This is a genomic window from Streptomyces sp. WMMB 714 (genome assembly GCF_900090125.1).
Classification (GTDB): domain Bacteria; phylum Actinomycetota; class Actinomycetes; order Streptomycetales; family Streptomycetaceae; genus Streptomyces; species Streptomyces daqingensis.
Window position 1 is genome coordinate 228,276 of the sequence record NZ_FMHJ01000007.1, and the last position, 57,202, is coordinate 285,477.

Below are 57,202 nucleotides of genomic sequence, written 5' to 3' on the forward strand. Positions count from 1 at the left end.
CAGGCGCCGGCCCTGCCCCGGCCCCCCCCGTGCGAGGAGAATCAGTGCCCGAGCTGCCCGAGGTAGAAGTCGTCCGCCACGGGCTGGAGCGATGGGCCGCGGGGCGCACCATCGCGGAGGTGGAGGTGCTCCACCCCCGCGCGGTCCGCCGGCACCCCGCCGGCGGCGCCGACTTCGCCGCACGGCTCCGGGGCCACCGCTTCGGTCCCGCAAAGCGCAGAGGCAAGTACCTGTGGCTCCCGCTCGACGAGGGCTTCTGCGTCCTGGCCCACCTCGGCATGAGCGGTCAGCTCCTCATACAGCCCGGCTCCGCTCCCGACGAGAAGCATCTGCGCATCCGGGTCACCTTCGAGGACGCGGACGAGGGCGAGCTCCGCTTCGTCGACCAGCGCACGTTCGGCGGGCTCTCCCTGCACCCGGAGATCCCCGCCCGGCACCCCGGCGGGCAGCCGCCCACGACGGGCACGGCCGAGACCCTCCCGGACGTGATCGCCCACATCGCCCGCGACCCCCTTGACCCCGCCTTCGACGAGGCGGCCTTCTGCGCGGCGCTGCGCCGGCGCCGTTCGACGATCAAGCGCGCGCTGCTCGACCAGTCGCTGATCAGCGGTGTCGGCAACATCTACGCGGACGAGGCGCTGTGGCGCGCCAAGCTGCACTACGAGCGTCCGACCGCTTCCCTCACCCGGCCCCGTACCGTCGAACTGCTCGGCCACGTCCGCGACGTGATGAACGCGGCGCTCGCCGCCGGCGGCACCAGCTTCGACAGCCTCTACGTGAACGTCAACGGCGAGTCCGGCTACTTCGAGCGCTCACTGGACGCCTACGGACGCGAGGACGAGCCCTGCCGCCGGTGCGGAACGCTCATGCGCAGGCGGCCCTGGATGAACAGGTCCAGCTACTTCTGCCCGCGCTGCCAGCCCGCTCCCCGCCCGAGGCGGACCGTCGGGTCGGCGGCCGGCGCGAGCAGCGGCCCGCGGGCCTGACACGATCTCAGCAGCAGGCGCCGCGCGCCCCCTCCGCGCTTGAGGCTCGTACCGCCATATTCGGGTGCCTTCCCGTGGCGGGCCCGGCATCATGACCCGATGACTTCAGCCGAGCCGCCCGCCGCGGCCCTCTCCTGGGCAGCGGAGGCAGCGGGTTCAGCCGTCCCGGCGCGCACCGTGCGACGCCTCATGGGCGGCACCCACGCGGTGACCCATCTGCTCGAAACCGCTGAACCGGCCCTGGAGACGGTGCTGCAGCGGTTCCCGCCGGGAGACGCAGGGACGGCGGTTCGGTGAACCCGCCCTCCTGCTCTCACGGCTCCCGGGCAGCGCCGACATCACGTCCGTCTCTCCGGACGGCATGGCGGTGCAGCTGGGCCGGGTGCTCGCACAGATCCATGCCGTGCCGCTGGAGCGGTTCGGCGGTCTGCGGGACGGCGTGGCCGCCGCGGCGGCGTCCGCCGGCGGCAGCGGCGGACCGGCGGCCTCCGTTCTGGCCGCTCACGGCCACCGCCTCGCGGACCAGCCCCCGGTCCTGACGCACTACGACTTCTGGGCGGGCAACGTGCTGTGGCAGGAGGGCCGGGTGACGGGCGTCATCGACTGGTCGGGGGCGTCGCTCGCGCCGCGGGGCTTCGACGTGAGCTGGTGCCGGTTCGACATGGTGCTGCTGCACGGTCCGGCCGCCGCCGACGTCTTCCTGAAGGCGTACGAGGAAGCCGCCGAAGAGACGGTGCCCGACACGGAGTTGTGGGATCTGTCGACGATGGCGAGGAGCTGGCGGACCGTGGAGACCTGGCATCCGAACTACCGCGACCTCGGCCGCACCGACCTGACCGGAGCCGCGCTGAGGAGGTCGCACACGGAGTGGACCCGGCGGTGCCTGGCGACGTGGGGACGGGAGGAGAGGCCCCGCATCTGACGAGCCCCGGACCGTCCCGGGCGGCGTCCGCCGGCACGCAAGCGGCCGGACGGGCGGCGGGCCGGAGTAGCGACACAGAACAGAGCCCCGGTCCGGCTGAGTGCCGTCCCGGGGCTCTGACCTGCGTTTTTCTCAGTAACCGAAGTTCTGCGTCCACCAAGGGCCGTCGTCGCCCGAGAGGTAGGCGCCGACACCCAGCGTGCGGTACTCGCAGTTGAGGATGTTGGCCTTGTGGGCGGGACTGTCCATCCAGTCCTCCATGACCTCCTCGGCGCTGGACTGACCGCGGGCGATGTTCTCTCCGCCCAGGTCGAGGATCCCTGCCTCCTCCGCACGGTCCCACGGGCCGGAGCCGTCGGGGGCGATGTGGCTGAAGAAGCCCAGGATCGCCATGTCCTTGGCGAAGTCGCCGGCCATCTCGATGAGACTGCGGTCGGCCTTCACGGGCTTGCAGCCCGCGTCCTCCCGCTCCTCGTTGACCAGCGACAGCACCTCGGCCTCCGCGACCTCGGTGCGGCTCTTCGGAGCGCCGCCCCCTGACGAGCCGGAACCCGAGCCGGAGCCCGATCCGGAACCCTCGTCGCTGCCGGAACCGCTCTCGCTTCCGCCGCCGGGGTTGCCGCCGCCCGGCTCGGACGGCTGCGAGTTGTCGCCGCCGGGGTTGCCGCCGCCCGGTTCGGACGGCTGCGAACCGCCCGGGTCCTGGGGCTGCTCGGCCCCGGGAGACTCCGGAGGCACAGCGCCGCCTTCGCCGTTTCCGGCGCCGTCACCGCCCGGGGCCTCGGATCCGCCCGAGGGCGAGGGCACGGAAGGAAGCTCGGACGTGTCGGGGGGGCCACCGGCCTCTACATCGCTGTACTGGGTCCCCGAGCCTCCGCCGGGCTGCGGGATCACGGTGGACGCGACGGCCACTGCTCCCATGGCCATCGCCGCGGACGCTCCCAGGAGTCCCGCCCGAGCCGACAGCCCGCCACCTCGCGAGGGAGGGGGGATCGGCCTGCGGTGCGAGCCGCGCTGCCGGGCACCGGCGTCATATGTGACGGCGGGGGGCTCGGGAGCGTGGGATACACGTCTGTGACGGCCCATCTCTGAAGTCCTCACAATGTTTTCGGCTTCCCAGCCTCATCCGTTCGGGTGAAGCTCGTTGAGCCGGACTTTAACGCATGACAGACGGGACGCATGTGCCGGTCGAGGAAATGTCCGGATAGCCTCCGCCCATGACTGCGGGTATTGCGAAGGCGGATGACAATAACGCGGCACCGGGCGCGGCCGTGCGGATGACCGCGTGGGTGCGCGGGCGCGTACAAGGGGTCGGCTTCCGGTGGTTCACGCGTGCGGAGGCTCTGCGTATCGGCGGCGTGGAGGGGTTCGTGATCAATCTCCGGGACGGCAGGGTCCAAGTCGTCGCCGAGGGAGGGCGAATCGAGTGCGAGCGGCTGCTGGAATGGCTGCGCGCCGGAGACACGCCCGGGAACGTAAGCGGCGTCACAGAGATATGGGATCAGCCGCGCGGCGGCTACGACGGCTTCGCGATTCGATGATCCAAAGCGGTTGCCATTCGTGGCTCACCATGCAAGGCTGCCGCAACGAGTGGTTGTTAGTGATCTTCACGCCCCCCGCGGGCCGCCGCCTCCGGCGCAGGAACGCCGTCGAGACAGGGCCGCCCAGGGTCGCGGGGCGTGATCGTGTTGACCGTCAAACCTTTTGGTGAGAAGCTGGAAGTCCCCCGCAACCGGACTGTTCGATCCGGAAAATAACTTCAGAAGTGGTACTCGCGGGCGCGAAATTTCCCTCACGACCAACAACCACTCGTGTTGGTCACTCAGTGTGGAGGACCATCGATCATGGCAAAGGCGCTTCTCGGTTACGTCGGCGGCTCAGACCCCCGAGTCCTCTCCGAGATGCGACGGCTGCAGCAGCGCGTACAGGACCTGGAATCCGAGCTCGTACGGATGCAGGCCGAGAACGACGCTCTCTCCGCCGCCGCACGGCATCAGGACTCGATGCTCGAAAGCATCGACATCGACGTACACCAGGCGGAACCCGCGCTGACCTGACCCACGGTCAAGATCGGCGTTGGCAGCCGCTCAGATCATTTGCGAGGGACGCTTCGGCGTCCCTTCGTTCTTTTGTGGGGTGGCCTCGGTCTTTCCCCATCACTGCTGGTTCTGCTGGCTGTTGGGCGCTGCGCTTACCGACTGATGTGCCCCTCACCTACCTCGGCGAAACCGAATGGCCCAACGTGACTTCGGCGCGCTGCGTCACCGGACCCGGGGCCGCGTGACGGGGCAAGTGGACTAGAGTCCGACGGCGTGCACCTGAAGAGCCTGACACTGCGGGGATTCAAGTCCTTCGCCTCCGCCACGACGCTGCGATTCGAGCCCGGCATCACCTGCGTCGTCGGCCCCAACGGCTCGGGCAAGTCCAACGTGGTCGACGCCCTGTCGTGGGTGATGGGGGAGCAGGGCGCCAAGTCGCTGCGCGGCGGCAAGATGGAGGACGTCATCTTCGCCGGCACGACGGGCCGCCCCCCGCTCGGCCGTGCCGAGGTCTCGCTCACCATCAACAACAACGACGGTGCCCTCCCCATCGAGTACTCCGAGGTCACCATCACGCGGATCATGTTCCGCAACGGTGGCAGCGAGTACCAGATCAACGGCGATACCTGCCGACTCCTGGACATCCAGGAGCTGTTGTCCGACTCCGGCATCGGCCGCGAGATGCACGTCATCGTCGGCCAGGGCCAGCTCGACGGCGTACTCCACGCGGACCCGATGGGGCGCCGGGCGTTCATCGAGGAGGCCGCGGGCGTCCTCAAGCACCGCAAGCGCAAGGAGAAGGCGCTGCGGAAGCTGGACGCGATGCAGGCCAACCTCGCCCGCGTGCAGGACCTGACCGACGAGCTTCGGCGCCAGCTCAAGCCCCTCGGCCGGCAGGCGGCCGTCGCACGCAAGGCCCAGGTGATCCAGGCCGATCTGCGGGACGCGCGGCTGCGGTTGCTCGCCGACGACCTCGTGACGCTGAGGGAAGCGCTGAAGTCGGAGGTCGCGGACGAGGCGGCGCTCAAGGAGCGCAAGGACGCCGTCGAAGCCCGCCTGAAGGAGGCCCTGCGCCGCGAGGCCGACCTGGAGCAGCAGGTGAGGACGCTGGCGCCGCGTCTGGAGAGGGCCCAGCAGACCTGGTACGAACTCTCCCAGCTCGCCGAACGCGTGCGCGGCACGATCGGCCTCGCCGACCAGCGCGTCCAGCACGCCAAGGCATCGCCCGTCGAGGAGCGCCGAGGGCGCGACCCCGAGGACATGGAGCGCGAGGCGAACCGCATCCGCGAGCAGGAGGCGGAGCTGGAGGCGGCGCTGGAGGCAGCCGAGCGGGCGCTGGACGACACCGTGGCGCACCGCGCCGAGCTGGAGCGGCAGCTGCACGACGAGGAGCGCCGCCTGAAGGACGTGGCGCGGGCCATCGCCGACCGCCGCGAGGGCCTGGCCCGGTTGCACGGACAGGTCAACGCCGCACGCAGCAGGGCGTCGTCGGCGCAGTCGGAGATCGACAGGCTGACCGCGGCGCGGGACGAGGCGCAGGAGCGTGCGGCGGCGGCCCGGGAGGAGTACGAAGCGCTCCAGGCGGAGGTCGACGGCCTCGACCACGACGACGAAGAGCTCGCCGAGCAGCATGAGACCGCCAAACGTGAGCTGGCCGACGCTGAGGCCGTTCTTTCCGCGGCTCGTGAGGCCGTCACCACGGTGGAGCGTGAGCGGGCGGCGACCCAGGCCCGCCACGAGGCGCTCGCGCTGGGACTTCGCCGGAAGGACGGCACGGGAGCGCTGCTGGCCGCGACCGACCGGCTGACCGGCCTCCTCGGGCCCGCCGCCGAACTCCTCACCGTGACGCCCGGGTTCGAGGTGCCGCTGGCGGCGGCCCTCGGCGCGGCCGCGGACGCCGTGGCCGTGGCGGACACGGCGTCGGCCGCTGAGGCGCTGCGGCTGCTGCGCAAGGACGACGCGGGCCGTGCCGCCCTGCTCCTGGGCTCCGGCGGGGCCGGGGCGGCGCCCGTCGGGGCGCAGAGCGAGGAAGGACCGCGCGCGGCCGCGCAGTTCGTGCGGGGGCCTGAGGAACTGATGCCGGCGGTGCGCACCCTGCTGCGGGACGTGCAGCTCGTTGACACCCTGGAGGACGCGGAGGAGCTCGTCAGGTCGCGTCCGGGCGCGGTGGCGGTGACGGCCGAAGGGGACCTGCTCGGCGCGCACTTCGCCCAGGGCGGTTCCGCCGGTGCGCCGAGCCTGCTGGAGGCGCAGGCGGCCGTGGACGAGGCCGCGGCGAAGCTGGAGGAGCTGGCCGCCCGGCACGAGGAGCTGAGCGAGGAGCAGGAGCTGGCGAAGGCGCGCCGGCGTGGGTGCGCCGCACGCGTCGAGGAGCTGGGGGCCCGACGCAGCGCTGCGGACAGGGAGAAGTCGAAGGTTGCGGGGCGGCTCGGGACGCTGAGCGGGCAGGCACGCGGCGCGGCCGGGGAGGCGGAGCGGACCGCGGCGGCGGTCGCGAAGGCCGAGGCGGCGCTCGTACGGGCGAACGAGGAGGCCGAGGAGCTCGCCGAGCGGCTGGCCGTCGCCGAGGAGGCGCAGGACGAGGCGGACATCGAGCCGGACACCTCCTTGCGGGACCGCCTCTCGGCCGACGGCGCCAACGCCAGGCAGACGGAGATGGAGGCCCGGCTCCAGGTACGCACCCACGAGGAGCGGGTCAAGTCGCTCGCCGGACGGGCGGATTCACTCGATCGTGGGGCACGCGCGGAGCGTGAGGCGCGGGCGCGTGCAGAGCAGCGGCGCGCCCGGATGCGTCATGAGGCCGAGGTGGCAGGAGCTGTGGCCTCGGGAACGCGCCAGCTGCTGGCGCACGTCGAGGCGTCCCTCAGCCGCGCCGAGGAGGAACGCGAAGCGGCCGGTCAGGCCAAGGGGGAGCGCGAGCGGGCGCTGGTCGCGGAGCGCAACGACGGGCGCGAACTCAAGGACGAGCTCGACAAGCTGACGGACTCGATGCACCGGGGTGAGGTGCTGGGTGCCGAGAAGCGCATGCGCATCGAGCAGCTCGAGACGAAGGCGCTGGAGGAGCTGGGGGTCGAGCCCGCGGGGCTGGTCGGCGACTACGGCCCGGACCAGCTCGTACCGCCGTCCCTGCCCGCCGAGGGCGAGGAGCTGCCGGAGGACCCGGAGCACCCGCGGAACAAGCCCGTGCCCTTCGTCCGCGCGGAGCAGGAGAAGCGGCTGAAGGCCGCGGAGCGCGCCTACCAGAAGCTGGGGAAGATCAACCCGCTGGCCCTGGAGGAGTTCGCGGCTCTGGAGGAGCGCCACCAGTTCCTCAGCGAGCAGCTGGAGGACCTGAAGAAGACGCGGGCAGACCTGCTTCAGGTGGTGAAGGAGGTCGACGAGCGGGTCGAGCAGGTCTTCACGGAGGCCTTCCACGACACTGCCCGCGAGTTCGAGGGCGTCTTCTCGCGGCTCTTCCCGGGCGGAGAGGGGCGTCTGGTCCTGACCGACCCGGACGACATGCTCGCCACCGGCGTCGACGTCGAGGCGCGTCCGCCGGGGAAGAAGGTCAAGCGGCTCTCGCTGCTGTCCGGCGGCGAACGGTCGCTGACGGCGGTCGCGATGCTGGTGTCGATCTTCAAGGCGCGGCCGAGCCCGTTCTACGTCATGGACGAGGTCGAAGCCGCCCTCGACGACACGAACCTGCAGCGTCTGATCCGGATCATGGAGGAGCTGAAGGACAGCTCGCAGCTGATCGTGATCACGCACCAGAAGCGGACGATGGAGGTCGCCGACGCGCTGTACGGCGTCTCCATGCAGGGTGACGGCGTCTCCAAGGTCATCAGCCAGCGCCTCAGTTGAGGGTCAGCGGCACTATCTCTTCACATCTTGAACAACCTTGCGGAAGGCAGCCTGCGTTCGTGGGGAAGAACCCAATTCTCCTGTAGCTATTGACTTCGAAAGATGAAGTCATAGTCTCTTCAGCGCCACTTTTACCTTCAAGTCGTGGTGCGTCTGTGCCATCTGGTCGCGTGCCCGCTCGGAGGCGACGCAATCCCGAACCCGGCTGAGGCGCGCCGGGCACGCAGGAGAGATCTTGACCAGCACACCTCAAGCGGCGCCGTCGCAGGCAGGCGGGAAGACCGCCCCGCTCGGACGCGTCGTCTTCATCGCGGCATCGGCTGCCATGGGCGGGTTCCTCTTCGGCTACGACAGCTCGGTGATCAACGGAGCGGTCGAGGCCGTACGAGGCCGGTTCGACATCGGTTCGGCCCTGCTGGCGCAGGTCATCGCCGCGGCGCTGATCGGCAGCGCCATCGGCGCGGGGATCGCGGGTCGCCTCGCCGACCGCATCGGACGTATCCGCGTCATGCAGATCGCGGCGGTGATCTTCACAGTGAGCGCCGTCGGATCGGCGCTCCCCTTCGCACTGTGGGACCTGGCCATGTGGCGGGTGCTCGGCGGCGTGGCCATCGGCATGGCGTCGGTGATCGGCCCGGCCTACATCGCGGAGGTCTCCCCTCCGGCCTACCGCGGGCGGCTCGCCTCCTTCCAGCAGGGCGCCATCGTGCTCGGCATCGCCGTCTCGCAGCTGGTCAACTACGCGGTCCTCACCCTCGCCGACGGCGACCAGCGCGGGCGGCTCGCCGGCCTGGAGGCGTGGCAGTGGATGCTGGGGATCATGGTGATCCCGTCCGTCGCCTACTTCCTGCTGTCCTTCGTCATCCCCGAATCGCCCCGCTTCCTGATCTCCGTCGGCAAGCACACCAAGGCGCGCGAGGTGCTTGGCAGCGTCGAGGGCGAGCACGAGCGCATCGACCAGCGCGTCGAGGAGATCGAGCACGGGATGCGCAGCGAGCACAAGTCGACGTTCAAGGACCTGCTGGGCGGGCGCTTCGGCTTCCTGCCGATCGTCTGGGTCGGCATCGGGCTCTCCGTCTTCCAGCAACTCGTGGGCATCAACGTGGTGTTCTACTACTCGTCGACGCTGTGGCAGTCCGTGGGGATCAACCCCGAGAGCTCGTTCTTCTACTCCTTCACGACCTCGATCGTGAACATCGTCGGCACCGTCATCGCGATGACGCTGGTCGACAAGATCGGCCGCAAGCCGCTCGGACTGATCGGCTCGGTCGGCATGACGATCTCGCTCGCCCTGGTGGCCTGGGCGTTCTCCGCCCGTACGGGGTCGGGTGACAACGTCTCGCTGCCGGACACCCAGGGTGCCGTCGCCCTCGTCGGCGCGCACACCTTCACGCTCTTCTTCGCGCTCTCCTGGGGCGTGGTCGTCTGGGTGCTGCTCGGCGAGATCTTCCCGAACAAGATCCGGGCTGCGGGCCTCGGCGTCGCCGCGGCCGCCCAGTGGGTCGCCAACTGGGTCATCACCGCCAGCTTCCCGAGCCTCTCGGAGTGGAACCTCTCGGGCACCTACGTCGTCTACACCGGCTTCGCCCTGCTCTCGATCCCGTTCCTGCTCAAGTGGGTTCCGGAACCGAAGGGCAAGGCGTTGGAGGAGATGGGTTAATCCGAACCCCGCCACCCACTCCTCTGTACGGTCACCGCCCCGGTCTCCACCTCGGAACCCGGGGCGGTGGCCGTCCACTGTGCCGGCGGGTGCGGTACGGGGCCCGCCGTGGCGGCGTTGCCGTGCACGGTTGACGTTGCCGGATACTGGACGGGCTATGGAAATCGTCATCCTCGTTGTAGTCATCGCCCTGGTCGTGCTCGGCGCGATCAGCGGGCTCGTGGTGAGCGGCCGGAAGAAGAAGGCCGCACCAGCAGAGAAGTCCGCCGCTGCCCAGGCCACCAAGGCACCGCCCGCCGAACCGCATGTGGGGGAGGAGGCCGAGGGCGCCCCGGAAGCGCCGCGCAGAACGATCGAAGAGGTGGACCTCCCCGCCGCGGAGGCGCCCGCCCCGCCCGCTCCCGCCCCCGAGATCGAGACGCCGGAGCCGGCCGCGGGCAGGCTCGTACGCCTTCGCTCCCGTCTCTCCCGCTCCCAGAACACGCTGGGCAAGGGCCTTCTCACGCTCCTCTCGCGCGAGCATCTCGACGACGCGACGTGGGAGGAGATCGAGGACACCCTGCTGACCGCCGACGTCGGCGTGGCGCCCACCCAGGAGCTGGTCGAGCGGCTTCGGGAACGCGTCAGGGTGCTCGGCACCCGCACTCCCGAAGAGCTGCGCACCCTGCTGCGTGAGGAGCTGCTCACCCTGGTCGGCCCGGACCTGGACCGCACGGTCCACACCGAGACCCGCGGCGCGGTCGAGCGGCCGGGCGTGGTGCTGGTGGTCGGCGTGAACGGCACCGGCAAGACCACCACGACCGGCAAGCTCGCCCGGGTGCTCGTCGCCGACGGCAAGTCCGTGGTGCTCGGGGCCGCCGACACCTTCCGCGCCGCCGCGGCCGATCAGCTGCAGACCTGGGGCCGCCGGGTGGGAGCGCGAACCGTGCGGGGGCCCGAGGCCGGGGACCCGGCCTCGGTGGCGTTCGACGCGGTGAAGGAGGGCACCGACGAGGGCGCGGACGTCGTCCTCATCGACACGGCGGGACGTCTGCACACCAAGACCGGCCTGATGGACGAGCTGGGCAAGGTCAAGCGCGTCGTGGAGAAGCAGGGCCCGGTCGACGAGGTGCTGCTCGTGCTGGACGCCACCACTGGCCAGAACGGCCTCGTCCAGGCCCGGGTGTTCGCCGAGGTCGTGGACATCACCGGGATCGTGCTGACCAAGCTGGACGGCACGGCCAAGGGCGGCATCGTCGTGGCGGTGCAGCGTGAACTGGGCGTACCGGTGAAGCTCGTCGGGCTCGGGGAGGGCGCGGACGACCTGGCGCCGTTCGAGCCGGAGGCGTTCGTCGACGCCCTCATCGGCGGGGCGTGAGCCTCCTGAGGTGCCCCGCCCGCGCGGGGTGGACCGGTCGTCCGCGAGGCGTATGCGGATAGCGGTCGCGCGCGAAGCCGAGCGCCCCGCCCCACGGTGCAGATGGGGCGGGGCGCGCTTGTGGCCGCCTCCCGGGGCGGCTCGGCGGCCGGGCGCCGGGGCTCAGGCGGCCGACCGGTGGCAGACGTAGGCGAGCGTGCCCAGCAGCAGCCGGGCCTGTGGCGGTGAGCCCGCGCCTTCCAGCGTGGGAGGACGCAGCCAGCGCACCGGCCCGCGCCCTCCCAGGTCGGAGGGCGGTGCGGTGATGTACTCGCCCTCGCCGGCGCCACGCAGGTCGAGTTCGGCGTCGTCCCAGCCCATCCGGTAGAGGAGCTCGGGCAGTTCGGCGGCCGCCCCCGGAGCGACGAAGAACCAGGCGCGCCCGTGCGGAGCCAGGGCGACGGGACCGAGGGGCAGCCCCATGCGCTCCAGGCGCACCAGCGCGCGGTGCCCGGCGGACTCGGAGACGTCGAGGACGTCGAAGTGCCGTCCCGTAGGGAGGAGAAGGGCCGCGCCGGGCACCTGTGCCCACGCCTCGCCCGCCTCGTCGAGCGTCGCGCCGGCGGGCACCTCCAGGGAGGCGTCCAGAGGATGCGCTCCGGGCGCGGGGCAGACGGAGGCACCGCACGAGCACTCCGTACGGCCGCCCGCCGTACGCGCGGCGCGGGCGCCGGGGACCACCGTCCAGCCCCACAGACCGGTGTACTCCGCGACGGCGGTCGCTGCCGAGGCGCGGCTGCGGCGCCGTCCGCCGGGGCGCAGCTGATGGAGTTCGCGGATGCCGCTGAGACCGCCGATGGCGCCGATCGTGAAGCCCATGCTCCCTCCAACGGGTCCTGCCTGCCGATGGTTACGAGGGCACTGCGCACTGTGACGGCCCCCGTGTACGCCGAGCCGCCCCGGCAGGGCACGACCCTGGGTCAAGTGAAGCGCGTGCAGCGGCCAGGGGGTTCATTCGAAGGGGTGGCGAATGGTGGCGTTTCTGAGAACGGGCTCGCCAGTACGGTGATCGGGGGGTTACTTTCGGTACACACACGAGCGGAGCAACTTCGCCTCGTGGGTATGCCGGAGGCATGGGGTCGGTGGGGTGAGGGGCCGGATGGGGGCGTTACGGGTGAGCGAGGGCGAGAAGCTCCCCAACGGGCAACTGGGCTCGTGGTTTCAGCGCAGCGGCTGGTCCAAGGGTGAACTCGCGCGCCAAGTGAACCGGAGAGCCCGTCAGTTGGGCGCTCATCACATCAGCACCGACACCTCGCGCGTGCGCCGCTGGCTGGACGGCGAGCAGCCGCGCGAACCCATCCCGCGGATCCTGTCCGAACTCTTCTCCGAGCGCTTCGGCTGCGTCGTCGGCGTGGAGGACCTGGGCCTGCGGCCGGTGCGGAAGTCGCCGGCGGCGTCGGGGGTGGATCTGCCCTGGGCGGGTCCGCAGACGGTGTCGATGATCAACGAGTTCTCGCGCGGCGACCTGATGCTGGGGCGGCGCGGATTCCTCGGCAACTCCCTGGCGGTCTCGGCCGGGCCCGCGCTGGTGGAGCCCATGCAGCGCTGGCTGGTGCCGAGCCCGGTGCCGCCGGGGGGCGCGGGCGGCGCCACGCAGGCAGCTGAGGGCGAGGGCCCGGAGGCGTATGCGGGGGCCTGGCAGGGCGGTGCCGGTGAGGCAGTTCCCGGTGCCGCGGAGGGGCCGGGCCACGGCGACAGCGCGACGGACACCATCGGGGCCCTCGGCGGACCCGGAGGCACGTCCCGCAAGCGTGCCGCCAAGCTGTCGCTCCCCGAGGTCGAGCTGCTCGAGCAGACGACGGTGATGTTCCGGCAGTGGGACGCGCAGTGCGGAGGCGGGTTGCGCCGCAAGGCCGTCGTCGGTCAGCTGCACGAGGTGACGGACCTGCTGCAGGAGCAGCACACCGACGCGGTGGGCAGGCGCCTCTTCCGCGTCACGGCCGAACTGGCCGAGCTGGCGGGGTGGATGAGCTTCGACGTCGGCCTCCAGCCCACTGCGCAGAAGTACTTCGTCCTGGCGCTGCACGCCGCCAAGGAGGCGGGAGACCGTCCCCTGGGCTCGTACGTGCTGAGCAAGATGGGCCGGCAGATGATCCATCTGGGCCGCCCGGAGGACGCGCTGGAGCTCGTCCACCTCGCGCAGTACGGCAGCAGGGAGGGTGCGACGGCGCGTACGCAGGCAATGCTCTCGGCCATGGAGGCCCGCGCCTACGCCAACATGGGGCAGCCCGGCAAGTGCCGGCGGGCGGTGCGGATGGCGGAGGAGTCCTTCGAGGACGTCGGAGCGGGGGACCGCGACCCCGACTGGATCCGGTTCTTCTCGGAGGCCGAGCTGAACGCCGAGATCGCGCACTCCTACCGCGACCTCGCCTACTCCTCCGGCCGCAGCCCGACGTACGCGTCGATGGCCCGCCCCGCGATGGAGCGGGCGGTGGAGCTGTTCGAGCTGGAGTCCGCGCAGACGCACGGCGGCGGACACCGGCGCTCCTACGCGCTGAACCTCCTCGGCATGGCGAGCGTGCACCTGCTGCAGAAGGAGCCGCAGGACGGTGCCGTCCGTACCGGGGAGGCGTTCGACGTGGCGAAGCGGCTCCGCTCCGAGCGGGTCAACAACCGGCTGCGCAGGACGGCGGCCTGGGCGGCGAGGGACTTCGGGGAGGTCGCGGAAGTCGTCCAGCTGGGCGAGCGGCTCGCGGCGGAGCTGCCCGAGGACGAGGACGTCGCCGTGGCGGGCTGACCGCTTGGCCCGCTGACCTGCCGTCCGCAGCAGGCCCCTGACCACCGGCCGCGCTCCGCATCCCGGTATCCGACTGGGCTCCCCCGACGCCACGTCGTACGGATGCGGGCGCGGCCGGTACTCGCCGTCCGCGGGACGATCGCACAGGCCGCGCGTGGCCTGAGTGCCGGGCGGGCCGCACCGGCGGACGTGAGAGCAGTCGGACGGTCGGCATCTCATGGCCGTTCATGCGGGCGTAACACTGCCGCGAGCATCGTCACCACAGCGAAACACCCGGCGGCATCAGCGGAAACGGGCCCCGTGGAGCCTTGCGAGCATCCCCGGCCCATCCCGTCCACCCGCACGGGTCGTTACCTGAGGAGACGTTCACGTTGAACGGCGCGGATACCGCTTTCGTCATGCTCAGCGCGTTCCTGGTCATGTTGATGACACCAGGACTCGCCTTCTTCTACGGCGGCATGGTCAGGGTCAAAAGTGCCCTCAACATGCTGATGATGTCCTTCATCTCCCTGGGCATCCTGAGCGTCCTGTGGGTGCTCTACGGCTACTCGCTGGCGTTCGGCCCCGACACGGCCGGCGTCATCGGGAACCTCGACTTCATCGGCCTGAAGGGCATCTCCGTCGAGACGCTGACCGAGAAGGGCGGCATCCCCGTCTTCGCCTTCGCGCTCTTCCAGATGATGTTCGCCATCCTGACGCCCGCGCTGATGAGCGGTGCGCTGGCGGACCGTGTGAAGTTCGGGGCGTGGGCCGTCTTCATCGCGGTGTGGGCGACGGTCGTCTACTTCCCCGTGGCCCACTGGGTCTGGGCCGAGGGTGGCTGGCTGTTCGAGCTCGGGGTCATCGACTTCGCCGGCGGAACGGCTGTCCACATCAACGCCGGTGTCGGTGCGCTGGCCGCCGTCCTCGTCGTGGGCAAGCGGATCGGCTTCAAGAAGGAGCCCATGCGGCCGCACAGCCTTCCGCTGGTGGTGCTGGGCGCGGCGCTGCTGTGGTTCGGCTGGTTCGGGTTCAACGCGGGATCGGCCCTCGCCGCCGACGGCACCGCGGCGACCATGGCCATGAACACCCAGCTCGCCACCGGCGCCGCGGTCCTCGGATGGCTGCTGTACGAGCGCATCCGGCACGGGGCCTTCACGACGCTGGGCGCGGCGTCCGGGGCCATCGCGGGCCTCGTCGCGATCACGCCCGCGGGGGCGAACGTCAACGCGCCCGGGGCGCTCGCCATCGGAGTGGTCGCCGGTGCGGTGTGCTCCTGGGCGGTCAGCCTCAAGTTCACGCTCGGCTTCGACGACTCGCTCGACGTCGTCGGCGTCCATCTCGTCGGCGGACTGATCGGCACGCTGATGGTGGGATTCCTGGCCGTCGACGGCGCAGGCGGTCTCGGCCAGTTCGGCAAGCAGGCCGTCGGGGCCTTCTCGGTGATGGCGTACTCCTTCGCGATGGCCTGGGTCATCGCCAAGCTGATCGACGTGACGATCGGCTTCCGTGCCGGTGAGGACGACGAGACGAGCGGGCTCGACAGGGCGTACCACGCGGAGACCGCCTACGACTTCAGCGCGGTCGGCGGTTCCTCGTCCTCCGCCCGTCCCGCCCCGGCCGTGCAGGGCGCCGGCGGGCAGCACGAAGCAGTCGCAGCGCCCGGTCAGCTCTCCGACAAGAAGGTGGACGCATGAAGCTCATCACCGCGGTCGTCAAGCCGCACCAGCTGGAGGACGTGAAGGAGGCCCTGCGCGCCTTCGGCGTGCAGGGGCTGACGGTCACCGAGGCCAGCGGCTACGGACGCCAGCGCGGCCACACAGAGGTCTACCGGGGCGCGGAGTACACCGTCGACCTGGTGCCCAAGGTGCGCATCGAGGTCCTTGCCGAGGACGAGGACGCGGAGGAACTGCTCGAAGTCGTCGTCAAGTCGGCCCGCACCGGAAAGATCGGCGACGGCAAGGTCTGGACGGTGCCTGTGGAGACGGCAGTACGGGTGCGTACGGGCGAGCGAGGGCCGGAGGCCCTCTAGGACGTCCCGGGCGTCCCGCGCAGACCGCGGGTGCGCCAGGGACGCACCCGCGGTCTTCGCGCAGCGCTCAGCAGCAAGCCGCCGGCACGGACAGGAACCGGGGACCGAACATGGTCGAACAAACCGAAACCACACGGGCGGCCGCCGCTCCGGAAGCCGGACCCGCCGTGCGGCCGGGCGGGTACGCGGCGGCGCGGCTGCGCCTCCTCGACGGCGCCCGGAACGCCGTGGCGGGCGGCGGGGACCTCTGGCCGCTGGGCGGAGCGTCCTCCGGACCGGCACGGCGCGAGGAGCTCGCACGCATCACCGACCAGTGGCTGTGCGGACTGCTGGGGCCCGCGGACCCGGGCGTCGCGCTCGTGGCGGTCGGCGGGTACGGCCGGGGAGAGCTGTCACCGCGCAGCGACCTCGACCTGCTGCTCCTGCACGACGGGAGCAGAGCGAAGGGCGAGATCGCACGGCTCGCCGACCAGATCTGGTATCCGGTCTGGGACCTCGGGATCGCGCTCGACCACTCGGTGCGGACGCCTTCCGAGGTACGCGCGGTCGCGCAGCAGGACCTCAAGGCGCAACTGGGGTTGCTGGACGCGCGGCACGTCGCCGGCGACGAGGCGCTGACGGCGCAGCTGAGGGGGGAGGCGTTCGCCAGGTGGCGTGCGGAAGCGCACAAGCGCCTGCCCGAGGCCGGAGAGCTGGCCGATGAACGGACGCGCTCGCACGGCGAGTTGCGATTCCTCCTCGAACCGGACCTGAAGGAGGCGCGGGGAGGCCTGCGCGACGCCACCCTGCTGCGCGCGGTGGCGGCCTCCTGGCTGGCGGACCCGCCGCGCGGCGGACTGGAGGAGGCCCGGCGGGTGCTGCTCGACGTCCGCGACGCGCTGCACCTGGCCACGGGCCGCGCCACCGACAGGCTCGCCCAGCAGGACCAGAGCCAGGTCGCCGCAGCTGTCGGGCTGCTCGACTCCGACGTACTGCTGCGGCAGGTCTACGAAGCCGCGCGCACCGTCGCCTACGCGAACGACGTGACGTGGCGCGAGGTGAACCGCGTCCTGCGGGGACGCGCGGGCAGATCGTCCCGGCTGCGGGGGATGCTGGGCGGCGGAAGCCGTCGCGCTGCCGACCAGGGGCGTACACCGCTCGCGGAGGGCGTCGTCGAGCACGACGGCGAGGCAGTGCTCGCACGCACTGCCCGGCCTGAGCGCGATCCGGTGCTCCTTCTGCGTGCGGCCGCCGCGGCGGCGCAGGCGCAGCTCCCGCTCGCTCCGCCGGCCGTACGGCGGCTGGCCGAGGCGTCCCGTGGCGCGTCTCCGCGGGGCAGCCGTCCGGCGTCGGGACTGTCCCCGGGGACGGGTGGACAGACGTCGACCGGCGCCACGAGCGGGGCAAGTGCGACGAGCGGAACGGGTGCCACCGGGGCACAGGAGGCGGCGACTGCGTACGACCCGCTGCCCGTGCCGTGGCCCGCGGAGGCTCGCCAGCAGTTCGTCAGCCTGCTCGGGGCGGGGGAGGCGACCGTGCCCGTCTGGGAGGCGCTCGAGGCGGAGGGCCTCATCACGCGGCTGCTACCGGACTGGGAGCGTGTCCGCAGCCGCCCGCAGCGCAACCCGGTACACCGGTTCACCGTCGACCGTCATCTCGTCGAGACAGCCGTCCGCGCCTCCGCGCTGACGCGCCGCGTGCAGCGGCCCGATCTGCTGCTGGTGAGCGCTCTGCTGCACGACATCGGCAAGGGCTGGCCGGGGGACCACTCGATCGTGGGTGAGACGATCGCTCGCGACACGGCCTGCCGCATGGGCTTCGCCGCCCCCGACGTCGAGGTCGTGGCGATGCTCGTACGCCACCACCTGCTGCTGGTCGAGACGGCGACCCGGCGCGATCTGGACGACCCGGCGACCATCCGCTCCGTCGCCGACGCTGTCGGATCGGCCGGCACGCTCGAACTGCTGCACGCGCTCACAGAGGCCGACGCACTCGCCACCGGTCCAGCCGCCTGGTCGTCGTGGCGCAGCGCGCTCGTCACCGATTTGGTGAAACGGGTTGCCGGAGTACTGGCCGGGGAGACTGCCGAACAGCACACCGACCCCTACGTGCCCACAGCCGAGGCCGAGCAGCTCGCCTCAGAGGCGTGGCGCTCCGGCGGCCCCGTACTCACGCTGCGCAGCCGGCCGGAGGGACCTGCGGAGGACCGCTCGGCGGCACCTCCGGCGGGTGATCGTGAAGCACTGCCGGAGGAGCAGGAACCCGTCGGCGTCGAACTGCTCGTCGCTGTCCCCGCGCCGCCCGCTCCGGACGGTCCGCCCGCTCCGGCTACCGCACCGGACACGTCCCGCCCGTACGCGATGGGTGTTCTGCCGGCGGTGGCCGGGGTCCTCGCGCTGCACCGTCTCACTGTCCGCTCCGCCGACCTGCGAGTGCTACGGCTGCCGGACGCTGCGCCGGGTCCGGGAGGCGAGGCGTCCGTCATGCTGCTGTCGTGGCGGGTCGCCACCGAATTCGGATCGCTGCCGCTCGCGACGAGGCTCCGCTCCGACCTTGCCCGCGCCCTCGACGGCTCGCTCGACATCGCCGCGCGCCTCGCCGAGCGTGAAGCCGCCTACCGCAGGCCCCGGCGGGTCAGCCACGCGCCGCCTCCCCGGGTGAGTGTCGCTCCCGCGGGCTCGGAAGTGGCCACTGTCCTGGAGATTCGCGCACAGGACGCGCAGGGACTGCTCTACCGCATCGGCCGGGCCCTGGAGGGCGCGGGCGTGATCGTGCGCAGCGCGCACGTCAGCACGCTCGGCTCCAACGCCGTGGACGCGTTCTATGTCACGGGCCCCGACAGCGCGCCTCTGCCGGCGGCAGAGGCAGCCGGGCTCGCCCGTGACCTCGAGCGTGACCTGGGAAGCGGAGCGGCCGCCCCCGCGGGCCCGGTGCGGGGTCGCTGACCGGACCTGACCGGAGTGCGTGCGGACGGATACCCTGGGAGGCCGACTCCGACTGAACCCAGTACCCAGACGCGAAGGATCCGCGACCGCCGTGTTCGACACTCTCTCCGATCGCCTCGCAGCGACCTTCAAGAACCTACGGGGCAAGGGCCGCTTGTCCGAGGCGGACATCGACGCCACGGCGCGCGAGATCCGCATCGCCCTGCTGGAGGCGGATGTCGCCCTCCCCGTCGTCCGTGCCTTCATCAAGCAGGTCAAGGAGCGCGCCGTCGGGGCGGAGGTCTCACAGGCCCTGAACCCCGCCCAGCAGGTCATCAAGATCGTCAACGAGGAGCTCATCGGCATCCTCGGCGGCGAGACCCGCCGCCTGCGGTACGCCAAGAACCCGCCGACCGTCATCATGCTCGCCGGTCTGCAGGGCTCGGGTAAGACGACGCTCGCGGGCAAGCTCGGCCGCTGGCTCAAGCAGCAGGGCCACGCCCCGCTGCTGGTCGCCTGTGACCTCCAGCGCCCGAACGCCGTCAACCAGCTCTCCGTCGTCGCGGAGCGGGCAGAGGTGGCCGTCTACGCGCCGGAGCCCGGGAACGGCGTGGGCGACCCGGTCAAGGTCGCCCAGGACTCCGTGGGATACGCCCGCGACAAGCACCACGACGTGGTCGTCGTCGACACCGCCGGACGCCTCGGCATCGACGAGGAACTCATGCGGCAGGCCGCCGACATCCGGGACGCCGTCAGCCCCGACGAGATCCTCTTCGTCGTCGACGCCATGATCGGTCAGGACGCCGTCACGACCGCGGAGGCCTTCCGGGACGGCGTCGGCTTCGACGGCGTGGTGCTCTCGAAGCTCGACGGCGACGCGCGAGGCGGCGCCGCCCTGTCCGTGGCGCAGGTCACGGGCAAGCAGATCATGTTCGCCTCCAACGGCGAGAAGCTGGACGACTTCGACGCGTTCCACCCGGACCGCATGGCGTCCCGCATCCTCGGCATGGGCGACATGCTCACGCTGATCGAGAAGGCGGAGCAGACCTTCAGCCAGCAAGAGGCCGAGAAGATGGCCGCGAAGCTGCAGAAGGGGCCCAAGGAGTTCACGCTCGACGACTTCCTGGCGCAGATGGAGCAGGTCCGCAAGATGGGCTCGATCTCCAAGCTGCTCGGGATGATGCCCGGCATGGGCCAGATGAAGGACCAGATCAACGACCTCGACGAGCGCGAGGTCGACCGCACGGCCGCGATCATCAAGTCGATGACCCCGAACGAGCGTGCCGAGCCCACGATCATCAACGGCTCGCGCCGTGCCCGCATCGCCCGGGGCTCCGGTGTGGACGTCAGCGCGGTGAAGAACCTCGTCGAGCGCTTCTTCGAGGCGCGCAAGATGATGTCCCGCATGGCGCAGGGCGGCGGCATGCCGGGAATGCCCGGGATGCCGGGCATGGGCGGCGGTGCCGGGCGGAAGAAGAAGCAGCCGAAGAAGGCGAAGGGCAAGCGCCAGTCGGGCAACCCGATGAAGCGCAAGCAGGAGGAGCAGGCGGCCGCACAGCGCAAGGCCGCAGGTCAGGGCGGTGCTTTCGGCGGCGCGGCCGACGGTGCCGGACAGGGCGGCGGCGACTTCGAGCTGCCGCAGGAGTTCAAGGACATGCTGCCCCCGAAGTGAACCATCGGGCGCGGGGGCGGATGATGTCGTGCATGCGCGTATACATCCGGCCCCCGCAGCCCGGCGACGAGACCGTCTACCGTGAGGCGGTCCTCCGCTCCGCCGACCACCTCAGCCCCTGGAACCCGGTCGAGCCGGACGGGCTGCCCGATCTGCTGCGCCGTCAGGGCCCCGCCCTGCGCAGTTTCATGATCTTCGACAAAGAGGACGACGGGCTGGTCGGGCGCGTCAACGTCGCCAACATCGTCCGCGCCCGCTTCTGCAACGGCGCGCTCGGCTACGACAGTTACGTGCCGTACGCCGGGACCGGGCGCATGACCGAGGGGATGCGGCTGATCGTCGACCGGTGCTTCGCCAGTGCGCCGGAGGGGCTCGGTCTGCACCGGCTGGAGATCAACGTCCAGCCCGACAACGACCGTTCCATCGCGATGGCGCGCCGTCTCGGCTTCCGGCACGAGGGGTTCTCGCCGCGCATGCTCTTCCTCGACGACGCCTGGCGGGACCACGAGCGGTTCGCCATGACGGCCGAGGAATGGCAGACGCCCGAACTGGACCTCGTCGAGCGGGGCGTCGCGAGCGACGAACGGGCGGGCGTCCGTCAGGAGGAGCGCCAGGGGCAGGGCAGGCCCTGACCTGACTGCCTCCGGGCGGTCGGTGACCCCGTCCGCCCCTCCCCGGCCGGCGCTCAGCACCTCCGGTTCTTGCTCTCGGTGGACGAACGCGGAAGTCCCGCCAGGTGATAGATGTACTGTGCACGTCACCCGGAGTGGTGTCGCGGGAACAGACGAGCTTCCCGGTGACCCCACGTCACCCGCGCTACGACTGACCGGAGAGCCCTGTGCGCACTCGATCCGCCTTCGTTGCAATGAGTCTCGCGGCCGCGGCGCTGACCGCCGCGGTCCCCGTCCCCGCCGTCGCGGCCTCCGGCGCACCGCACGCCCCGGAGGCCGCCGCCGCTCCCCACGCACCTGCCGCGAAATGCCCGCAGCTCGACAAGAAGCTGGAGTGGTACGGGCAGAACCGGTCAGCGCTCCAGCGGCTGATCGACGAGCGCGGCACGTGCGGCCGTTCCGAACGTGCCGGCGGCTCCAGCCACCGCCCCGTCGCGGCGTTCGACTGGGACAACACAGTCGTGAAGAACGACACGACAGACGTCACGCTCGTGTGGGCCCTCCAGCACGACAAGATCCTCCGCCCGAGGAGCTGGAGCGACACCAGCAAGTGGCTCACTCCCGCCGCCGACCGCGCGCTCACCGAAGCGTGCGGGACGTCGGTCCCCGTCGGCAGCCCGCTGCCCACGTCCACGGACGCCGACTGCACCGACGAGATCTTCGAGATCCGCACCGAAGCGCAGACGATGGACGGCGACCCGGCCTTCGGCGGCCGCTGGAACCACCGCCGCACGGTGCCCGAATACGCCTGGGTGGCCCAGCTGTTCGCCGGTCACACGCCGCGGGAGGTCTCCGCGTACGCGGAAGCGGGGCGGAAGAAGAGCCTCGCCGCGCCGGTGGGCAGCGAGATGAAGGTCGGGACGCACACGATGCCCGCGTACGTGCGCTACTACCCGCAGCAGAAGGACCTGATCCGCACGCTCCAGCGGGCCGGATTCGAGGTGTACGTCGTCTCCGCGGGCGTCGAGTACGCCGCCGAGGCGTGGGCCAAGGGCGTCGGCGTCGACGCCGAGCACACGATCGCCATCCGCAGTGTCCTGCGGGACGGCCGCATCACCTACCGCAACGAGGGCTGCGGCGGCGAGCCCGCGAGCAGGGGGGAGACCATCCCCTACATCGACGGCAAGCGCTGCTGGATCAACCAGGACATCTACGGGATCGACGGCCCGGCGGCGTGGGAGCGTCAGGACAGCGCACGGCGCATCGCCCTGGGCGGAGGCGACGCCGACACCGACGTCACCTTCGTGCGTGACGCCACGGGGGCGCACCTCGTCCTCAACCGGAACAAGGACGAGATCATGTGCCGCGCCTACGACAACGCGGACGGCCGCTGGCTCGTGAACCCCATGTTCATCGAACCGCTGCCGCGGAAGGCGTCGCCGTACCCCTGCGCCACCTCGGGATACATCAACGAGGACGGATCGCTCTCCGCGATGCGCCGTCCGGACGGCAGCATCGTGCCCGATCAGCGGGACCGCGTCTTCGGCTGATGCGCACCGCCGCGTGACGGAGCGGTGCGTTGGCCGCGCGTCACCGCTGCAGTGCGACCGCCGGTAGGCCGCTGTTCGTCCCGTCACGCACGCAGCGGCATACCGGCGGCGAGCTCGCCGGGATCGAGACCCAGGAAGCGGGCGGCTGTGGCCCCGACGTCGGCCAGGCCGCCCGCCTCCGCGAGGACCTCTGTCCGTGCTGCGCCCGGCCGGTGGATGAGCACCGGGACGTACTCGCGGGTGTGGTAGGCGTGTCCGATTGTCGGGTCGTTCCCGTGGTCGGCCGTGACGATCAGACGGTCGCCGGGACGGCACAACTCCTCGACCAGTGCGCCGAGTCCGGCATCCACCTGCTCCAGCACGCTGCCGTAGCGCCGGGCGTCCTGCTGATGGCCCGCCAGGTCGGTCTCCTGGACGTTGGCCACCACCAGCAGCCCGCCCACGCCCGGCAGCCGGCTGCCGGGGCCGTCCGGCACGTCGTCCCGCAGCACCGCGAGCGTGTGCGCCAGCACCTCGTCCGTACGCACCGCGGGCAGGCGTACCGCCGAGTCGCACGACAGGATGTCGGCCGCCTTTCCGACCAGCGCCACCGCGGCGCCCGCCCGGGCAGCCACCTCCGGGAGCTGACGTGCGTGGTCCGTCGGGGCGCCCAGGTGCTGCACCTGCAGGCCGCCGTTGCGGTAGAAGCCGGTCGCCGGGGTGTCCAGCCCCACGGTGCCGCCGTCGCCGGGCCGTACGTACGCCGGAAGCGGCCGGTCCGCGTGACCGCCCACCGCGATGACCCTGGCCACCGGGGCCACGGCACGGACCGTGCGGGCGAGGGCGAGGATCTCCGCGAAAGGCAGGTCCTGGAGCCGTCCGGAGACGTTCCAGTTGATGCCGGGGTCGGCCTCCAGGTTGTCGTGCACGAGCACACGGCCGTCGACCACTGCCAGCGGCTGGCCGTCGAGCAGCTCGACGTGGTGGCCCGCCTTCTCGGCGGCCGCGGTCACCTCGGGCAGGAACCGGCCGAGGTTCGCGACGGTGACCTGGCTGAAGTCGGCTCCCGTCAGCGTCTGATGGCCGGCGTAGGTGTCCGCTCCGGGGTAGCCGAGACCCGCCCGTGCGACGGCGACCGGCAGCTCCGTCCCTCTGGCGAGATCGGGGTGGGGGTGCAGCAGACCGAGACCCAGCGCGCCCAGCACGGGCAGACGCAGCGCTGTACCGCGTTCGCTGCGGCAGTGGTCGAGCAGGTGGCCCAGGGTGTCCGCCGCCCGGTCGCCCGGACGGAGTTGTCCGGCGTCCGGCATGGCGCCGATGCCGAGGCCGTCGACGACGACGATCACCGTCCTGCCCGCCGCCAGTCCGCCCGTCACAGGGCACCTCCGAGCGGGCCGTACAGTCCCGTCAGTTCCGGTGCGCCTGAGGAGAGACCTGAGACGACCGCCACGTTGCTGCGTGTGACGAAGATCTGGGTGCGGAAGGCCAGCACTGCTGTGTCGCCCGCGCGTACATCTGGGGGTGCGGAACGGGGAGCGCCGTCCGCCTGGCCGTGGTTCGGCGCGGACAGCAGCCGGTAGTAGTCGATGTTCTCCGCCGGGACACCGCCGACGCGAAGCCGCGTGCCGGTCCGGTACAGCAGCGCGTCCCTGATGTCTGCCCGGGGATAGAAACCGCCTCCGTACAGTGCGGGGCGGCCGTCTGCGAGCGTGTGGGAGACCTCGGTGACGTAGACGTACGCAGGACGCTCGGGCTGTTCCCGGTCGAGCGCGTGCAGCGGCGTCGTCCCGGTGAGCGCGTGACCGGGTTCTCCGTGCGTCGCGCCGAGATCCGACAGCAAGGGGAGGCTCGTGACGCAGGTGGCGCTCGGAGCGCTGAGCCTCAGGCCGGTGTGCCCGCGCCCGGCCAACTGTGCGCGCGCTTTCCGGAGCAGGGCGAAGGTCGTCGTCGGCTGCGGAGTACCCGTCCGGGGATCGCACAGCAGACACGGGAAGCCCGTCACACCAGCGATACGGATTCCCGGCAGAGCCTCGGCCGCCTCGGCGAACGAGTCCAGACGCTCCAGCGGTACGCCGCCCTCCTGCCCGGGATAGACGGACTCGGGGTCGCCCTCGATGCGTACCAGCACGTCCTGGACGGTGTTCTGACGGACGGCCTCCGCCGAGACGGCGCGAGCGTTGTCCGTGTCGAAGACGGTCACGTACGCCGGCCTCCAGCCCAGTACCTCAGGCAGCGCACGCCGCGGGATCTGGACCAGGTGGCCCACGTTGCCGGGGCGGGCTCCGGCGGCCTTCAGCGCACGCGCCTCCGGGGCGTCGATGGCCGCGGCCTCGGGCAGGTGGCGGGCGACGGCCCGGATCAGTTCCGGGTTGCGGCCCAGATGCTTGACGACGAACCAGAGCCCGAGCCCCAGCCGCTGTGCCTCACGGGCCAGCAGCTCGGCGTTCGCCTCCACCGCGTCGCGGTCGACCACATAGGTGTCCGGGGGGATCGCGCCCTTGTCGTGCAGTGCGGCCGCTGCCTCGGCCAGTTCGGGGTTGCGGGCGAGGACGGTGTCGAGGAACAAGATCAGCCCTTCCGGACGGCGGGCAGGTCGTGCGCGGCGAAGAGGTCTTCGAGGCTCCGCCTCAGGATGTGGATCACGAGGTCCGCTCCAGCTCGCATGGGGTTGATCCGTACGGTCCAGTCGGCCAGTTCGGGTGCGTCGTCGAGCGAGGAGCTGGACATGCGGTAGAAGAGCGGCGCGATCTCGTACCGCGAGTTGGAGCCGACCGGGTACGGGGCGGCCCCGTGGCGGGCGGCGAACGTCGGCAGTTCGCGGGCGACGGGGTGTTCGAGGCGCACCAGGAGGCACCGGTCCTGCGCGTTGGCGATGCGCACTTCTGCCACTCCGGGGACCTCGCCGGCCTGCAGCCGCTGTGCGACCTCAGCGCCGGTGCGCGACTGCACGGCCCACATGACGGGCACGTGCGTCAGCGCACGCAGGGCGTCGAGGGCCTGGTGCCCCTGTACCTGGCCGCCTCCCGAGTAGTTGTCCGCGCGCACTCCGGCGATGACTTCTTGAGCGCCGACGACCGCACCGACCCCCTCCGGGCCGTGCAGTTTGAACAGGGAGAAGCAGGAGACGTCCGCGCCGAGTTGGACTCCGCAGGAAGGCACGCGGAAGACGGAGTAGTTGTCGTCGACCACTGAGCGCACACCCGCCGCCCTGAAGGCCGCGAGGACCTCGCCCGGGGAGTAGGAGTCGCCGAGGCGCTGCCGGGTGTGCTGCAGGTAGGCGTAGCGGAAGCGGCCGCCGGCGAGAGCCCGGTCCAGTTCGTCCCGGTCGTTGAAGTCCACGTCCACTGTGCGGACGCCCAGACCGCGCAACGTGACTTCAGTGGTGCGGTAGACAGGCGCCCTGTGGATGAGCAGCTCCTCCCCGGCGGGGACCGCCGCGGAGAGCGCGGCGCGGATCGCTCCCGTACCGGCCCCCTGCACGAGCGCCGCATCCTCCGTACCGAAGAAGTCGGCCAGCACCGCCTCGACGCGTGCAGTCGTACGCGGCCTGCCCAGGCCCGGCACCACTCCCGCGTCCGGCTCGAACAGCTGCTGACCCTCGAAATGGCGTGCCGTGCACTCCATGAGGCGGAACTGCTGTTGGATCGCCTCGTCCAGCAGGACAGTGGGCAGCGGGAAAGTCTGCGGCAGTCGCACGTCCATCTCACAGCTCCTCGCTGTCCGGCTGATCTGTCCGGCTGTCTCCGCCCGCCAGGAAGCGCAGCGGATTGCGCCGCGTCAGCAGATCGATGACTGCCTCGTCGGCCCCCGCCGCCCGTACCTGCGGCAGGAAGGACCGGAAGAGATGGCCGTACCCCGCCCCGCCCTCGCTGCGCAGATAGCCGAACCGTGACACGTCGCAGCTGAGCAGCACTCTGTCCGCGTGACCGGCCTCCAGCAGCGCCAGCAGCAGCCGCAGCCGCGTCCGGTCGCTCTGGTAGCTCTCCTTGCCGATCGTGTCCAGGGCGACGTACGCGCCGGCGGCTGCCAGCTCGCGGTGGACCGCCGGGTCGTCGAGCAGGTCCTGGTGCCCGATGCTGATGCGGTGCGGCGGAACGCCCGCCTTGGTGAGCAGGTCCAGCTGTGCGAGGCCGCCGCGTCCCAGCTGCGCGTGCGTGGCGACGGACAGCCCTGTCGCCACTGCCGCGCACGCAGCCGCTGACAGCGTCCGGGTCTCCGCGCTGCTCGGTTCGTCGCCGTGGCTGCCCACCTCGCCGATGACTCCGGGCCGCACTCCCGTCGAGCCGATGCCCTCCCGGACGTCCCTCACCAGCAAATCGGCCAACTCGGTCTCGCTCAGGGACGCGACGTCCCGGGGGTGGAACCGTTCGTAGTACCAGCCTGTCGCGGCGATCACATCCACACCGGACCGCTGGGAGATCTCGGCGAGCGTCTTCACGTCGCGGCCCATGCCACGGCAGGTCAGTTCAACGACGAGCGAGAGGCCGTACGTGTCGCGCAGTTCGGCCAGTTCGACGGCGACGGGTCCGCGGTGATCAGGACCGAGCACCGCTGCGGTGTCGGTCTCGCGTGACAGGTCCAGAGCGAGATGCTCGTGCGCGAGGACCGGCCCGTCCACGAGCGCCGGCGACAGTTCCCCGGCCACGGTGCGCAGCAGCGCTCCCGGGGCCGCCTGCGCGGACGGTTCGACGGCGGACGAGGCCGCTGACTGCCGGGGACGGTACGGCTCGTGCATGGTGCTGGTGCCTTCCTGAGGGCCGACGGCGCGGCCGGCCGGGACGCGTACGGCTGCCCCCGTCAGCCCTTGACCGGTGTGAACAGGTCCAGCCAGTGCAGAAGGTTGAGCAGCACACCGCCCACCAGCACAGCGGCGGGGGCGGCGGCCATCCGTACCACTACCCGTCCCATGGCCTCGTTCAGCAGATACAGACCGCCCACGATCAGGATGCCGAGGCCGCCGCCCATCGTGTTGGCGGCCAGCAGGGACCCGAACAGGATGGCCAGCCAGAGGCTTTCGCTGATCGCGTTGCGCAGATGCTCGGACGAGTCGCGTACGGACGGCAGCCTGCCGAGCATCTTCCCGATCCACGACAGCGCCAGCACCTCCACGGCGAAGATCGCGGCGCCCGCCAGCAGCGCGAGCCATGGACTCGGCAGCAGATATCCGACCGGGTAGACGAACGTGAAGCCGGCGATCGCGTACGCACCGGAGGCGAGCGCCGTGGTGGCGATCAGGGGGATGAACCCGAAGACGCGGTAGAAGTCGACCTGCGCGGCACCCGAGTAGTCCCCGTCGGCTATCAGGAAGCTCGTCGCCTCGCCACCGCCGAAGACATGCATCTGCGCGAGCAGGCAGACGCCCGCACCGAGCACCATGAAGATCGGAAGATGCCGCCGCAGCCGCGCTGCGCTCGCGCTGAACAGCGACTGCATCGGGTCGTCGACAGGAGCGTCCTGCCGCGACGTGCCGTCCTCCTGCCCGTCCGCCTCCGCCGCGGCCTTCTCCGCCCGCTCGGCGCGCCTCTGCCGCATGTCCTTGGCGACGGCGAAGCCGATCAGCGTGACCACTCCGACCGCCATCGCCGGAGCGCCCGGGAAGACGTCCGGCCAGAGCTTCATCGTCACGATCACCAGCGCCAGTTCCACCACGCCCGCCACGGCGCCGCGGAGCCTGCCGAACTGCCGGGTGATGGCCAGGACCGGGAAGAGCGTGAACAGGAAGAGGATCGGCGTCGACATCTCCTGCATGGCGGTGAGGAAGTCGACGGGCAGGTCGTGCGCCGCCTCGTTCGCACCGTTGAGCCCGAAGATGATCACAGCGCCCCACGCGCCGCCCAGCAGCGGGGCGATCCACTTCTTCGGCGAGAGGATGCCGAGCACGTCGGTCGGCAGGAAGAGCAGCCAGGGGTTGAGCACTCCGGTGGAGAGCGCCATCGGCGCGCCGAGTCCGAAGATGAACCCCGCGGACAGTCCGAAGGAGACAGCGGTCGTGGCGTTCCGCGTGCTGTTGCCCTGGATGAAGTCCAGCATGAAGGGCCGCACGCCGTCGTTGAACACGGCCAGTGCCATGTGGGATATGAGGGCCGTCAGCGCACACAGGACGACGACGGTGATCTGCTGCGCCGGCGACAGGTCGAGACTGTGCTTGCCCGCGCTCACCGCGCCGGCCAGAAGGGTGCTCACAGGGCTGCTCCTTTGGACCCGGTGTAGCGGTCAGGGGGTTCGGGCGGAGAGTGGTCAGGCGTTGCGTGCTGCGATGGCATGGGCGATCACCGGTGCCGTGTCGGAGATCTGGTCCATGCCGAAGCCGAAGACCTTCTTGCCGCTGTCGAGGAGTTCCGCGACGTCCTCCTCGGTGGGGACGCGCCGTCCGAAGGTGTGGCACGTGCCACTGCCCAGCACCCCGAGCAGCACACCCAGGGAGGCTCCGGCTCCGGTGTGGCAGGTGCCCAGGTAGTAGTCGGCCTGGCCGGCGCGCAGCTTCATCGCGGCCTCCATGTCGCTGGAGACGGTGATCTCAAGCCCGCCGATGCCCAGCTCGCCGAGCGTTTCGGCGACTTGGGCCTTGCCGACGCCACCGGTGAGGATCCTCGTCACGGCGGTTTCCTTTCTGCTGTACGCGGCTTCGCTGCCGGTGTGGTCCGGACCGGTGTCAGTCGTTCGTGTGCTCGGGCGCGGCCTGCGCCATCGGTGAACGCCGGTCGAGCACGGCCATGTGCAGTGCCAGGTATGCGACTTCGGAGGGGGGAAGGGAGGCGCTGAGTCTCTGCTCGGCGCGGTCGGCGATCCGCTGTGCCGTATCGACCGCCGTCGGCACCTCGGCGAGTTCGGCGGCGATGGCCTCCTGCCCGTCGGGCGCTTCGACCGGCTCGCCGTTCTGCGCCCTGTGCAGCGCCATCATCAGATGGCTGGTGAGCATCCCCGCGGTCTCCTCGGTGACGGTGCGGCCCTCACCGGCCAGTGCCTCCAGCTCCGCACGGACGAAGTCGGCCACTTCGGCGCGCACTTGACCGCTCTCCCGGAACAACTGGATCCGAAGGGCCAGCTTCTCCTCCATGGCATGTCCTTCCGCGGGTGCTCCCACCAGGCATGACAGTAACCAGGATTCTGGATTTTGAGGACCCCCGGTGCTCTGCTTTCTCAGTACAGCGGTACGCGTTCTCCCCGCAGCACCTCTCCCTGCACGCGCGTGACGAGCTCGAAGTCCAGCGAGGAACGCACCGTCTCCAGGGCGTCACCCTCGCCCGCCCGCCCGATCAGGGCGGCGCTGGAATTGCGCTGCGCGAGCTCGCGGTCGATCTCCTCGCGCAGAGGCATCACTTCGACGTCCGGGCCGAGGTGGTCGCTCACCTCGTCGAGGTTCCACACCGTCGCGTCCACGCGCTCGCGTGCGAAGAGCCCGCGCAGCTGCATGTAGGACGACTCCACCCACTCGACGTCCTCGCGCCCCGCGAATGCGCGGGCGGTCAGCATCCGCAGGTCCTCGGAAGAGGAGTCGACCGCGACGCGGAGCCCCTTCGTCTCCAGCGCGACGCCACGGCGCAGCAGAAGACCGTGAGATCCCACGTACGTGCCCGGTCCCAGGTCCGCGAGAAGTTCCACTGGGTGGTCGGCGGTGAGCCGGTCCGCGGCGAAGCGGGAGAGGACGACGAGGTCCGCCTTGTGCTCGAGGAGCGCCGCCAGGCGCGTGGAGGCACCCCGCATGAACGTGACGGCGAACGGTGCCCCGGCCTCCTCGAAGGCGGCCTTGAGCCCGGTGGCCAGCCCTTCGTACCGGTGCGAGTACGGCAGCGGCATGGCCGCGAGGAGCGTGCCGAGGCCCGCCAGCCGCCACAGGGCGGCACGGTCGGACCGTATGAGGAACGTGCCCAGGTGTCCGCGCGCCTTCGTCTCGACGGCACCGGCCTCCTCCAGCAGCTGCAGCCCTGCCTGCACGGTCCCGTTGCCCACCTTCAACTCGCCGGCGAAGTCGCGCAGCCTCGGAAGACGGCTCTGGGGTGCGTGATTCAGCAGCAGCGCAGCCAATTGGCGGGCGGCCATGCCGTTACGAGTCAGGAAACGCTCGTCGGCGTGGTGAGGCATGGGCGGATAGTAATCAGAATCCCGGATATTGCCAATGAGCTGGGGATACCCCGGTTGATGGGGCTCCGGGGTATGTCGGTATGGTCACCCAGGTGTACCGATCGCTACCGACCGGGTCTATCCGGAGGTAGGTCCCGGTTGTGTCGGCTGTGTGGATTCTCCACGATTCCGTCACGACTGCCCGCTCGGAGTATCTCGGGCAGGGACTGACCGGTACGTGCAAATTATTTAGGTTGCCCCGGAATCGGAACACTGAGGCGGTCCGACTCGTTGAGCACGACGTGAGCACGACACCACCTGTCCTCGCCGCCGAGCTGGCAGCTGCTTGGGCCGACATTCAAAGGCACCACTCCGAGCTGCCGGACCTCGCTGCCCCCGAATCACTGATCGGAGAGTCCTCGTCCGCATGCGGCAGCGGACTCTCCTTCGAGCGGCTGCTGCACGAGGCCGTTCACGGCATCGCCGCCGCGCGCGGCATCCGTGATACGTCCCGCGCGGGCCGCTACCACAACCGCAGATTCCTCGCGATCGCCGAGGAACTCGGCCTCGTACACCCCGAGGAGCCACATCCGAGCAGCGGTTTCTCGCTCGTCACTCCCTCTCCCGATACCAGACGGCGCTACCGCCCCACCAGCGAGCGCCTTCAGCGGGCGCTGGCGGCATACAGCGCGGCGACGGAGACCGACACAGGAAGCAGCTTCCGCGGGCCTGCCGCACGGCACGGCTCGTCCGGCGGCGGCGTGAGGGTCAAGGCCGTGTGCGACTGCGGACGGAACGTCCGCGTAGTGCCCTCGGTCCTGGCGCAGGCGCCGATCATGTGCGGAGCCTGCGGCAAGCAGTTCCGCATTCCCGAGACGGCGGGCGAGCAGGCCCCCGCGGCGGGGAGAGTCCAGGCGGTCGCCGCCGCTGTCGGCTGATGTGCGCCGGGCGCGCAGGAGTGCGCCGGCAGGGTCGGTGCGTCACGCGGCGCGGTGTCTCGTCATGAGGGAGGCCGGCGGGCCGAGCGCTCTGCCGGCCTCGCCTGATGCCCGCCTTGCCTGATGCCTGCCTTGACCCGGCCTCGGTGATCGGGGGACGCGTCCCGCCGCTCCGAGCCGCGGAGTTGTCGCGTCCGCAACGTCGCGGGCGGCGTCCTGTGACGCCGCCGGGCGGGGGCCCCGGAGCGTGGCGCGGGGCCCGTAGGGCAGGTTCGGCCACCCGGGTCAGGTATGGCATCATGGGCGGCTGTACTCGACAGTCGCACAGGACCCCTCTCTCCTCCGACTGACGCGTCCATCGGACATCCGGGTACCGCAACCCCACGTGGCCACCCGTCGTGTCCACCCACGTCAAGACCAGGAGACACCACAGCAGTGGCAGTCAAGATCAAGCTGAAGCGACTGGGCAAGATCCGTTCGCCGCACTACCGCATCATCGTGGCCGACTCCCGCACGCGCCGTGACGGCCGTGCGATCGAGGAGATCGGGCTCTACCACCCGGTGCAGAACCCTTCGCGCATCGAGGTCGACTCGGAGCGCGTCCAGTACTGGCTGGGTGTCGGCGCGCAGCCGACCGAGCCGGTCGCGGCCATCCTCAAGGTCACCGGTGACTGGCAGAAGTTCAAGGGCCTGCCCGCCCCCGAGCCGATGAAGGTCGCCGAGCCCAAGGCGGACAAGAAGGCCCTCTTCGAGGCAGCCGCCAAGGAGTCGGCGGACGAGCCCAAGGGTGAGGCGATCACCCCGAAGGCCAAGAAGTCCGACAAGAAGGCGGACGAGGCCGGTAAGGCCGAGTCCTCCGACGAGTCGACCGGGGCCTGAGCATGCTCGAGGAGGCCCTCGAGCACTTGGTTAAGGGCATCGTCGACAATCCCGACGAGGTGCAGGTCGAGTCCCGCACCCTGCGTCGTGGCCGTGTGCTGGAGGTCCGGGTCCACCCGGACGACCTCGGCAAGGTCATCGGCCGCAGCGGCCGCACGGCTCGCGCCCTGCGTACCGTCGTCAGCGCCCTCGGCGGCCGTGGCGTCCGCGTCGACCTCGTCGACGTCGACCAGGTCCGCTGAGCGGTCCCGAAGCAGTACCGGCGCGGGCCGGGGACGGCAACTGGCCGTCTCCGGCCCGCGTTCGTGCAAGGCCCGCCTCCCGCTGCGTTCACCCGCCGGCCCGCCCTCAGGGGCGTGAGGAGGAGCTGAACGTACCGGCGGCCGGGCGGCGGCGGGCAGTTGGACACTACGAACCTACGAACGTGTAAGCACGGAGAGGGCACAGTGCAGCTAGTAGTCGCACGCATCGGCCGCGCCCACGGCATCAAGGGCGAAGTCACCGTGGAAGTACGGACCGACGAGCCGGAATCGAGGCTCGGTCCGGGCGCGGTGCTCTCCACGGACCCGCCGGAGGCCGGACCGCTCACCATCGAGCGCGGACGGGTCCACAGCGGGCGGCTCCTGCTGCGCTTCGAGGGCGTGAACGATCGCACTGCGGCAGAGGCGTTGCGCAACACGCTGCTCATCGCCGAGGTCGACCCGGAGGAACGCCCCGAGGACCCCGACGAGTTCTACGATCACCAGCTGATCGATCTCGACGTGGTGACCCGGGGCGGAACGACCGTCGGCAGGGTCGAGGAAGTGGCGCACCCGCCCGGGCAGGACCTGCTGGTCGTCCGGCGCGAGGACGGCAGCGAGGCGCTGATCCCGTTCGTCACCGAGATCGTGCCCGAGATCGATCTGGACGCGCAGCGCATCCTCGTCGACCCGCCCCCGGGACTGCTCGACGAAGGTGACGCGGAGCCCGAGAGCCACGCCGCGACGCCTGAAGGGGACGTGCGGAACGGCAGCGAGCCCCCTACGTCCCCGGACGGGGAGGACGGCGCACGGTGAGGATCGACGTCGTCACCATCTTCCCGGAGTACCTGGAGCCGCTGAACGTCTCCCTCGTCGGCAAGGCCCGCGCCCGCGGGCTGCTCGACGTACGCGTGCACGATCTGCGCTGCTGGACACACGACAAGCACCACACCGTGGACGACACCCCCTACGGCGGCGGGCCGGGCATGGTCATGAAGCCCGAGCCGTGGGGCGAGGCGCTCGACGAGGTCCTCGGCTCCGCCTCGACCGACGCCGCGCCTCCCGTGCTGATCGTGCCCACCCCCAGCGGAAGGCCCTTCGACCAGGAGCTCGCGGTCGAACTCTCCGCAAGCCCGTGGCTCGTCTTCACGCCCGCACGGTACGAGGGCATCGACCGTCGCGTGATCGACGAGTACTCCGAACACGTGGATGTGCGGGAGGTCTCCGTCGGCGACTACGTACTCGCCGGAGGGGAGGCACCGGTCCTGGTGATGGTGGAGGCGATCGCCCGGCTGGTGCCGGGTGTGCTGGGCAACGTGGAGTCGCACCGTGACGACTCCTTCGCAGCCGGTGCGATGGCGGACCTTCTGGAGGGCCCGGTCTACACGAAGCCGCCGGAGTGGCGGGGCCGCGGTATCCCGGAGGTGCTGCTCAGCGGGCACCACGGCCGGATCGCCCGGTGGCGCCGCGACCAGGCACTGGCCCGTACGAGCGCCAACCGGCCGGACCTCATCGCCCGGTGCGACCCGGCCGCGCTCGACAAGCACGACCGCGCGACGCTCGAAGAGCTCGGCTGGAGCAAGGGCGAGGACGGCCGATTTTGGCCGACAGGGAAGCGCGTGGAAGAATAGGCGGCTGCTCCACACCCGGCGCGGCGACCCTGCCACAGGGGGACCGACGCCCGCACGGAGGTGGCGCTCCCCAATCACCATCACGATTATTCCGCTGATGACCTGTGGCATCAGCGAGGAAAGCAGACGGTCATGTCGCAGCTTCTCGACCAGGTCGACGCCGCCTCCCTCCGTGAGGACCTCCCGGCCTTCCGCCCCGGTGACACGGTCAACGTGCACGTGCGCGTCATCGAGGGAAACCGCTCCCGTGTCCAGCAGTTCAAGGGCGTCGTCATCCGCCGCCAGGGCGCGGGCGTGCGTGAGACGTTCACCGTCCGCAAAGTGAGCTTCGGTGTCGGCGTCGAGCGCACCTTCCCGGTGCACACCCCGATCGTGGAGAAGATCGAGGTCGTGACCCGTGGTGACGTCCGCCGCGCCAAGCTCTACTACCTGCGTGAGCTCCGCGGTAAGGCCGCCAAGATCAAGGAGAAGCGCGAGAACTGATCGCCCTGTCGGCAGTCCGTCGGGCAGCTAGGCTTGCTGTTCGATGGCCACCGATGCGCAGCAGCAGGACGACGCGGAGCGCGACCGCGTCTCGAGCCCCGTGAGACAGGGGCGGAGACGCTGGTCACGCTCCGCTCGCCTGTCTGCGGGTGCGGCGTTGCTGCTCAGCGTCCTCTTGCTGGTCAGCGCTTTCGTGGTGCAGCCTTTTCTGATCCCCTCTTCTTCGATGGCCCCCACGCTCAAGGTCGGGGACCGCATCCTGGTCAACAAGCTCGCCTACCGGATCGGCAACTCTCCGGGCCGTGGAGACGTTGTGGTCTTTGACGGCAGGGAGTCGTTCGTCCAGGAGGAGGGGGACGACGGCAGTCCGGTAACCGGCTTCGTACGCAAGGCCGGTGCTGCGGTCGGCCTGATGAGGCCGGAGGAGACGGACTACGTCAAGCGTGTGATCGGCGTCGGCGGGGACCGGGTCCGCTGCTGCGACAGGCGGGGAAGGATCGAGGTAAACGGTGTTCCGCTCGACGAGGACTATCTGCACGAGGGTGATGATCCTTCAGCAGTACCGTTCGATATCGAAGTACCGCAAGGGCGGTTGTGGGTGATGGGGGATCACCGTTCCGATTCCAGCGACTCCCGGGCCCACCTCGGCGACCCCGGCGGCGGCACCGTGCCCGTGGAGCGGGTGATCGGCAGGGCCGACGGGATCGGATGGCCGATGGAGCGGTGGGGGTCGGTGCAGAGTACTGAGGCAGGTGCCCATGGCTGACCGCACGGGTCCCCTCTACGAGGGGCGCCAAGGTCCAGGCGGGCGGAACCGTTACGACTACGGAGTGCCGAGCGACGGCGACGGCAACCCCTTCGCCCGTCCCGGCCCCGTCCCCAACGGTGCGAACGGCACGGACAATTACGGCGGAAACGGTTACGGCCGCAACGGCTACGGCGCGAACGGCGCCCCTGCACCCAACGGCTCCTACGGCGGCAACGGCTACTCCGGGGAGTACGACTACAGCGAGCCGTTCGACTACTTCGGCACCTCGGCGGGCGCCGCTCCGCCGCCGTACAGCCCCGCGGCGGCCGGCTCCGCGGTGACGACGAGGGCTCCCGGTGCCGTCGGGCCGTCCCCGGCCTACGACCAGCCGCCCGGCCCGATGCCCCCCAACCTCACGGGGGAGACGATGCCGTTGGGCGTCGTCAACGCGCGTGCGGCCACCCTGGCGGGCCGCGAGACCAGGGACGAGCGGCTGGGCATTCCCACCGGGCCCAGCGGCGGCCGGGCGGAGCGGCGCCGGGCCGCGACGCGGGCCAAGCGGCGCAGAAGGCTGTCGATCACCAAAGAGATCCCGATTCTCGTGGTCGTCGCCCTGGCCATCGCGCTGGTGCTCAAGACGTTCCTGGTGCAGGCGTTCGTCATCCCGTCCGGCTCGATGGAGAACACCATCCGCGTCGGAGACCGGGTGCTGGTCGACAAGTTGACCCCTTGGTTCGGGACCAAGCCCCAGCGCGGAGACGTCGTCGTCTTCCAGGACCCGGGCGGATGGCTGCCGCCAGGTGAGCAGCGCAAGGAGGACCCGGTCGGGGTCAAGCAGGGCAAGCAGTTCCTCACCTTCATCGGGCTCCTGCCGTCGGACAGCGAGCAGGACCTGATCAAACGCGTGGTCGGAGTCGGTGGCGACAAGGTCAAGTGCTGTGATGCGAACGGCAAGGTGACGGTCAACGGCAAGCCGATCGAGGAGCCGTACCTCTTCCCGGGCAACAAGCCCTCGGAGAGCAAGTTCGACGTCACCGTGCCCAACGGGCGTGTCTTCGTCCTGGGCGACCACCGCTCCCGGTCCGCCGACTCCCGCTACCACCTGCGCGACAAGGGCGACGGCGCTGTTCCCGAAGAGATGGTCGTGGGACGCGCAGTGGTCATCGCGTGGCCGTTCGACCACTGGGGCAAGCTGGAGGAGACGGATGCGTTCTCCTCGGTCCCGCAGGCCGCGGGTGGAGCGACACCCCAGCAGGCAGCGGGTGACAACCGTGTGACGCAATATCCGATCCCTGCGGAACTCCCGCTCGTTATGGGTGTGGTGGGTCTGTCCCGGCTGTCGGGCAGGCGGCAGTGGATTCTGAGGAGTGATTGTGGGGGACTTGGCGGTCGGCGCTCGTTCCGGTTCCGGCGAGGGGGAGAACGAGGGCGATGGTGGACCGGAGGACAAGCGTCCTGACGCGCCCGGTCCCGGCCCCGAAGACCAGACCGCGGCGGACGACGCGCCGCCGACCGCAGAGAGAGGCAGTGACATCAGCGTGAGCGCGGGTGTGGAAGACGACGTCACAAGTGAGTCCGGACGCACCGGCGGTGGAGGCAGGCAGCGGTCGTTCTGGCGAGAGCTTCCGCTCCTGATCGGAATCGCGCTGGTCCTCGCACTGCTGATCAAGACGTTCCTCGTGCAGGCCTTCTCGATCCCGTCGAACTCGATGCAGAACACGCTGCAAGTCGGAGACCGGGTACTTGTCGACAAGTTGACGCCGTGGTTCGGATCCGAGCCCGAGCGCGGCGAGATCGTCGTCTTCCACGACCCGGGCGGCTGGCTGAGCGAGTCCCCGGTGCCTCAGCCGAGCGGTGTCGGGGGAGCGGTGCAGGAAGCACTCAGCTTCGTCGGACTGATGCCGTCCGCAGCCGAGCAGGACCTGATCAAGCGTGTGATCGCTGTGGGCGGTGACACGGTCCAGTGCAGCCGGGGCGGTCAGGTCGAGGTCAACGGCAAGCCGCTGGACGAGACGTACCTCTTCCCCGGCAACACCCCCTGTGACGACAAGCCGTTCGGCCCCGTGAAGGTGCCGGAGGGGCGTCTGTGGATGATGGGCGATCACCGTCAGGACTCCCTCGACTCCCGCTTCCATCAGAAGCTCGACGCCGGAACCGTCCCCGCCGACCAGGTCGTGGGCCGTGCCGTGCTTGTCGCCTGGCCGCTGACGCGCTGGTCCACGCTTCCGGTGCCGGAGACCTTCGAGCAGAAGGGGCTCTCCGCAAAGGCGGCGGTTGAGAGCGCCCCGGCAGTGATGGGGGTGGCGGGCGCCGTGCCCTTCGTCCTCTGGCGCCGGCGCAGGCAGCTGAACGCGGGCGTCCGCACCGCAGTCGGAGCCGAGCCGCAGAGCAGGGACTGAATCAACATCCCTGTACCTGGAGCCTTGTACCACGGGTAAGGTGCGCCCAAATCGTTGTGGCGAGCTGACCGGGAGCGCGGTAATGGGCAACGCTGGACCTACCGATACGAGTCACGGCCGCCTCGGGCATGTGCTGTCGGGGCTGGTCGTGGCCGTCGGGTGTGTGCTCTTCCTTGGCGCCTTCGCCTGGGGAGCGGTGCTGTATCAGCCCTACACCGTGCCGACGAACTCCATGAATCCCACTGTCAAGGCCGGAGACCGGGTCCTGGCCGAGCGGATAGACGGTGAAGAGGTCCGACGTGGCGATGTCGTCGTCTTCCAGGACTCTGTCTGGGGCTCGGTGCCGATGGTCAAGCGCGTGGTCGGCACGGGCGGTGACAAGGTCGCCTGCTGCACGAAACAGGGACAGCTGTCCGTCAACGGCAAGACCGTCGACGAGCCGTATCTGAAGGACACCGGGCCGGACTCGCAGCCTCCGTTCAAGAAGACGACGGTTCCCGAGGGCAGGCTCTTCCTCCTTGGCGATCACCGTATGGACTCGGTCGATTCCCGTGTGCACATGGCGGACGGTGATCACGGTGCCGTGCCGCGGTCCGCGGTGAACGCGCGCGTCGACGCCGTCGCCTGGCCGATGAGCGGGCTGGGCATGCTGGCGCACCCCGGTGGCTTCTCCTCGCTGCCGGGCGGCACGTCCACACCGGGGCCGCTGGCTCCGCTGGTCACGGCGATCGTCGTGGGTGCGCTGATGATCCTCGGCGGGGCGGCGTACGGCCCGATCGCGCGGCGGGCCGGACGGGGCGCGCGCGGCTGACGCACAATGGGGGGCACGCACCGCCGAAGGGGAAGCACGCCATGAGCGCCGAGGACCTCGAGAAGTACGAGACCGAGATGGAGCTGAAGCTCTATCGGGAGTACCGGGACGTCGTCGGTCTGTTCAAGTACGTGATCGAGACCGAGCGGCGCTTCTACCTCACCAATGACTACGAGATGCAGGTGCACTCGGTTCAAGGAGAGGTTTTCTTCGAGGTGTCGATGGCGGACGCATGGGTGTGGGACATGTACCGCCCTGCCCGCTTCGTCAAGCAGGTGCGCGTTCTCACGTTCAAGGACGTGAATATCGAGGAGCTGAACAAGAGCGAACTCGACCTTCCGGAGGATTCAGGCTTCAAGAGCTGAGCTTCCGTGGTTGCCGATGCCGGGGGCGGCGGCCGTACCCCGGCACCTTGACCGTCCTGGTCTTTCTCTCGTGCCGCACCGCCCCGTGTGGGCGCGATCCCCGCCCCGTCACTCTGCGGAGTGAGGGACGTGTCCACAGGTGCGGGCTTATCCCCAGAAATCTGCCCGTTTCCCCGCTACGGCTCTTCCTCCGTCACAGTCGGTGACGGAGGTGGTGCGAAATGAGCGCACGCAAGGCACTCGGCCGGTACGGCGAGGATGTGGCTGCACGCAGGCTTCGTGCAGCGGGGATGGCGGTTCTGGAGCGCAACTGGCGCTGCGCGGAGGGGGAGCTGGACATCGTCGCGCGTGACCGGGACGCGCTGGTGGTCTGCGAGGTCAAGACGCGGCGAGCGGGGCGAGGCGGAGCAACTTTCGAGCACCCGATGGCGGCTGTCACGCCCGCGAAATCCGCCCGCCTGAGACGACTCGCGTCCCGCTGGCTGTCCGAGTGCTGGATCTCGCGGTACGGCCAGCCGCCCCGCGGCGGTGTCCGCATCGACCTGGTCGGCGTGCTCCTGCCCGACAGAGGAGCGCCGATGATCCAGCACGCACGAGGGATCGCCTGATGGGGTTCGCCCGCACGTGCTCGGTGGCGCTCGTCGGGGTGGAGGGCGTCGTCGTCGAGGTGCAGGCGGACCTCGAGCCGGGAGTGGCCACCTTCACGCTGGTGGGCCTGCCAGACAAGAGCCTGAGCGAGAGCCGCGACCGGGTACGTGCGGCGGTGGTCAACTCGGGAGCGGAGTGGCCCCAGAAGAAGCTCACCGTAGGCCTCAGCCCCGCCGCCGTTCCCAAGAGCGGCAGCGGCTTCGACCTGGCGGTCGCATGTGCCGTGCTCGGAGCCGCCGAGCGAATCGACCCTCGCACACTGACCGACCTCATGATGATCGGCGAGCTGGGGCTCGACGGGCGTGTCCGTCCGGTGCGCGGCGTACTGCCCGCAGTGCTGGCCGCGGCCGAGGCGGGATACCGGCAGGTCGTCGTGGCTGAGGAGACAGTTCCGGAGGCATCGCTGGTCCCCGACGTCTCCGTCCTGGGGGTGCGGAGTCTCGGCAGGCTGATCGCGCTCCTCAACGACGAGCCGATGCCGGAGGAAGATCCCGGCGGGCTCTCCGACGGTACGGCCTCCGGGAGGGACGGACGCGGCTCCGGGACGTATGTGCCGGGTGCCGGCTGGAGCGGCGGAATCGGAGGTCCTGCGGCTCATCCGGTGGACATGGCGGACGTCGCGGGCCAGGGCAGCGCCCGCCGGGCCCTGGAGGTGGCTGCCGCAGGCCGGCACCACATCTTCCTGAAGGGCCCGCCGGGTGCGGGGAAGACCATGCTCGCAGAGCGGCTGCCGGGCCTGCTGCCACCGCTGACGTCCCAGCAGTCCCTCGAAGTGACGGCAGTCCACTCCGTTGCCGGAGCGCTGCCTGCCGGGCAGCCGCTGCTCACGCACTCGCCCTACTGCGCGCCGCACCACTCCGCCACGATGGCCTCGCTGATCGGCGGAGGATCGGGCCTGCCGAGGCCCGGCGCGGTGTCCCTGGCCCACCACGGAGTCCTGTTCGTGGACGAGGCCGCCGAGTGCAGCGGCAGAGTGCTCGACGCGATGCGCCAGCCGTTGGAGTCGGGCCATGTGGTGATCGCGCGCACGTCGGGCGTGATGCGGATGCCCGCACGCTTCCTGCTGGTCCTCGCCGCCAATCCGTGCCCGTGCGGCAGGTACGGAATGAAGAGCGGCGGATGCGAATGCCGACCATCGGCTATCAGGCGTTACCGGGCGCGACTGTCGGGGCCGCTGATGGATCGCGTCGACCTGCGCGTCCCGGTGAACCCGCTCTCCCGCTCCGAGCTGGCCGGCCTGCACGGAACCTCCGAGTCGACGGCTGTGATCGCTCAGCGTGTTCTCGCAGCGCGGGAGAGGGCCGCCGAACGCTATGCCGAGACGCCCTGGGCAGCCAACAGCGACGTGCCCGGCCATGAACTGCGAACGCGGTGGCCGGCCGAACCCGGAGCGCTCGCCAAGGCAGAGGCGGAGATGGAGCGCGGGCTTCTCACTGCCCGCGGCCTCGACCGCGTGCTGCGAGTCGCCTGGACGGTCGCCGATCTCGCCGGGCACGACCGGCCCACAGCGGCGGACGTGGACTGCGCGCTCGAACTTCGTACCGGGGTCCGGCACGGAGCGGCACAGCACTCCCGCGCCTGACCGAGACGGAACGGACGGCGAAGTGCTGAGGAACGCGTGAGACGGGAGGGGGAGGGATGAAGGCGGAAGGCAAGGGAACAGAACGCAGGAGAACAGAAGGGAATGTCGCCGAGCGCTCGTTGCCGCAGGAGGAACGGAGCGCCGCCCGCAGGCGGGGTGACCTCTGCCGCGGCGGCTCCGACGCGGAGGGCTGCGACGGCGTGGACCGGTGCGGTCCTCGTGACGAGGAGCGGCTGGCGCGTGCCGCCCTCACACGGATCGTGGAGCCCGGAGACGAGGCGGCGGGCAGGTGGCTGCGAACCTACGGGCCGCAGGAGGTGCTTGCCGCGCTGAAGTCCGACGGGCCCCCGTTGCCAGGCGTCGGTGACGAGCGCTGGGCAGGGCTCCGCTCCCGTGTACAACGTGCCCGTCCAGAGGCTGATTTGAAGGCGGTCGAAGCCGTGGGTGGCCGGTTCCTGTGCCCCGGCGACCGAGAGTGGCCCGGGCAGCTGGACGCCCTGGGCGTCACCCGTCCCATTGGCATCTTCGTGCGGGGGGCGCCCTATCTGCGGTTCTGGGCCCTGCGTTCGGTCGCGATCGTCGGGGCCCGCGCCTGTACGGAATACGGCGTGCACGTTGCGGCAGTCCTCAGCGCCGGGCTGGCCGAACGCGGCTGGACGGTGGTGTCAGGCGCTGCCTACGGAATCGACGGAGCGGCACACCGCGGGGCGCTGGCCGCCGGAGGTGCGACGATCGGGGTGCTCGCCTGCGGTGTGGACGTGGCATACCCGCCGGGCCACGGCGAGTTGATTCGCCGCATCGGTGAACAAGGGCTGCTGATCGCCGAGTTGCCGCCCCACGACCACCCCTCGCGCAGCCGGTTCGTGATGCGGAACCGAGTGATCGCCGCACTGACCCGGGGCACGGTCGTGGTCGAGGCGGCACTGCGCAGCGGCTCCCTTTCGACGGCGCGGCACGCGCGCCGGCTGGGTCGGCTCGTCATGGGGGTGCCCGGGCCCGTCACTTCGGGGCTCTCGGCCGGCGTCAACGAGCTTCTGCGGGAGGAGGGATGTGTGATCACGGACGCCGCCGAGGTCATCGAGCTCGTCGGAAACATCGGCGAACTGGCACCCGTGAGGCGGGGTCCGTCGCTGCCCCGCGACGTACTGCCGGGAGAGACCGCGCTGGTGCTCGACGCGCTGCCGGGCCGTGGCACAGCCGACGCGGCGCACGTGGCACAGGCGGTCGGTATCACCCCTGAGGCCGCTGTGGTCCGCCTCAAGGAGCTGTGTGCCCTCGGGTTCGTCGAACATACGGGCAACCGGTGGAAGTTGAGTCGCGCCGGACTTCCCTAGCCCTGGCACTCCATCGAGTGATGAGGCGGTCCTTGACCTGCGGCTATCGAATGAAAGGGTGATCCGTATGGTCTTGTTCCGCTTCGCCCGTCTCTCAAGGCCGGGGCCTGACGCAGCCGCCGGAGTAACTCGCCGGTGCGGGCAGCGGAACGTATCTGCGCATCTCGAAGCGCGCGCTCATCGCATATTGCGACCGTGCGGTCACGCTACGCTCACACATTCCAAGGAAGAGGCACCAGGTCACGCTCCCTCTGCGTGACACCACTCAGCAGAACGGCTCAAGGCGACGAATGCCCCAGTACATCCCCGGGCCTGACCGGGCGGCCACCGCCGAAGCCGCACCGGCCACAGCCGAGAACGCCGGGCCCGGTGCCGGCCGCAGTCCGCTCGACGAGCTGTGGCGGTCGTACAAAGCCACGGGAGACGAAGCACTCCGGGAGCAGCTGATCCTGCACTACTCCCCGCTCGTCAAGTACGTGGCCGGCCGGGTCAGCGTCGGGCTTCCCCCCAACGTGGAGCAGGCGGACTTCGTCTCCTCAGGGGTCTTCGGGCTGATTGACGCCATCGAGAAGTTCGACCCTGAGCGCTCCATCAAGTTCGAGACGTACGCGATCACCCGCATCCGCGGCGCCATGATCGACGAACTCCGGGCCCTGGACTGGATCCCCCGTTCAGTGAGGCAGAAGGCCCGCGCCGTCGAGCGTGCCTATGCCTCGCTGGAGGCGGCCCTGCGCCGCAGCCCCTCGGAGTCCGAGGTGGCAGAGGAGATGGGCATTCCTCTGGAAGAACTGCACGGCGTGTTCAGCCAGTTGTCGCTGGCGAACGTCGTGGCCCTGGAGGAGCTTCTGCACGTCGGAGGTGAAAGCGGCGCGGGGCTCAGCCTGATGGACACTCTTGAGGACACCGCTGCCGACGACCCCGTGGAGGTCGCCGAGGGGCGGGAGATGCGCCGGCTGCTCGCCCGTGCCATCAACACCCTCCCGGAGCGGGAGAAGACGGTGGTCACCCTCTACTACTACGAGGGGCTCACCCTGGCCGAGATCGGCCAGGTGCTGGGCGTCACCGAAAGCAGGGTCAGCCAGATCCACACCAAGTCGGTTCTTCAGCTCCGGGCGAAGCTCGTCGACGTCGGCCGATGAACCGGGTTGGTCGGTGCATCCGGGCCCGCGTCCGTAAGGTGGAGGACGTGCCAAGGATTCGAGCGGCCTCCGTGGCCGAGCACCGGACCATGCAGCGCGGCGCCCTGCTGGACGCCGCCCGCGCCCTGTTGTCCGAAGGCGGTACCGAAGCGCTGACCTTCCCGGCCCTCGCGCAGCGGACGGGGCTCGCGCGTTCCTCCGTCTACGAGTACTTCAGATCCCGGGCCGCTGTCGTGGAGGAACTCTGCGCGGTCGATTTCCCGGTCTGGGCAGCGGAAGTCGAATCGGCCATGGCGGCGAAGGAAGTGCCCGAGGAGAAGATCGAAGCGTACGTCCGCACGCAGCTGGCGCTCGTCGGCGACCGCCGCCACCGTGCGGTGGTCGCGATCTCTGCCGGCGAGCTCGACACAGGTGCCAGGGAGCGGATCCGCGCCGCCCACGGCGGCTTGATCGCCATGGTCGTCGAAGCTCTCGGCGCGCTCGGCCATCAGCAGCCGCGGCTGACCGCCATGCTGCTTCAGGGGATCGTCGACGCTGCGGTCCGGCGTATCGAGCTGGGCGCGGCCGAAGATCCCCAGCAGATCACCGAGACGGCAGTCGCCATGGCTCTCAGCGGAGTCGTCGGCTGATCTGCCGGTACGACGGATCCCCAGACTGCCGCTCTTCATAAGGACCGGCATCAGGGAGGGCGCCGGAGGGACGTCGAACGGCGCGGGCGGCTGAGGCGCTGCCGTGCGAGCAGCGCCGTCCCCACCAAGGCCACGGCCAGAACGCTTCCGCCGATCCCTGTGCCGACCGAACGGCTCGCTGCTGCGATGTTCGCCGCCTGGGATGGAGGCTTTCGTGCCCTGTCCCCGACGGTCCCGGCGTTCCGAGGCGGGTCACGCCGTCCGACTCCAGTTCGACCTGCCGGTACGGGCGTCCCGTGGAAGGGCAGAAGGCGTGACGGGCCGCCGCGCAGCAGGCTGGGTGGCAGCAGCGAGAGTGGGTCGAGGTAGCGCTTCTCCCGCCGCGCGCCCCAGTGGAGGCAGACACGATGGCAGTGGGACGGACCGTTCGCGACGGTCCCCACGACCTGGCCGGCCCGCACCTTGTCGCCCTTGCGTACCGAGGGCCGTACGGGCTCGTACGTGGTGCGGACCGGAGGATCACCGGTTCCCGAAAGTTCGATCGACAGGACTCCGCGCCCGGCGACCTCGCCGGCGAAGGACACCCTCCCGTTGCCGACCGAGCGGACGCGTTGGCCTTGCTCCGCTGCGAGATCGACCCCCCGGTGCCCGGACGCCCACGGTGAGGGTGGGGGTTCCCATCCGCGTCTCACTTCCGGCCTGGCGCGCGCTGTGCCGCCCTGACCGGCCACCGGCCAGACCCGCTCTCCCCGCGGGGCGGTCTCCCGGCTCGCCGGCCGCCGCTTCGCGAGCAGCCCGGAAGGGTGACTGAGCCCGCTCCGTTGCGACGAGACCCCCTCCCCGTTCCCCCTCTCTCCCGTCACCGCGAACGCCGACGCGTCCGTCATCGTGGCGCCGATCAAGATCGCGGTAGCCGCGAGCACTGCGTAAAGCGCAAGCCCCCGAAGCGCTCCTCCCTTGATCCCGGCACCGTTCACGCGCCCCCGAAACGTCCTCATGAGCCTCCCGCCCTCAGCCGCACCCCGCCAATGATTCGACTCGCGGCCTGCGCTTCAGCCGGCCGCGAGCGAACCGGGGCCGGTCCGTGTGCAGAGGATCGCCCACCGTCGACGGACGCGGCGTGAAGCGCCGAAAGCGGTGGACAAGCAGCGAGTTGTGGACACCGCCCTCACTCGTACGAGGGGCAGTGCGCTTCGCCGGTGAACACCGTCCCCCTGCCTGTCGCGCAGGCGCTGGGACGAGGGAGCAAGGCCCCTCACGGGTCCCGTACACTTCTGGTGGCGGCCCGGACCACCGGGCTGACTTCGCACGCCTCGCCACTCTCCGTAGTGGCAGCGCGACTCGGTCCCGGAAGGGCCTTCTCACAGGGCTTCTTCAGGGCACAGCGCGACAGAGGCGTCAGGCAAGCGATGGCCGTCCCGGCCGTCGCTGACGACAACCGAGTAAACCGAGGAGAACGGCCATGGCCGTCGTCACGATGCGGGAGCTGCTGGAGAGCGGCGTCCACTTCGGGCACCAGACCCGCCGCTGGAACCCGAAGATGAAGCGTTTCATTTTCACTGAGCGCAACGGCATCTACATCATCGACCTGCTCCAGTCGCTGTCGTACATCGACCGCGCCTACGAGTTCGTCAAGGAGACCGTCGCGCACGGCGGTTCCATCATGTTCGTCGGCACCAAGAAGCAGGCCCAGGAGGCCATCGCCGAGCAGGCCACGCGCGTGGGCATGCCCTACGTGAACCAGCGCTGGCTCGGCGGCATGCTGACGAACTTCTCGACCGTCTACAAGCGGCTGCAGCGCCTCAAGGAGCTGGAGCAGATCGACTTCGAGGACGTGGCCGCCTCCGGCCTCACCAAGAAGGAGCTCCTGGTCCTCTCCCGCGAGAAGGCGAAGCTGGAGAAGACGCTCGGCGGTATCCGCGAGATGCAGAAGGTGCCCAGCGCCGTCTGGATCGTGGACACCAAGAAGGAGCACATCGCGGTCGGCGAGGCCCGGAAGCTCAACATCCCGGTCGTCGCGATCCTGGACACCAACTGCGACCCCGACGAGGTCGACTACAAGATCCCGGGCAACGACGACGCGATCCGCTCCGTCACCCTGCTCACCCGTGTGATCGCCGACGCCGCCGCCGAGGGCCTCATCGCCCGTTCCGGCGCCGCCGAGGCGGCCAAGGGCGGCGACAAGGCCGCCGAGCCGCTGGCCGAGTGGGAGCGCGAGCTCCTTGAGGGTGAGAAGGGCGAGAAGGCCGACGCCCAGGCGACCGCCGAGGCCCCGGCTGAGGCCAAGCCCGCCGACTCCGAGGCCAAGGCCGAGGAGAAGCCGGCCGCGGAAGCCGCCGAGCCGAAGGCTGCCGAGAAGGCTTGACGCCACGGGGTGGCGGCGAAGGCATCCCTTCGCCGCCACCCTCGTGCGCCGGCCCTGACGGCCTCATGAGGAGAGACGCACAGCTTGCGACTCCGCCTCGCCCGGCACCGGGCGCAGGTGTCTCAACCGGCCGGAACAGACCTCAAGACGGACGAGCCCCGCAACTGCGCCGAGCGCGGAACGGGGCCTGGTCACAGAAGGAAACCCACAATGGCGAACTACACCGCCGCCGACGTCAAGAAGCTCCGTGAGCTCACGGGCGCCGGCATGATGGACTGCAAGAAGGCGCTGGACGAGGCCGAGGGCAGCGTCGACAAGGCCGTCGAGATCCTGCGCGTCAAGGGCCAGAAGGGCGTCGCCAAGCGCGAGAGCCGCACAGCGTCGAACGGCGCTGTCGTGGCCCGGATCGCGGACGACAACAGCTCCGGCGTGCTCGTCGAGCTGAAGTGCGAGACCGACTTCGTGGCGAAGGGCGAGAAGTTCCTCGCTGTCGCCGACGCCGTCGCCGCGCATGTCGCAGCCAGCTCCCCGGCCGACACCCCGGCGCTGCTGGCGTCGGAGATCGAGCCCGGCAAGACCGTGCAGGCGTACGTGGACGAGGCCAACGCCAACCTCGGCGAGAAGATCGTCCTGGACCGCTTCGCGCAGTACTCCGGCGACTTCGTCGCCTCCTACCTCCACCGCACGAGCCCGGACCTGCCCCCGCAGGTCGGCGTCCTGGTGCAGCTGGACAAGGAGAACGCGGAGATCGCCAAGGACGTCGCGCAGCACATCGCCGCCTTCGCCCCCAAGTTCCTCACCCGTGAGGACGTCCCGGCCGAGACGGTGGAGAACGAGCGCCGCATCGCCGAGGAGACCGCGCGCGAGGAGGGCAAGCCCGAGCAGGCGCTGCCCAAGATCGTTGAGGGCCGGGTCAACGGGTTCTTCAAGGAGAACACCCTGCTCGACCAGCCCTTCGCGAAGGACAACAAGAAGAGCGTCCAGAAGGTTCTGGACGAGGCCGGGGTCACGCTGAAGCACTTCGCCCGCTTCCGCGTCGGCGCCTGACGCTCCCACCTTCCGAACGCATGCCGGTCGCACGGACCACCGGGCCACGTATCCGGCACGCGCCCGCTAAGGTCGGGAACAGGGCAGTTGTGACGAGGAGGCCATTGCCGCATCGAGGACCGCGAGGATCCGACGGCAGTGGCCTCCTTCGTATGTGCACGAGGAGTACGCATGGGTAAGGACAGCGACAGCAACGGCACAGGCAGGGGCCGAGAAGGCCGAAAACGCTTCCTGCTGAAGCTTTCCGGCGAGGCGTTCGCCGGCGGCGGGGGGCTCGGTGTCGACCCCGACGTCGTGCACAAGATGGCGCACGAGATCGCGTCTGTCGTGCGCGACGGCGCCGAGCTCGCGGTCGTCATCGGCGGCGGCAACTTCTTCCGGGGCGCCGAGCTGCAGCAGCGGGGGATGGACCGCGCGCGGTCCGACTACATGGGCATGCTGGGCACGGTCATGAACTGCCTCGCCCTCCAGGACTTCCTGGAGAAGGAGGGGATCGACTCCCGCGTCCAGACGGCGATCACGATGGGCCAGGTCGCTGAGCCGTACATCCCGTTGCGGGCGGTGCGGCATCTGGAGAAGGGCCGCGTCGTCATCTTCGGCGCCGGCATGGGCATGCCGTACTTCTCGACGGACACGACTGCCGCACAGCGTGCGCTGGAGATCCACGCCGAGGCCTTGCTCATGGGCAAGAACGGCGTCGACGGCGTCTACGACTCCGACCCCGCGAAGAACCCCGACGCGGTGAAGTTCGACGCCCTCGAGTACGGCGAAGTCATCACCCGCGATCTGAAGGTCGCCGACGCCACGGCCGTCACCCTCTGCCGTGACAACAAACTGCCGATCCTCGTCTTCGAGCTTCTCGCCGAGGGCAATATCGCGAGGGCCGTGAAGGGTGAGAAGATCGGCACCCTGGTGAGCAACCAGGGTACGAGGGGCTGACGTTCGTCCCCCGCGGACCGCGTTGCATACTCGGCGTCTTCGGCAACTCGGCGCCGTAGCAACGGTCCTGTACGGGGATGGACAACCGCCTGCCGGTCGGACACCGTGCAGGACACAGGGCTTATCCGCAGAGCTCATTCACCGAATCAGGAGCACGTGGTGATCGAAGAGACCCTCCTCGAGGCCGAGGAGAAGATGGAGAAGGCGGTCGTGGTCGCCAAGGAGGACTTCGCGGCGATCCGCACCGGCCGGGCCCACCCGGCGATGTTCAACAAGATCGTGGCCGAGTACTACGGGACCATGACCCCGATCAACCAGCTCGCGTCGTTCTCGGTGCCAGAGCCGCGGATGGCGGTGGTCACACCGTTCGACAAGAGCTCCCTGCGCAACATCGAGCAGGCGATCCGGGACTCCGACCTGGGCGTCAACCCGTCGAACGACGGCAATATCATCCGGGTGACGTTCCCCGAGCTGACCGAGGAACGCCGCAAGGAGTACATCAAGGTCGCCAAGAACAAGGGCGAGGACGCGAAGATCTCGATCCGCAGCGTCCGGCGCAAGGCCAAGGAGTCCATCGACAAGGCCATCAAGGACGGCGACGTCGGTGAGGACGAAGGCCGCCGTGCGGAGAAGGAACTCGACGACACCACCGCCAAGTACGTGACCCAGGTGGACGAGCTGCTCAAGCACAAGGAAGCCGAGCTGCTCGAGGTCTGAACGTCACCCGTCGGTGTGTCCGTGATCCGTCCGAGGTCTGAGGCTGCAATCTGTGAACGACTCATCCTGGGGAGCCCCGCCGCCCCGCGCAGGTTTCCGGGGATCACCCGGTCAGGGAAGCGTCCCGGGCGGTCTTGCGGGAGGAGCCTTTCCGCACGGCACGGGTAGCGCTTCCGCGCACGAGAGCGGTGGTGTGTCGCAGACTCGGCCCATGCCCATCGTCTCCGACCCGGGTGGTCACGGCAGCGGCCACGGCCGTGGCAGATCCGGCTCAGGCGGCCCCCACGGCTCTGGCGGAGCCGGCGGGTCCGCGTCGTCCTCCGGTGCCGGCGGCGACAGAAGTGATCCGTACGGACAGCGCCCCGCCTCGGAGTCCTCCGACCCGGGCCCCGCCCCGATGGGGGGCAAGAAGCGCGCCGGCCGCGACCTGCGCGCCGCCATAGGGGTCGGCGTCAGCCTGGGCGCCGTCATCCTCGTCTCGCTGTTCTTCTACAAGCCGGTGTTCCTCGGCGTCATCGTCGTCGCCGTCGTCGTCGGACTGTGGGAGCTGACCTCACGGCTCACCGAGCGCAAGGAGATCCGGGCTCCTCTGGTGCCTCTCGCGGTGGGCGGCGCCGCGATGGTCATCGCGGGCTACGTACGGGGCCCGGAGGGCGCATGGATCGCCATGGCCCTCACCTCCCTCGCCGTCCTCGTCTGGCGCATGACGGAGTCGCCGCACGAGTATCTGCGGGACGTGACGGCAGCCGTCTTCGCGACCTTTTACGTGCCCTTCCTCGCTACCTTCGTCGCGCTGATGCTCGCCGCAGAGGACGGGCCGTGGCGCGTACTGACGTTCCTGCTGCTGACGGTCGTCAGCGACACGGGGGCGTACGCCGTGGGATGGCGGTTCGGTACGCACAAACTCGCCCCCAGCATCAGCCCCGGCAAGACGCGCGAAGGGCTGGGCGGAGCGATCGCCTTCGCCATGGCTGCGGGTGCGCTGTGCATGCAGTTCCTGATCGAGGACGGCAGTTGGTGGCAGGGCCTCCTGTTGGGGCTGGTGGTAGCTGTCAGCGCCACGCTGGGTGATCTCGGCGAGTCCATGATCAAGCGTGACCTCGGGATCAAGGACATGGGGACTCTGCTGCCGGGGCACGGCGGCATCATGGACCGTCTGGACTCGCTGTTGCCGACGGCGCCTGTCGTCTGGCTGCTCTTCGTGATCTTCGTGGGCAACGGCTGACGTTCGCGACCGCTCCCGCGTCCCGTCGCGGTTGGCGTGGTCGTTCGCTCACGTGGCGGCCGGCTCGTCGACAGCGAGCTCCAGCAGGGGCAGTACCCGTCCGGGAATCGAACCCGACGGTGCCGTCCCCACCCGCACTGCGCCCATCGCAAGGTAGAAGGCCTCGGCGTTCGGATCCGCGTCGATGGTCAGACGCGGGAATCCGGCCTGTCGCGCGGTGGCGAGAATCCGCTCCAGAAGCAGACGGCCGACGCCTCGCCCGATGAACTCCGGGTCGACGAACATCATGCCCACGGCGCCCTTCGGAGGTTCCCCGTCGAGGGATGCGAAACCGACTACGACGCCATCGTGCTCAGCTACGATCATGCGCCGCTCTGCCACCTCGTCGGGGCGGACGGCCAGTTCTTCCCTGCACGCGGCCACGAAGGCGTCGTCGTAACCCCAGTACGCCTTCGAGCGGAGCGCCAGTCCGGTCAGAAGCTCAGCCTCGTGTGCCTCGGCCGATCTGATGAGCATGGGCACTCCCGTCTTGAGTTCGATCAGCGGCGCCGCGAGCCGCAGGGTCGGCGGCGACTCCCGGGCGCCACTCGGCCACCTCACCAGACTTCGACGACGGCTCGCCTGCCGTTTTTCTCTGGCCGACGCTGACAGATCATGCCCGATGGTGACCGTCCGCACCCCGCTGTGGCCAGGGGCACCGTCACCCGTCTGCGACACTGATACGGCTATGCCGAAGCCCGGAGAACTCACTTTCGTCGCCCCCCGCGGAACCACCAGGCCGCCGCGGCATCTCGCCGATCTCGCTCCGGAGGAGCGTCGCGCGGCGGTCGCCGAGCTGGGCGAGAAGCCCTTCCGTGCGAAGCAACTTTCGCAGCACTACTTCTCGCGGCTGGCCCACGACCCCTCCGAGTGGACGGACATTCCCGCCGCGGCTCGCGAGAAGCTGTCCACTGAGCTCCTTCCCGAGCTGATGCAGGTCGTCCGCCACATCAGCTGCGACGACGACACCACGCGCAAGACCCTCTGGAAGCTGCGCGACGGGACGCTCGTCGAGTCGGTGCTCATGCGCTATCCGGACCGGGTCACCATGTGCATCAGCTCGCAGGCGGGCTGTGGCATGAACTGCCCGTTCTGTGCGACCGGGCAGGCGGGGCTGGACCGCAACCTGTCCACGGCCGAGATCGTGCACCAGATCGTGGACGGCGTACGGGCTCTGCGTGACGGCGAGGTCCCGGGCGGCCCCGCGCGGCTTTCCAACATCGTCTTCATGGGCATGGGCGAGCCCTTGGCCAACTACAAGCGCGTGGTCGGAGCGATCCGGCGGCTGACCGATCCGGAGCCCGACGGCCTCGCACTGTCCCAGCGCGGCATCACCGTCTCGACGGTCGGCCTGGTCCCAGCGATGCTGCGCTTCGCCGACGAGGGCTTCAAGTGCCGTCTCGCCGTCTCGCTGCACGCGCCGGACGATGAGCTGCGCGACACCCTCGTGCCCGTCAACACCAGGTGGAAGGTCCGGGAGGTGCTGGACGCCGCCTGGGAGTACGCGGCCAGGTCGGCTCGCCGGGTGTCCATCGAGTACGCGCTGATCAAGGACATCAACGATCAGGCGTGGCGCGCCGACCTGCTGGGTCGGCTGCTCAAGGGCAAGCCCGTCCACGTCAATCTCATCCCGCTCAACCCCACGCCGGGGTCCAAGTGGACGGCGTCCCGTCCAGAGGACGAGGCCGCGTTCGTGCGTGCGTTGGAGACGCATGGCGTGCCGGTGACTGTCCGGGACACTCGCGGGCAGGAAATCGACGGTGCGTGCGGGCAGTTGGCCGCCACGGAGCGCTAGGTACGCGACTGCGCGTCCCTCCGGCAGCGAGCCTGCTGGGACGGTGACCGTCACCAGCACCGGCGTCCGGTAAGCATCAGGCTGATAGCCTTCAAGCTGGAGTCTTGTCGCAGGCACATCAATCTGTGGCCGGGCTCGGATCAACAACAGCCGACAGGGGAGCGCACACAGCGCTGAGAGTGCGGACGCTCGTACGAAGACGGGCGGCCGCAGACCCTCGAACCTCGCCCGGGTCATGCCGGGTAGGAAGTCGATGAGCCGATGAGCAAGCACGCCCTGCGCCCAACTGCCGCCGTCACCGCCGTGATCGCCCTCCTGGGGCTTTCGACCGCATGCAGCAGTACCGACTCGGGTGGTGAGGACAGCAAGACGGTCACCCTCGTCACGCACGACTCCTTCGCGGTTTCGAAGTCGGTGCTGAAGAAGTTCACCTCTCGGAGCGGTTACCGGGTGAAGGTCCTGAGAGGCGGGGACGCCGGTTCCGCCGTCAACCAGACGGTGCTCAACAAGGGCAACCCGCAGGGAGACGTCTTCTTCGGGGTCGACAACACCCTGCTCTCCCGGCCGCTCGGCGAGGGCGTCTTCAACCCCTACGAGGCCGAAGGGCTCGAGAAGGTCCCCCGCGAACTGCAGCTCGACCGCGGTCGGCACCGGGTCACTCCCGTCGACTCCGGCGAGATCTGCGTCAACTACGACCGCAGCTACTTCGAGAAGCGCAAGCTGGACCCACCCGAGAGCCTGGCCGATCTCGCCGAGCCGGAGTACAAGAACCTGCTGGTCACTTCCAACGCCGCAACCTCCTCGCCGGGGCTGGGCTTCCTGCTCGCCACCGTCGACGAGTACGGGAAAGGCTGGAAGGACTACTGGAAGAAGCTGAAGGCCAACGGCGTCGAGGTCGTCGACGGCTGGGAGCAGGCGTACAACGACCGCTTCAGCGGATCGAACGGAGGAAAGGGCAAGGGCGACAGGCCTCTCGTCGTCTCCTACGCCTCCAGCCCGCCCGTCGAGGTCCTCGGCAAGAAGCCGTTGCCTGCCCAGGCACCCACGGGGATAGCCGAACAGACGTGTTTCCAGCAGACCGAGTTCGCGGGACTGCTGAAGGGGGCGAAGAACCCTGAAGGCGGCAAGGCGCTGCTGGATTTCATGCTGAGCAAGACCTTCCAGGAGGACTTGCCGCTGCAGATGTTCGTCAACCCCGTCCGTGAAGACGCCGACCTGCCGGAGCTGTTCACGAAGTACGGGGTTTCGGTCGAGGACGCTGCGGCCATGGACCCGTCGGAGATCGCCGAAAACCGCGAACAGTGGGTCAAGGCGTGGACGTCGCTCGTCGTGAAGTAGAGCTGTCCGAGGGCCGACCGGACAGCGCGACTGCCGGGGCAGAGCGGGCGGCCGACAACAGAGCCCGGCGTCGCCTGGGGAGGGCGCTGCCGCTCTGTCTGATGGTGGTGCCGGTCGTCTTCTTCGGGGTGCTGTTCGCCTATCCCGTGGCCGCGATCGTCGGCCGGGGCCTGCGGACGTCCGGACAGTGGCATCTGGGCCGGGTCAGACAGGTGCTGACCGATCCCGACGTGCTGGACGTGCTGTGGTTCACCGTGTGGCAGGCGGCTGCGTCCACTGTCTGCACGCTCGCCATCGCTCTGCCCGGGGCGTACGTCTTCGCGCGGTTCGACTTTCCCGGCAAGCAAATGCTGCGCGCTGTGGTCACGGTTCCGTTCGTCCTGCCGACAGTGGTGGTCGGTTCGGCTTTCCTCGCTCTTCTGGGGCGTGGTGGGGCACTGGACGAGTGGTTCGGCGTCCGGCTGGACACCAGCGTGTGGGCGATCCTGCTGGCCCACGTCTTCATCAACTATGCCGTCGTCGTCCGGACAGTGGGCGGCCTGTGGTCGCAGCTTGATCCACGGCAGGAAGAGGCTGCCCGTGTACTGGGCGCGGGGCGCCTCGCCGCGTGGGCGCGCGTGACCCTTCCAGCGCTGGCACCGTCGATCGCGGCGGCGGCACTGATCGTCTTCCTTTTCACCTTCACCTCCTTCGGCGTGATCCAGGTACTGGGCGGGCCGCGCTTCGCGACTCTGGAAGTCGAGGTCTACAGGCAGACAGCGGCTCTGCTGGACCTGCCGACCGCGGCGGTGCTGACACTGGTGCAGTTCGCTGCCGTGTCCGTGCTGCTCGCCGCTCACGCAAGGACCGTACGCAAGCGGCGCGCGTCGCTGAGCATGGTGCCCGCGGCGCAGACTGCTCAACGTCCGCGGAGCGGCGGCCAGTGGGCGCTGCTGGTGGCGGTGCTGGGTGTGGTCGCGCTGCTGGTTCTCGTGCCCCTGGGCATCCTGGTGGAGCGTTCGCTCGACGGCCCGCACGGCTACGGGTTGCAGCATTTCCGCGCACTCGGGTCGGCAGCCGGCAGCGGCACGTTCACGGTCGCCCCCGCAGCCGCGATCGGCAACTCTCTTGCCTATGCGGCTGTCGCCACCCTCATCGCCCTGTCCGTGGGCGGTCTTGCGGCAGCCGCTCTGACGGTGCGCGGGGCAGGCCGAGTCACCGAGCGGCTGGTGCGGGGATTCGACTCCATGCTGATGCTGCCGCTGGGCACCTCCGCTGTCACTGTCGGATTCGGCTTCCTCATCGCTCTCGACGAACCGCCCCTGGACCTGCGGGCGACCTGGATCATCGTTCCGCTGGCGCAGTCCCTGGTGGGGATCCCCTTCGTCGTGCGGACGATGCTGCCGGTGCTGCGAGCAGTCGACGTGCGGCTGCGTGAGGCAGCTGCCGTACTGGGAGCCTCACCGTTCCGTGCGTGGCGAGAGGTCGATCTGCCCCTGGTGCGACGGGCCGTACTGGTGGCTGCCGGTTTCGCTTTCGCCGTTTCGCTGGGCGAGTTCGGCGCGACGGTCTTCATCGCCCGGCCGGACGCCCCCACGCTCCCGGTCGCTGTCGCCCGCTTCCTCGGCCGGGCGGGAGAGGTCAACTACGGGCAGGCGATGGCCATGAGCACCATTCTGATGCTGGTCTGCATGTGCACCCTGCTGGTGCTGGAGCGCATCCGCACCGACCGTTCGGGAGAGTTCTGATGCTGCGACTGGACGGTGTGACCGTCAGCTTCGGCGGTGTGCGAGCGCTGGACGCCGTGGACCTGGAAGTCGACGACCACGAGACGGTGTGCGTGCTGGGACCGAGCGGAAGCGGCAAGTCCACGCTGCTGCGCGTCGTGGCCGGCCTGCAGCAGCCCGACACGGGCCGGATATGGCTCGCGGGGCGGGACCGGACACAATCTCCGCCGCACAAGCGCGGGGTCGGCCTGATGTTCCAGGACCATCAGCTGTTCCCGCAGCGGGACGTAGAGGGCAACGTCGCGTTCGGTCTGCGGATGCGGCACGCCGCAAGATCAGAGACCGCGGAACGCGTCACCGGACTTCTGGAGATGGTCGGACTTCCCGGTGCACAACAGCGCGCTGTCGCCACACTGTCCGGTGGTGAACAGCAGCGCGTCGCCCTCGCCCGCGCGCTGGCTCCCCAGCCTGATCTGCTGATGCTGGACGAGCCGCTGGGCCAGCTCGACCGTGTGCTGCGCGAACGGCTGGTCGTCGAACTGCGCGCGCTCTTCGACCGCTTGGGCAGCACGGTTCTGGCAGTCACCCACGACCAGGGCGAGGCGTTCGTGCTGGCCGACCGGGTGGTGGTGATGAACGAGGGGTGCATCGCCCAGGCGGGAACGCCCCTGGAGGTCTGGCAGCAGCCTGCCTCGGAGTTCGTCGCCCGGTTCCTCGGGTTCGACAACATCGTCGACGCGACGGTGCACGGGGACAGAGCCGAGACACCCTGGGGAAAGATTCCTGTGCCGGAAGGCACCCCGGGGGGCCCGTGCAAGCTGCTCGTACGGCCGACAGGGCTGCGGACGACCTCCGTGGAGGACGGGCTGCCCTGCACGGTGGAAGCCCGAACCTTCCGCGGTGGCGATGCGGCAGCGGTGACGCTGCTGCTGCAGCCCCGCCACGGCCCGCGTCTCGAAGCGTCCTGCGCGCTGAGGGAGGCACCGGAGGCGGGGACGTCCATAGGCGTCGCCTTCGACGAAAAGGAAGTCGTCCGGATCAGCGCCTGAGCCGGAACGCCGGAACTCCGGAACCGGGTACGCGTGCGTCAACTCGTCTCTGCGGAACCGCCGGACAGCCGGGCCAGCGCCGCCGGCACGTCCTCGACGTCGTCGACCAGGGCGATGCGCGAGGCCATCGGCCGTCCGTGCGCGAGCGACTGCAGCAGCGGCCAGCAGGGCAGCGTGCGGACCCAGTGCTCCTCGTTCACCAGAACCATCGGCGTCGGGGCACCGCGCGACTGGTAGTAGTTGGGCGTCGCGTTGTCGAAGATCTCCTGCACGGTGCCCGCCGCGCCCGGGAGGAAGACCACGCCCGCGTTGGACCGTGCCAGTAGCCCGTCCTCACGGACCGCGTTGACGAAGTACTTCGCGATGTGCTGGGCGAACGCGTTGGGCGGTTCGTGACCGTAGAACCATGTCGGGATGCCGACCGATGTGCCACCCGCGGGCCAGCCTTCCCGCACGGCGAACGCCGCTCGTGCCCATGTGCCGACGGACTCCTCGAAGGACGGCGCGGCCGAGAGCATCTCCAGCGACTTCTCCAGCATGCCGTCGTCGAAGGCCGCTGCGTACGCGCCGAGGTTCGCCGCCTCCATGGCGCCGGGGCCGCCGCCGGTGGCGACCGTCAGGCCGTCGCGCGCGAGGACACGGCCCAGGCGCGCTGCGCCCGCGTAGGCGTCGGTGCCGCGTGCCAGCTTGTGGCCTCCCATGACGCCGACGACCCGTGCGCCCACGAGGTGTTCGTCCAGCGCGTCGGAGACCGCGTCGTCGTGCACGGCGCGGAGCATCGAGGAGAAGA

51 protein-coding genes, 2 pseudogenes and 1 riboswitch (1 of these 54 running past the window's edge) are annotated in these 57,202 nt (G+C 70.1%); of the genes and pseudogenes, 40 read left to right on the plus strand and 13 right to left on the minus strand.

Features of this window, described 5'->3' with window-relative positions; all coding sequences use genetic code 11:
• Window positions 1–44 precede the first annotated feature (44 nt).
• From mutM to H181DRAFT_RS15185, 3 genes are all read left to right on the plus strand, one after another.
• Entirely contained in the window at window positions 45–986 is a 942-nt protein-coding gene (gene mutM, locus H181DRAFT_RS15175) for a bifunctional DNA-formamidopyrimidine glycosylase/DNA-(apurinic or apyrimidinic site) lyase (protein WP_045864963.1), read from the plus strand.
• A 99-nt stretch (window positions 987–1,085) separates the two neighbouring features.
• Window positions 1,086–1,283, plus strand: a complete 198-nt coding sequence (locus H181DRAFT_RS29170) for a hypothetical protein (RefSeq protein ID WP_139131708.1) — start codon at window positions 1,086–1,088, stop codon at window positions 1,281–1,283.
• 40 nt (window positions 1,284–1,323) lie between these two features.
• Window positions 1,324–1,908, plus strand: a complete 585-nt coding sequence (locus H181DRAFT_RS15185) for a phosphotransferase family protein (RefSeq protein WP_254666861.1) — start codon at window positions 1,324–1,326, stop codon at window positions 1,906–1,908.
• Between the two features lie 132 nt (window positions 1,909–2,040).
• Here the strand turns inward: H181DRAFT_RS15185 and H181DRAFT_RS15190 are convergent, their stop codons facing one another.
• A complete protein-coding gene (locus H181DRAFT_RS15190) occupies window positions 2,041–2,835 on the minus strand; it encodes a CAP domain-containing protein (protein ID WP_045864965.1) in 795 nt (264 codons plus the stop codon).
• A gap of 290 nt (window positions 2,836–3,125) precedes the next feature.
• Here H181DRAFT_RS15190 and H181DRAFT_RS15195 point away from each other — a divergent pair, with 290 nt between their 5' ends.
• The 5 genes from H181DRAFT_RS15195 (at window position 3,126) to ftsY (ending at window position 10,804) form a co-directional block, all read left to right on the plus strand.
• Entirely contained in the window at window positions 3,126–3,449 is a 324-nt protein-coding gene (locus tag H181DRAFT_RS15195) for an acylphosphatase (protein ID WP_045864966.1), read from the plus strand.
• 303 nt (window positions 3,450–3,752) lie between these two features.
• Window positions 3,753–3,965: a hypothetical protein gene (locus H181DRAFT_RS15200; RefSeq protein ID WP_045864967.1), complete on the plus strand. Its 213-nt coding sequence runs from the start codon at window positions 3,753–3,755 to the stop codon at window positions 3,963–3,965.
• 255 nt (window positions 3,966–4,220) lie between these two features.
• Window positions 4,221–7,787: a chromosome segregation protein SMC gene (gene smc / locus H181DRAFT_RS15205; protein WP_045864968.1), complete on the plus strand. Its 3,567-nt coding sequence runs from the start codon at window positions 4,221–4,223 to the stop codon at window positions 7,785–7,787.
• A 235-nt stretch (window positions 7,788–8,022) separates the two neighbouring features.
• Window positions 8,023–9,447: a sugar porter family MFS transporter gene (locus H181DRAFT_RS15210; protein WP_045864969.1), complete on the plus strand. Its 1,425-nt coding sequence runs from the start codon at window positions 8,023–8,025 to the stop codon at window positions 9,445–9,447.
• Window positions 9,448–9,604: 157 nt separating this feature from the next.
• A complete protein-coding gene (ftsY, locus tag H181DRAFT_RS15215) occupies window positions 9,605–10,804 on the plus strand; it encodes a signal recognition particle-docking protein FtsY (RefSeq protein WP_045864970.1) in 1,200 nt (399 codons plus the stop codon).
• A 162-nt stretch (window positions 10,805–10,966) separates the two neighbouring features.
• On the opposite strand, the gene H181DRAFT_RS15220 is transcribed toward ftsY, so the two are convergent.
• Window positions 10,967–11,662, minus strand: a complete 696-nt coding sequence (locus tag H181DRAFT_RS15220) for a bifunctional DNA primase/polymerase (protein ID WP_045864971.1) — start codon at window positions 11,660–11,662, stop codon at window positions 10,967–10,969.
• A 280-nt stretch (window positions 11,663–11,942) separates the two neighbouring features.
• On the opposite strand from H181DRAFT_RS15220, the gene H181DRAFT_RS15225 reads away from it, so the two are divergent.
• The 7 genes and pseudogenes from H181DRAFT_RS15225 (at window position 11,943) to H181DRAFT_RS15260 (ending at window position 22,327) form a co-directional block, all read left to right on the plus strand.
• Window positions 11,943–13,580, plus strand: a complete 1,638-nt coding sequence (locus H181DRAFT_RS15225) for an NsdA family TPR-like regulatory protein (protein ID WP_045864972.1) — start codon at window positions 11,943–11,945, stop codon at window positions 13,578–13,580.
• A 371-nt stretch (window positions 13,581–13,951) separates the two neighbouring features.
• Entirely contained in the window at window positions 13,952–15,256 is a 1,305-nt protein-coding gene (locus H181DRAFT_RS15230; RefSeq protein WP_045864973.1) for an ammonium transporter, read from the plus strand.
• The gene (locus H181DRAFT_RS15235; RefSeq protein ID WP_045864974.1) at window positions 15,253–15,591 is read left to right on the plus strand and encodes a P-II family nitrogen regulator; all 339 of its coding nucleotides are present in this window, start codon (window positions 15,253–15,255) and stop codon (window positions 15,589–15,591) included. The genes H181DRAFT_RS15230 and H181DRAFT_RS15235 overlap by 4 nt, the downstream gene beginning before the upstream one ends.
• A 110-nt stretch (window positions 15,592–15,701) precedes the next feature.
• Window positions 15,702–18,515: a bifunctional uridylyltransferase/uridylyl-removing enzyme gene (locus H181DRAFT_RS28455; RefSeq protein WP_045864975.1), complete on the plus strand. Its 2,814-nt coding sequence runs from the start codon at window positions 15,702–15,704 to the stop codon at window positions 18,513–18,515.
• Between the two features lie 91 nt (window positions 18,516–18,606).
• Entirely contained in the window at window positions 18,607–20,166 is a 1,560-nt protein-coding gene (gene ffh, locus H181DRAFT_RS15250) for a signal recognition particle protein (protein ID WP_045864976.1), read from the plus strand.
• A 20-nt stretch (window positions 20,167–20,186) separates the two neighbouring features.
• Window positions 20,187–20,702, plus strand: a pseudogene (locus tag H181DRAFT_RS15255) (GNAT family N-acetyltransferase); the annotation flags it as partial.
• Window positions 20,703–21,031: 329 nt separating this feature from the next.
• Window positions 21,032–22,327: a haloacid dehalogenase-like hydrolase gene (locus tag H181DRAFT_RS15260; protein ID WP_045864977.1), complete on the plus strand. Its 1,296-nt coding sequence runs from the start codon at window positions 21,032–21,034 to the stop codon at window positions 22,325–22,327.
• Between the two features lie 83 nt (window positions 22,328–22,410).
• On the opposite strand, the gene H181DRAFT_RS15265 is transcribed toward H181DRAFT_RS15260, so the two are convergent.
• The 8 genes from H181DRAFT_RS15265 to yhfZ all read right to left on the minus strand — a co-directional run bounded on the left by H181DRAFT_RS15265 (window position 22,411) and on the right by yhfZ (window position 30,388).
• On the minus strand, window positions 22,411–23,682 hold the full coding sequence (locus tag H181DRAFT_RS15265) for a phosphopentomutase (protein ID WP_074467876.1): 1,272 nt from the start codon (window positions 23,680–23,682) through the stop codon (window positions 22,411–22,413).
• Window positions 23,679–24,872, minus strand: coding sequence for an alanine racemase (locus H181DRAFT_RS15270; protein ID WP_045864978.1), 1,194 nt, complete (start codon window positions 24,870–24,872; stop codon window positions 23,679–23,681). The genes H181DRAFT_RS15265 and H181DRAFT_RS15270 overlap by 4 nt, the downstream gene beginning before the upstream one ends.
• A gap of 2 nt (window positions 24,873–24,874) precedes the next feature.
• On the minus strand, window positions 24,875–26,008 hold the full coding sequence (locus H181DRAFT_RS15275) for an aminotransferase class V-fold PLP-dependent enzyme (RefSeq protein WP_045864979.1): 1,134 nt from the start codon (window positions 26,006–26,008) through the stop codon (window positions 24,875–24,877).
• A gap of 1 nt (window position 26,009) precedes the next feature.
• Entirely contained in the window at window positions 26,010–27,041 is a 1,032-nt protein-coding gene (locus H181DRAFT_RS15280) for a phosphotriesterase family protein (RefSeq protein ID WP_078895753.1), read from the minus strand.
• Window positions 27,042–27,103: 62 nt separating this feature from the next.
• Window positions 27,104–28,477, minus strand: a complete 1,374-nt coding sequence (locus H181DRAFT_RS15285) for a YhfT family protein (protein WP_175439779.1) — start codon at window positions 28,475–28,477, stop codon at window positions 27,104–27,106.
• A 66-nt stretch (window positions 28,478–28,543) separates the two neighbouring features.
• The gene (locus tag H181DRAFT_RS15290) at window positions 28,544–28,903 is read right to left on the minus strand and encodes a DUF2620 domain-containing protein (protein WP_045864981.1); all 360 of its coding nucleotides are present in this window, start codon (window positions 28,901–28,903) and stop codon (window positions 28,544–28,546) included.
• A gap of 55 nt (window positions 28,904–28,958) precedes the next feature.
• Complete coding sequence (locus tag H181DRAFT_RS15295; RefSeq protein WP_045864982.1) at window positions 28,959–29,363, minus strand: PRD domain-containing protein; 405 nt, start codon at window positions 29,361–29,363, stop codon at window positions 28,959–28,961.
• Window positions 29,364–29,446: 83 nt separating this feature from the next.
• Entirely contained in the window at window positions 29,447–30,388 is a 942-nt protein-coding gene (gene yhfZ / locus H181DRAFT_RS15300) for a GntR family transcriptional regulator YhfZ (RefSeq protein ID WP_045864983.1), read from the minus strand.
• Window positions 30,389–30,621: 233 nt separating this feature from the next.
• Between yhfZ and H181DRAFT_RS15305 the strand changes: the two genes are divergently transcribed.
• The 16 genes and pseudogenes from H181DRAFT_RS15305 (at window position 30,622) to H181DRAFT_RS15380 (ending at window position 44,192) form a co-directional block, all read left to right on the plus strand.
• Complete coding sequence (locus H181DRAFT_RS15305) at window positions 30,622–31,305, plus strand: hypothetical protein (protein ID WP_175439775.1); 684 nt, start codon at window positions 30,622–30,624, stop codon at window positions 31,303–31,305.
• 435 nt (window positions 31,306–31,740) lie between these two features.
• Complete coding sequence (gene rpsP, locus H181DRAFT_RS15310) at window positions 31,741–32,184, plus strand: 30S ribosomal protein S16 (protein WP_045864985.1); 444 nt, start codon at window positions 31,741–31,743, stop codon at window positions 32,182–32,184.
• Between the two features lie 2 nt (window positions 32,185–32,186).
• Window positions 32,187–32,426 carry an RNA-binding protein gene (locus H181DRAFT_RS15315; protein WP_028435408.1) on the plus strand — a complete coding sequence of 80 codons (240 nt, stop codon included), beginning with the start codon at window positions 32,187–32,189 and terminating at the stop codon, window positions 32,424–32,426.
• A gap of 204 nt (window positions 32,427–32,630) precedes the next feature.
• Complete coding sequence (rimM, locus tag H181DRAFT_RS15320; RefSeq protein ID WP_045864986.1) at window positions 32,631–33,239, plus strand: ribosome maturation factor RimM; 609 nt, start codon at window positions 32,631–32,633, stop codon at window positions 33,237–33,239.
• Window positions 33,236–34,054, plus strand: coding sequence for a tRNA (guanosine(37)-N1)-methyltransferase TrmD (trmD, locus tag H181DRAFT_RS15325; protein ID WP_045864987.1), 819 nt, complete (start codon window positions 33,236–33,238; stop codon window positions 34,052–34,054). Before rimM ends, trmD begins: the two co-directional genes overlap by 4 nt.
• 132 nt (window positions 34,055–34,186) lie before the next feature.
• Window positions 34,187–34,537 (plus strand): 50S ribosomal protein L19, encoded by a 351-nt coding sequence (gene rplS / locus H181DRAFT_RS15330; RefSeq protein WP_045864988.1) that lies wholly within the window; start codon window positions 34,187–34,189, stop codon window positions 34,535–34,537.
• A 43-nt stretch (window positions 34,538–34,580) separates the two neighbouring features.
• Complete coding sequence (gene lepB / locus H181DRAFT_RS15335; protein ID WP_045864989.1) at window positions 34,581–35,303, plus strand: signal peptidase I; 723 nt, start codon at window positions 34,581–34,583, stop codon at window positions 35,301–35,303.
• A gap of 409 nt (window positions 35,304–35,712) precedes the next feature.
• Window positions 35,713–36,816 (plus strand): annotated as a pseudogene (gene lepB / locus H181DRAFT_RS15340) (signal peptidase I).
• Between the two features lie 19 nt (window positions 36,817–36,835).
• A complete protein-coding gene (gene lepB / locus H181DRAFT_RS15345; protein ID WP_254666849.1) occupies window positions 36,836–37,684 on the plus strand; it encodes a signal peptidase I in 849 nt (282 codons plus the stop codon).
• An 82-nt stretch (window positions 37,685–37,766) separates the two neighbouring features.
• Window positions 37,767–38,495, plus strand: coding sequence for a signal peptidase I (gene lepB / locus H181DRAFT_RS15350; protein ID WP_045864990.1), 729 nt, complete (start codon window positions 37,767–37,769; stop codon window positions 38,493–38,495).
• A gap of 41 nt (window positions 38,496–38,536) precedes the next feature.
• Window positions 38,537–38,860, plus strand: a complete 324-nt coding sequence (locus H181DRAFT_RS15355; protein ID WP_045864991.1) for a DUF2469 domain-containing protein — start codon at window positions 38,537–38,539, stop codon at window positions 38,858–38,860.
• 221 nt (window positions 38,861–39,081) lie between these two features.
• On the plus strand, window positions 39,082–39,468 hold the full coding sequence (locus tag H181DRAFT_RS15360; protein WP_045864992.1) for a YraN family protein: 387 nt from the start codon (window positions 39,082–39,084) through the stop codon (window positions 39,466–39,468).
• Window positions 39,468–41,090, plus strand: coding sequence for a YifB family Mg chelatase-like AAA ATPase (locus H181DRAFT_RS15365; RefSeq protein WP_045864993.1), 1,623 nt, complete (start codon window positions 39,468–39,470; stop codon window positions 41,088–41,090). Before H181DRAFT_RS15360 ends, H181DRAFT_RS15365 begins: the two co-directional genes overlap by 1 nt.
• A gap of 200 nt (window positions 41,091–41,290) precedes the next feature.
• A complete protein-coding gene (gene dprA / locus H181DRAFT_RS15370; protein WP_045865142.1) occupies window positions 41,291–42,424 on the plus strand; it encodes a DNA-processing protein DprA in 1,134 nt (377 codons plus the stop codon).
• A gap of 290 nt (window positions 42,425–42,714) precedes the next feature.
• The gene (gene whiG / locus H181DRAFT_RS15375) at window positions 42,715–43,563 is read left to right on the plus strand and encodes an RNA polymerase sigma factor WhiG (protein WP_045864994.1); all 849 of its coding nucleotides are present in this window, start codon (window positions 42,715–42,717) and stop codon (window positions 43,561–43,563) included.
• Between the two features lie 89 nt (window positions 43,564–43,652).
• On the plus strand, window positions 43,653–44,192 hold the full coding sequence (locus H181DRAFT_RS15380; protein WP_045865143.1) for a TetR/AcrR family transcriptional regulator: 540 nt from the start codon (window positions 43,653–43,655) through the stop codon (window positions 44,190–44,192).
• Window positions 44,193–44,242: 50 nt separating this feature from the next.
• On the opposite strand, the gene H181DRAFT_RS15385 is transcribed toward H181DRAFT_RS15380, so the two are convergent.
• Window positions 44,243–45,190 (minus strand): murein hydrolase activator EnvC family protein, encoded by a 948-nt coding sequence (locus H181DRAFT_RS15385; protein ID WP_078895756.1) that lies wholly within the window; start codon window positions 45,188–45,190, stop codon window positions 44,243–44,245.
• Window positions 45,191–45,654: 464 nt separating this feature from the next.
• Between H181DRAFT_RS15385 and rpsB the strand changes: the two genes are divergently transcribed.
• The 5 genes from rpsB (at window position 45,655) to H181DRAFT_RS15410 (ending at window position 50,485) form a co-directional block, all read left to right on the plus strand.
• Complete coding sequence (rpsB, locus tag H181DRAFT_RS15390) at window positions 45,655–46,557, plus strand: 30S ribosomal protein S2 (protein WP_045864995.1); 903 nt, start codon at window positions 45,655–45,657, stop codon at window positions 46,555–46,557.
• A gap of 210 nt (window positions 46,558–46,767) precedes the next feature.
• Window positions 46,768–47,604 (plus strand): translation elongation factor Ts, encoded by an 837-nt coding sequence (gene tsf, locus H181DRAFT_RS15395; protein WP_045864996.1) that lies wholly within the window; start codon window positions 46,768–46,770, stop codon window positions 47,602–47,604.
• Window positions 47,605–47,775: 171 nt separating this feature from the next.
• Window positions 47,776–48,543, plus strand: a complete 768-nt coding sequence (gene pyrH, locus H181DRAFT_RS15400; RefSeq protein WP_045864997.1) for a UMP kinase — start codon at window positions 47,776–47,778, stop codon at window positions 48,541–48,543.
• 159 nt (window positions 48,544–48,702) lie between these two features.
• Complete coding sequence (gene frr, locus H181DRAFT_RS15405) at window positions 48,703–49,260, plus strand: ribosome recycling factor (protein WP_045864998.1); 558 nt, start codon at window positions 48,703–48,705, stop codon at window positions 49,258–49,260.
• Between the two features lie 52 nt (window positions 49,261–49,312).
• Window positions 49,313–50,485 carry a phosphatidate cytidylyltransferase gene (locus H181DRAFT_RS15410; RefSeq protein WP_074467879.1) on the plus strand — a complete coding sequence of 391 codons (1,173 nt, stop codon included), beginning with the start codon at window positions 49,313–49,315 and terminating at the stop codon, window positions 50,483–50,485.
• Between the two features lie 48 nt (window positions 50,486–50,533).
• Here the strand turns inward: H181DRAFT_RS15410 and H181DRAFT_RS15415 are convergent, their stop codons facing one another.
• Window positions 50,534–51,001 carry a GNAT family N-acetyltransferase gene (locus H181DRAFT_RS15415; protein WP_045865144.1) on the minus strand — a complete coding sequence of 156 codons (468 nt, stop codon included), beginning with the start codon at window positions 50,999–51,001 and terminating at the stop codon, window positions 50,534–50,536.
• Window positions 51,002–51,212: 211 nt separating this feature from the next.
• On the opposite strand from H181DRAFT_RS15415, the gene rlmN reads away from it, so the two are divergent.
• The 4 genes from rlmN to H181DRAFT_RS15435 all read left to right on the plus strand — a co-directional run bounded on the left by rlmN (window position 51,213) and on the right by H181DRAFT_RS15435 (window position 56,412).
• Entirely contained in the window at window positions 51,213–52,319 is a 1,107-nt protein-coding gene (gene rlmN / locus H181DRAFT_RS15420) for a dual-specificity RNA methyltransferase RlmN (protein ID WP_045865000.1), read from the plus strand.
• A 145-nt stretch (window positions 52,320–52,464) separates the two neighbouring features.
• Window positions 52,465–52,585, plus strand: a riboswitch (TPP riboswitch).
• A complete protein-coding gene (locus H181DRAFT_RS15425; protein WP_045865001.1) occupies window positions 52,581–53,657 on the plus strand; it encodes a thiamine ABC transporter substrate-binding protein in 1,077 nt (358 codons plus the stop codon). Its footprint overlaps the riboswitch before it by 5 nt.
• A 101-nt stretch (window positions 53,658–53,758) precedes the next feature.
• The gene (locus H181DRAFT_RS15430; protein ID WP_045865002.1) at window positions 53,759–55,384 is read left to right on the plus strand and encodes an ABC transporter permease; all 1,626 of its coding nucleotides are present in this window, start codon (window positions 53,759–53,761) and stop codon (window positions 55,382–55,384) included.
• Window positions 55,384–56,412: an ABC transporter ATP-binding protein gene (locus tag H181DRAFT_RS15435; protein ID WP_045865003.1), complete on the plus strand. Its 1,029-nt coding sequence runs from the start codon at window positions 55,384–55,386 to the stop codon at window positions 56,410–56,412. The genes H181DRAFT_RS15430 and H181DRAFT_RS15435 overlap by 1 nt, the downstream gene beginning before the upstream one ends.
• A gap of 38 nt (window positions 56,413–56,450) precedes the next feature.
• Here H181DRAFT_RS15435 and H181DRAFT_RS15440 read toward each other — a convergent pair whose 3' ends face one another.
• On the minus strand, window positions 56,451–57,202 hold the 3' portion of the coding sequence (locus tag H181DRAFT_RS15440; protein WP_254666850.1) for an LOG family protein. It continues 358 nt past the right edge of the window; 752 of the gene's 1,110 nt are visible here — the last part of the coding sequence; its start codon lies beyond the right edge, outside the window; its stop codon occupies window positions 56,451–56,453.

Coding starts and splice junctions, on each gene's coding strand:
- H181DRAFT_RS15190 (WP_045864965.1), bottom strand. CDS start 2,835: ATGGCCATGGGAGCAGTGGCCGTCGCGTCCACCGTGATCCCGCAGCCC.
- yhfZ (WP_045864983.1), bottom strand. CDS start 30,388: ATGCCTCACCACGCCGACGAGCGTTTCCTGACTCGTAACGGCATGGCC.
- pyrH (WP_045864997.1), top strand. CDS start 47,776: ATGGGTAAGGACAGCGACAGCAACGGCACAGGCAGGGGCCGAGAAGGC.
- H181DRAFT_RS29170 (WP_139131708.1), top strand. CDS start 1,086: ATGACTTCAGCCGAGCCGCCCGCCGCGGCCCTCTCCTGGGCAGCGGAG.
- H181DRAFT_RS15380 (WP_045865143.1), top strand. CDS start 43,653: ATGCAGCGCGGCGCCCTGCTGGACGCCGCCCGCGCCCTGTTGTCCGAA.
- lepB (WP_045864989.1), top strand. CDS start 34,581: ATGGCCACCGATGCGCAGCAGCAGGACGACGCGGAGCGCGACCGCGTC.
- H181DRAFT_RS15260 (WP_045864977.1), top strand. CDS start 21,032: ATGAGTCTCGCGGCCGCGGCGCTGACCGCCGCGGTCCCCGTCCCCGCC.
- H181DRAFT_RS15225 (WP_045864972.1), top strand. CDS start 11,943: ATGGGGGCGTTACGGGTGAGCGAGGGCGAGAAGCTCCCCAACGGGCAA.
- H181DRAFT_RS15385 (WP_078895756.1), bottom strand. CDS start 45,190: ATGAGGACGTTTCGGGGGCGCGTGAACGGTGCCGGGATCAAGGGAGGA.
- H181DRAFT_RS15195 (WP_045864966.1), top strand. CDS start 3,126: ATGACTGCGGGTATTGCGAAGGCGGATGACAATAACGCGGCACCGGGC.
- whiG (WP_045864994.1), top strand. CDS start 42,715: ATGCCCCAGTACATCCCCGGGCCTGACCGGGCGGCCACCGCCGAAGCC.
- H181DRAFT_RS15425 (WP_045865001.1), top strand. CDS start 52,581: ATGAGCAAGCACGCCCTGCGCCCAACTGCCGCCGTCACCGCCGTGATC.
- lepB (WP_045864990.1), top strand. CDS start 37,767: ATGGGCAACGCTGGACCTACCGATACGAGTCACGGCCGCCTCGGGCAT.
- H181DRAFT_RS15430 (WP_045865002.1), top strand. CDS start 53,759: ATGGTGGTGCCGGTCGTCTTCTTCGGGGTGCTGTTCGCCTATCCCGTG.
- rpsB (WP_045864995.1), top strand. CDS start 45,655: ATGGCCGTCGTCACGATGCGGGAGCTGCTGGAGAGCGGCGTCCACTTC.
- H181DRAFT_RS15365 (WP_045864993.1), top strand. CDS start 39,468: ATGGGGTTCGCCCGCACGTGCTCGGTGGCGCTCGTCGGGGTGGAGGGC.
- tsf (WP_045864996.1), top strand. CDS start 46,768: ATGGCGAACTACACCGCCGCCGACGTCAAGAAGCTCCGTGAGCTCACG.
- ftsY (WP_045864970.1), top strand. CDS start 9,605: ATGGAAATCGTCATCCTCGTTGTAGTCATCGCCCTGGTCGTGCTCGGC.
- rlmN (WP_045865000.1), top strand. CDS start 51,213: ATGCCGAAGCCCGGAGAACTCACTTTCGTCGCCCCCCGCGGAACCACC.
- H181DRAFT_RS15360 (WP_045864992.1), top strand. CDS start 39,082: ATGAGCGCACGCAAGGCACTCGGCCGGTACGGCGAGGATGTGGCTGCA.
- H181DRAFT_RS15355 (WP_045864991.1), top strand. CDS start 38,537: ATGAGCGCCGAGGACCTCGAGAAGTACGAGACCGAGATGGAGCTGAAG.
- H181DRAFT_RS28455 (WP_045864975.1), top strand. CDS start 15,702: ATGGTCGAACAAACCGAAACCACACGGGCGGCCGCCGCTCCGGAAGCC.
- H181DRAFT_RS15280 (WP_078895753.1), bottom strand. CDS start 27,041: ATGCACGAGCCGTACCGTCCCCGGCAGTCAGCGGCCTCGTCCGCCGTC.
- H181DRAFT_RS15275 (WP_045864979.1), bottom strand. CDS start 26,008: ATGGACGTGCGACTGCCGCAGACTTTCCCGCTGCCCACTGTCCTGCTG.
- H181DRAFT_RS15220 (WP_045864971.1), bottom strand. CDS start 11,662: ATGGGCTTCACGATCGGCGCCATCGGCGGTCTCAGCGGCATCCGCGAA.
- H181DRAFT_RS15435 (WP_045865003.1), top strand. CDS start 55,384: ATGCTGCGACTGGACGGTGTGACCGTCAGCTTCGGCGGTGTGCGAGCG.
- H181DRAFT_RS15200 (WP_045864967.1), top strand. CDS start 3,753: ATGGCAAAGGCGCTTCTCGGTTACGTCGGCGGCTCAGACCCCCGAGTC.
- H181DRAFT_RS15415 (WP_045865144.1), bottom strand. CDS start 51,001: ATGCTCATCAGATCGGCCGAGGCACACGAGGCTGAGCTTCTGACCGGA.
- rplS (WP_045864988.1), top strand. CDS start 34,187: ATGTCGCAGCTTCTCGACCAGGTCGACGCCGCCTCCCTCCGTGAGGAC.
- H181DRAFT_RS15235 (WP_045864974.1), top strand. CDS start 15,253: ATGAAGCTCATCACCGCGGTCGTCAAGCCGCACCAGCTGGAGGACGTG.
- H181DRAFT_RS15295 (WP_045864982.1), bottom strand. CDS start 29,363: ATGGAGGAGAAGCTGGCCCTTCGGATCCAGTTGTTCCGGGAGAGCGGT.
- H181DRAFT_RS15315 (WP_028435408.1), top strand. CDS start 32,187: ATGCTCGAGGAGGCCCTCGAGCACTTGGTTAAGGGCATCGTCGACAAT.